The sequence below is a fragment of the Terriglobia bacterium genome (assembly GCA_020072815.1).
Classification (GTDB): Bacteria; Acidobacteriota; Terriglobia; order Terriglobales; family Acidobacteriaceae; genus Angelobacter.
In genome coordinates this window covers 1-57,671 of the sequence record JAIQGE010000023.1, presented here as the reverse complement: position 1 = coordinate 57,671, position 57,671 = coordinate 1, and the positions used below count along the sequence as shown (strand labels likewise).

General features: G+C 56.5%; 41 protein-coding genes and 2 pseudogenes (1 of these 43 running past the window's edge). 30 read left to right on the top strand and 13 right to left on the bottom strand.

All coding sequences use genetic code 11. The annotated features are described in order from the left end of the window. The 3 genes in view from LAO20_21615 to LAO20_21605 are tightly spaced (at most 35 nt apart) and all read left to right on the top strand, a layout consistent with a single transcriptional unit that may run on beyond the window. A protein-coding gene (locus tag LAO20_21615; GenBank protein MBZ5534036.1) for an acyl-CoA dehydratase activase-related protein crosses the window boundary here: on the top strand, positions 1–505 show its 3' portion. 752 nt of this gene lie to the left of the window's left edge; only the last 505 of its 1,257 coding nucleotides appear in the window; its start codon lies beyond the left edge, outside the window; its stop codon occupies positions 503–505. Continuing rightward, positions 502–1,281 (top strand): prolipoprotein diacylglyceryl transferase, encoded by a 780-nt coding sequence (locus LAO20_21610; protein ID MBZ5534035.1) that lies wholly within the window; start codon positions 502–504, stop codon positions 1,279–1,281. The genes LAO20_21615 and LAO20_21610 overlap by 4 nt, the downstream gene beginning before the upstream one ends. Before the next feature lie 35 nt (positions 1,282–1,316). Next, entirely contained in the window at positions 1,317–1,721 is a 405-nt protein-coding gene (locus LAO20_21605) for a photosynthetic reaction center cytochrome c subunit (GenBank protein ID MBZ5534034.1), read from the top strand. Between the two features lie 318 nt (positions 1,722–2,039). Here LAO20_21605 and LAO20_21600 read toward each other — a convergent pair whose 3' ends face one another. Then, positions 2,040–2,879, bottom strand: a complete 840-nt coding sequence (locus tag LAO20_21600) for a hypothetical protein (GenBank protein ID MBZ5534033.1) — start codon at positions 2,877–2,879, stop codon at positions 2,040–2,042. 23 nt (positions 2,880–2,902) lie between these two features. Between LAO20_21600 and LAO20_21595 the strand changes: the two genes are divergently transcribed. After that, the gene (locus tag LAO20_21595) at positions 2,903–3,826 is read left to right on the top strand and encodes a hypothetical protein (GenBank protein MBZ5534032.1); all 924 of its coding nucleotides are present in this window, start codon (positions 2,903–2,905) and stop codon (positions 3,824–3,826) included. 252 nt (positions 3,827–4,078) lie between these two features. Here the strand turns inward: LAO20_21595 and LAO20_21590 are convergent, their stop codons facing one another. After that, positions 4,079–5,545 carry an amidohydrolase family protein gene (locus LAO20_21590; protein ID MBZ5534031.1) on the bottom strand — a complete coding sequence of 489 codons (1,467 nt, stop codon included), beginning with the start codon at positions 5,543–5,545 and terminating at the stop codon, positions 4,079–4,081. A gap of 282 nt (positions 5,546–5,827) precedes the next feature. On the opposite strand from LAO20_21590, the pseudogene dinB reads away from it, so the two are divergent. The 4 genes and pseudogenes from dinB (at position 5,828) to LAO20_21570 (ending at position 11,024) form a co-directional block, all read left to right on the top strand. Next, positions 5,828–6,430, top strand: a pseudogene (dinB, locus tag LAO20_21585) (DNA polymerase IV). Positions 6,431–6,573: 143 nt separating this feature from the next. Continuing rightward, the gene (locus LAO20_21580) at positions 6,574–7,734 is read left to right on the top strand and encodes a hypothetical protein (protein ID MBZ5534030.1); all 1,161 of its coding nucleotides are present in this window, start codon (positions 6,574–6,576) and stop codon (positions 7,732–7,734) included. Continuing rightward, entirely contained in the window at positions 7,731–9,989 is a 2,259-nt protein-coding gene (locus LAO20_21575; protein MBZ5534029.1) for a DEAD/DEAH box helicase family protein, read from the top strand. The genes LAO20_21580 and LAO20_21575 overlap by 4 nt, the downstream gene beginning before the upstream one ends. A 39-nt stretch (positions 9,990–10,028) precedes the next feature. Further along, positions 10,029–11,024: a hypothetical protein gene (locus LAO20_21570; GenBank protein MBZ5534028.1), complete on the top strand. Its 996-nt coding sequence runs from the start codon at positions 10,029–10,031 to the stop codon at positions 11,022–11,024. A 608-nt stretch (positions 11,025–11,632) separates the two neighbouring features. Here the strand turns inward: LAO20_21570 and LAO20_21565 are convergent. After that, entirely contained in the window at positions 11,633–12,394 is a 762-nt protein-coding gene (locus LAO20_21565) for a hypothetical protein (protein ID MBZ5534027.1), read from the bottom strand. A 30-nt stretch (positions 12,395–12,424) separates the two neighbouring features. Continuing rightward, entirely contained in the window at positions 12,425–13,021 is a 597-nt protein-coding gene (locus tag LAO20_21560) for a hypothetical protein (protein ID MBZ5534026.1), read from the bottom strand. Between the two features lie 1,087 nt (positions 13,022–14,108). On the opposite strand from LAO20_21560, the gene LAO20_21555 reads away from it, so the two are divergent. From LAO20_21555 to LAO20_21520, 8 genes are all read left to right on the top strand, one after another. Beyond that, on the top strand, positions 14,109–14,639 hold the full coding sequence (locus LAO20_21555; protein ID MBZ5534025.1) for a hypothetical protein: 531 nt from the start codon (positions 14,109–14,111) through the stop codon (positions 14,637–14,639). Further along, entirely contained in the window at positions 14,626–16,167 is a 1,542-nt protein-coding gene (locus LAO20_21550) for a S1 family peptidase (protein MBZ5534024.1), read from the top strand. Before LAO20_21555 ends, LAO20_21550 begins: the two co-directional genes overlap by 14 nt. Before the next feature lie 273 nt (positions 16,168–16,440). After that, the gene (locus LAO20_21545) at positions 16,441–18,069 is read left to right on the top strand and encodes a hypothetical protein (GenBank protein MBZ5534023.1); all 1,629 of its coding nucleotides are present in this window, start codon (positions 16,441–16,443) and stop codon (positions 18,067–18,069) included. Between the two features lie 111 nt (positions 18,070–18,180). Further along, positions 18,181–21,603 carry a hypothetical protein gene (locus LAO20_21540; GenBank protein ID MBZ5534022.1) on the top strand — a complete coding sequence of 1,141 codons (3,423 nt, stop codon included), beginning with the start codon at positions 18,181–18,183 and terminating at the stop codon, positions 21,601–21,603. After that, complete coding sequence (locus tag LAO20_21535) at positions 21,600–23,486, top strand: hypothetical protein (GenBank protein ID MBZ5534021.1); 1,887 nt, start codon at positions 21,600–21,602, stop codon at positions 23,484–23,486. The genes LAO20_21540 and LAO20_21535 overlap by 4 nt, the downstream gene beginning before the upstream one ends. Positions 23,487–24,737: 1,251 nt before the next feature. Next, positions 24,738–29,228 carry a hypothetical protein gene (locus LAO20_21530; protein ID MBZ5534020.1) on the top strand — a complete coding sequence of 1,497 codons (4,491 nt, stop codon included), beginning with the start codon at positions 24,738–24,740 and terminating at the stop codon, positions 29,226–29,228. Continuing rightward, positions 29,206–30,969, top strand: a complete 1,764-nt coding sequence (locus tag LAO20_21525) for a hypothetical protein (GenBank protein MBZ5534019.1) — start codon at positions 29,206–29,208, stop codon at positions 30,967–30,969. Before LAO20_21530 ends, LAO20_21525 begins: the two co-directional genes overlap by 23 nt. 82 nt (positions 30,970–31,051) lie before the next feature. Further along, positions 31,052–31,291 (top strand): hypothetical protein, encoded by a 240-nt coding sequence (locus tag LAO20_21520; GenBank protein ID MBZ5534018.1) that lies wholly within the window; start codon positions 31,052–31,054, stop codon positions 31,289–31,291. A gap of 1,011 nt (positions 31,292–32,302) precedes the next feature. On the opposite strand, the gene LAO20_21515 is transcribed toward LAO20_21520, so the two are convergent. Then, on the bottom strand, positions 32,303–32,686 hold the full coding sequence (locus LAO20_21515; GenBank protein ID MBZ5534017.1) for a tyrosine-type recombinase/integrase: 384 nt from the start codon (positions 32,684–32,686) through the stop codon (positions 32,303–32,305). Between the two features lie 661 nt (positions 32,687–33,347). Beyond that, the gene (locus tag LAO20_21510) at positions 33,348–35,852 is read right to left on the bottom strand and encodes an AMP-binding protein (protein MBZ5534016.1); all 2,505 of its coding nucleotides are present in this window, start codon (positions 35,850–35,852) and stop codon (positions 33,348–33,350) included. A gap of 278 nt (positions 35,853–36,130) precedes the next feature. Here LAO20_21510 and LAO20_21505 point away from each other — a divergent pair, with 278 nt between their 5' ends. Together LAO20_21505 and amrS are read left to right on the top strand one after the other, a co-directional pair. After that, positions 36,131–36,331: a cold-shock protein gene (locus LAO20_21505; GenBank protein ID MBZ5534015.1), complete on the top strand. Its 201-nt coding sequence runs from the start codon at positions 36,131–36,133 to the stop codon at positions 36,329–36,331. Positions 36,332–36,469: 138 nt separating this feature from the next. After that, positions 36,470–37,594: an AmmeMemoRadiSam system radical SAM enzyme gene (gene amrS, locus LAO20_21500; protein ID MBZ5534014.1), complete on the top strand. Its 1,125-nt coding sequence runs from the start codon at positions 36,470–36,472 to the stop codon at positions 37,592–37,594. A gap of 408 nt (positions 37,595–38,002) precedes the next feature. On the opposite strand, the gene LAO20_21495 is transcribed toward amrS, so the two are convergent. Further along, complete coding sequence (locus LAO20_21495) at positions 38,003–38,458, bottom strand: CBS domain-containing protein (GenBank protein ID MBZ5534013.1); 456 nt, start codon at positions 38,456–38,458, stop codon at positions 38,003–38,005. A 101-nt stretch (positions 38,459–38,559) separates the two neighbouring features. Beyond that, a pseudogene (locus LAO20_21490) lies at positions 38,560–40,369 on the bottom strand (adenosylcobalamin-dependent ribonucleoside-diphosphate reductase). Between the two features lie 573 nt (positions 40,370–40,942). Here LAO20_21490 and prs point away from each other — a divergent pair. From prs to LAO20_21475, 3 genes are all read left to right on the top strand, one after another. Then, entirely contained in the window at positions 40,943–41,917 is a 975-nt protein-coding gene (prs, locus tag LAO20_21485) for a ribose-phosphate diphosphokinase (protein MBZ5534012.1), read from the top strand. A 46-nt stretch (positions 41,918–41,963) separates the two neighbouring features. Next, positions 41,964–43,013 (top strand): CapA family protein, encoded by a 1,050-nt coding sequence (locus LAO20_21480; protein ID MBZ5534011.1) that lies wholly within the window; start codon positions 41,964–41,966, stop codon positions 43,011–43,013. A 77-nt stretch (positions 43,014–43,090) separates the two neighbouring features. After that, positions 43,091–44,200: a hypothetical protein gene (locus LAO20_21475; GenBank protein MBZ5534010.1), complete on the top strand. Its 1,110-nt coding sequence runs from the start codon at positions 43,091–43,093 to the stop codon at positions 44,198–44,200. Positions 44,201–44,208: 8 nt separating this feature from the next. On the opposite strand, the gene LAO20_21470 is transcribed toward LAO20_21475, so the two are convergent. Both LAO20_21470 and LAO20_21465 read right to left on the bottom strand, forming a co-directional pair. After that, positions 44,209–45,639, bottom strand: a complete 1,431-nt coding sequence (locus LAO20_21470; protein MBZ5534009.1) for an RtcB family protein — start codon at positions 45,637–45,639, stop codon at positions 44,209–44,211. 9 nt (positions 45,640–45,648) lie between these two features. Next, on the bottom strand, positions 45,649–46,086 hold the full coding sequence (locus LAO20_21465; GenBank protein ID MBZ5534008.1) for an archease: 438 nt from the start codon (positions 46,084–46,086) through the stop codon (positions 45,649–45,651). A gap of 553 nt (positions 46,087–46,639) precedes the next feature. Here LAO20_21465 and LAO20_21460 point away from each other — a divergent pair. The 9 genes from LAO20_21460 (at position 46,640) to LAO20_21420 (ending at position 52,169) form a co-directional block, all read left to right on the top strand. Next, the gene (locus LAO20_21460; protein MBZ5534007.1) at positions 46,640–47,797 is read left to right on the top strand and encodes a tyrosine-type recombinase/integrase; all 1,158 of its coding nucleotides are present in this window, start codon (positions 46,640–46,642) and stop codon (positions 47,795–47,797) included. A gap of 249 nt (positions 47,798–48,046) precedes the next feature. Continuing rightward, positions 48,047–48,265: a helix-turn-helix domain-containing protein gene (locus LAO20_21455; protein ID MBZ5534006.1), complete on the top strand. Its 219-nt coding sequence runs from the start codon at positions 48,047–48,049 to the stop codon at positions 48,263–48,265. Between the two features lie 47 nt (positions 48,266–48,312). Further along, complete coding sequence (locus LAO20_21450) at positions 48,313–48,588, top strand: hypothetical protein (protein MBZ5534005.1); 276 nt, start codon at positions 48,313–48,315, stop codon at positions 48,586–48,588. A 53-nt stretch (positions 48,589–48,641) separates the two neighbouring features. After that, positions 48,642–49,334 (top strand): hypothetical protein, encoded by a 693-nt coding sequence (locus tag LAO20_21445; protein ID MBZ5534004.1) that lies wholly within the window; start codon positions 48,642–48,644, stop codon positions 49,332–49,334. Next, positions 49,335–49,535 carry a helix-turn-helix domain-containing protein gene (locus LAO20_21440; protein ID MBZ5534003.1) on the top strand — a complete coding sequence of 67 codons (201 nt, stop codon included), beginning with the start codon at positions 49,335–49,337 and terminating at the stop codon, positions 49,533–49,535. It begins immediately after the preceding gene. A 37-nt stretch (positions 49,536–49,572) separates the two neighbouring features. After that, positions 49,573–50,103: a hypothetical protein gene (locus LAO20_21435; protein MBZ5534002.1), complete on the top strand. Its 531-nt coding sequence runs from the start codon at positions 49,573–49,575 to the stop codon at positions 50,101–50,103. Between the two features lie 350 nt (positions 50,104–50,453). Next, the gene (locus tag LAO20_21430) at positions 50,454–50,879 is read left to right on the top strand and encodes a hypothetical protein (protein ID MBZ5534001.1); all 426 of its coding nucleotides are present in this window, start codon (positions 50,454–50,456) and stop codon (positions 50,877–50,879) included. Between the two features lie 32 nt (positions 50,880–50,911). Then, positions 50,912–51,181: a hypothetical protein gene (locus tag LAO20_21425; protein MBZ5534000.1), complete on the top strand. Its 270-nt coding sequence runs from the start codon at positions 50,912–50,914 to the stop codon at positions 51,179–51,181. An 814-nt stretch (positions 51,182–51,995) separates the two neighbouring features. Beyond that, complete coding sequence (locus tag LAO20_21420) at positions 51,996–52,169, top strand: hypothetical protein (GenBank protein ID MBZ5533999.1); 174 nt, start codon at positions 51,996–51,998, stop codon at positions 52,167–52,169. A 61-nt stretch (positions 52,170–52,230) separates the two neighbouring features. Here LAO20_21420 and LAO20_21415 read toward each other — a convergent pair whose 3' ends face one another. From LAO20_21415 to LAO20_21405, 3 genes are read right to left on the bottom strand one after another with little or no spacing between them, the layout of a single operon-like run. Continuing rightward, complete coding sequence (locus LAO20_21415; protein MBZ5533998.1) at positions 52,231–53,010, bottom strand: hypothetical protein; 780 nt, start codon at positions 53,008–53,010, stop codon at positions 52,231–52,233. A gap of 23 nt (positions 53,011–53,033) precedes the next feature. After that, on the bottom strand, positions 53,034–53,429 hold the full coding sequence (locus LAO20_21410; protein MBZ5533997.1) for a hypothetical protein: 396 nt from the start codon (positions 53,427–53,429) through the stop codon (positions 53,034–53,036). Then, positions 53,426–57,658 carry a hypothetical protein gene (locus LAO20_21405; protein MBZ5533996.1) on the bottom strand — a complete coding sequence of 1,411 codons (4,233 nt, stop codon included), beginning with the start codon at positions 57,656–57,658 and terminating at the stop codon, positions 53,426–53,428. The genes LAO20_21410 and LAO20_21405 overlap by 4 nt, the downstream gene beginning before the upstream one ends. Positions 57,659–57,671 lie beyond the last annotated feature (13 nt).

The following is a 57,671-nucleotide window of genomic DNA, read 5'->3' as shown; positions in this document are numbered from 1 at the left end:
TCCCATCCTGAGCTGGCAACACCTGCCACTGGATGGCGACCTGCTGGACTGGCTTTTCGGTGAGGAGGTTCGCGCAGGAAAGATACGCAATCCCCTGGATGTCTCCGACGTGTGGCCGTCATCGTACAGCAGCAATACAAATGAGATTATCTGGGCGGCCAAATTTGCCGCCCGGTGCCCTTGGATCGGCTGCGCCATACACCTCTCAAGCTATGAATGTGGAATGGACCAGCCAATATACACGCCGGTGCAGAAGATCATCGAGGCATCTCGCACCCTGTTCTTCAAGTTCGGCGACCTCGATGCAAACAAACCGTCAGGCAGCATCCGGATAAGGGTTGAGACCATCGTGCACTATTTAATGAAATACTCTCAAGAGATTCTTCGCTTCAAACTCGGCGCGCTGCCTCAGCCAACTCCAACTGGGTTTGAGGGTCCCAAGCATCCTGAGTTGGTAAAGGCTCATGAAATAAACTTCACCAATGCAAATATGGGTGGTCGATGATACCTTATTTCACAATTCCGTTGTTTCGCACTCTCGTGAGCGTGGGCATTCTTGCAGGCATGTGGGCCACCCGCAAACGAGGCAAGCAACTGGGGCTCGGAGACTCACTCTTTCCCGCCATGCTTTGGGCTGTGGGGATCGGCCTGCCTTGTTCCCACGTGTTTGACGTGCTCACGTACCATACGTCTGCATTCCTGGCTGACCCTCTGATGATGTTCAATCTGCGAGGAGCGTGGTCCATCTCTTCCTATGGAGGATTCCTGGGCGCGCTGGTGACGGTGACTTTGTGGACTAAATACCACGACCTGCCGCTTCTTCCATATCTGGACGCGCTTGCCGTCGGCATTACAGTGGGCTTTCTGTTTGGACGCCTGGGATGTTTTTTCGTGCACGATCATATCGGCCGCCACACGAACTTCTTCCTCTCAGTTGCCTTTCCAGATGGCCGTCGGCATGACCTGGGGCTAGATGAGTTCATTCTCTGCTTTATCTTGACCGCGTGGTTCCTTGTTCTCATGCGGAAACGGAGGCCTGCGGGCGCCTACGTGGCGCTCGTATCGCTGATCTATGGCCCTGTCAGGTTCTCTCTTGATTTCCTCAGGGCTGAAGACATTCCCGTTCCCGACTCAAGATACTTTGGCCTCACGCCTGCGCAGTATTGCTCAATAGCTGTCATTTTCACTGGTTTGTGGCTGTTGTGGAATTTGGTTCGTAAGCCGGCGGAAAGCCGCAACGTGGATTTGTCCGCCTATACGACAGCGGGGGCAGGACGCTAGTTATTTCAAATTGCTTTTATGGATAGAGCGGGATCATGAGCAGTATTTCGACAAACAAGTTTTCTTTAAGGGCCATCTTGCTTGGCGTGATTTTTCCCGCCGTCGCGATGATTGCTTTTATTGGCGTGCAGAAGTTTTATGGTAAGCCGCCGAAAGTGAAGACCAGCGAGCAAGTCTACAAAAACATCCGGGTGCTCAAAGGCATACCAGCCGAGGAACTGTATGCCAAGATGGTATCTTTCAATATTGCGCTTGGCGTCGGCTGCGGTTACTGCCACGTCTCAACCACTTTCTACAAAGATAACAAGAAATCAAAAGAGGAGACCCGCCGGATGATCCTCCTGCAAATGGCGATTAACCGCGACCACTTCAATGGACAAGAGCGGGTCACCTGTTACTCGTGCCATCGCGGTTCGGTGGAAGTGCCGATTGATGATTAGCTATATCACGGCATATGGCGATGCTGTTGTGGCCCCTTCCGGAACCATGATTACGGAACAGCTCGTCGTACCGCGCTTAAGGTGCTGCCGCATAATGAGTTAGAGGCATTTCCAAAAGGGTTTGAAACGGCGGAAGATCGATGGGGATCCAGTCAGACCGGATTCCACCGTTCCAAGAGCACCAACTCCGTGCTCCCGAAGCGCGGCCCAGTGCTTCCTCGTGCCTGTTAACAAGCTCAATTCAAAGGTGCGATTCCGAGACGGTAAGTTTAGTGAGCCTGAGCTGGCTCTAGTTTTACGAGAGCCGGTGACGCCTGCTCACAACACGATTTCTTCAATGATCTCTTCGATGACCGGATATTTGAGCTGGCTGCCGAACCGCACACGGTATGTGTGGCCGCGGTGTAATTGGCCACCGATTACCGGCTCAGCGTACGCATAGTATTTTTCTGCGTGCTCTTGCTTGGCCTCGTCATAGCAAAGGAAATGTATTTTGTTTTCACTCTTGCCCACGACGACGGATCGGTAAGGGCTGATCACGACTACCTGGCCCTTCGCCGGAAACAAGCTCGCACTTCCGGGAAGCTTCGCCCTCGGCCGCCCCACTTTCCCCGATCTGAACCCTCGATCAACGCCCGCTGCCCCACTTTTTGCAGCGGCTTTGGCTGCGCTGTCCGCGGCTCTCAACGCCGGTGATTTCTTACCCTTCGTCTGATGAAAGGTAACATTTAGTCGGAGGCGCGAACGCAAGGAGATAAATCGCTTCCACAGATCCCGGTTGTCGACTGGTCTGCCATCATAGTTGCGCCAACCATTGTTCCGCCACGAAGCAGCTCGCGCGGTGTTCTGATGGACGTATTGAGAGTCGGTGATTAGCTGCACGCGGGTCCCTCTCAACCTCCCGCTCTCCCCGATTATCCATTCCATGGATCGATTCCATGCCAGGAGTTCCATTCGGTTGATGCTGCTCTCGGCGACGCCACAGTCCACGACCTGCTCAGTTCGACGTTGCCAATCATCTGGATACTCAACAATTGCGGCACACCCCGAGAGCCCTCCGGGGTTTTTGTAACAGGAGCCATCGGTAAAGATTTTCACGGCATGTGGATCAAAAATCATGTCTGTGTCACGGCATTTTTCTAATTCTAGTCTCGCCAATAACAGATCCAAGGAGAATACATATGATTTACAAACAAGGCCAAACCTACTGGTACAAATTCAACTGGAGCATCAGGCAGCGAGACGGCTCGCCAAAGTCATTCCTCGTGCGCCGATCGGCGCGTACGAAGATTGCAACCGAGGCCGAAGAAGTCGAGCACGAGCACCGCAGGGCGATACGCCTAGGCGAGGTTCACCCGCTCGATCCGTGGCCCAAACCGCCGGCGCCGGAAGCGCCGTTGTTGAGAGAATTCACAAACCGCTTCCTCGAATATGCAAGACTGCACGTGAAAGAGAGCAGCTTCGAGTTCTATGCAGGAGCTGTTTCCCGTCTTCTGAGCTTCCCTGAACTCGCCAGCGCGCAAATCTCAAAAATTAATCCTGAGATTGTTGCCCGGTTCGCCGGAAGCCGGAAGGCTGCTGGTGTCAGCGTTAGCGCGATCAATGGTGATTTGCGGACTCTGCGCCGGCTTCTCCGGCTGGCATTCGAATGGGAGGTCATTCCCAGATCGCCGGTTGTGCACGCGTTGCCAGGAGAGCGAACCAGAGATCGGGTGATCTCATTTGAAGAAGAGCAAAAGTACTTGGAGTCGTCGGGCCCAAATCTCAGGGCGCTGACAGTACTCGCCGTTGATACTGGCCTGCGGCCGAAATCCGAGTTATTTCGCCTCGAATGGTCGCACGTCCACTTGGAACCCTCTGAAAGGATGTCCAACGGTTACATTAAGGTGAAAGAAGGAAAGACACAGAGTGCGGAGCGGGTCCTCCCACTGACGCCGAGAGCCCGAGAAACGCTCCATATATTGAGGATGGAGCCCCGGCGGAAGCGCTGGGTCTTTCCGGGACCGGGTAATTCCGGGCACCTCGTCAGCATCCAGAAATCTCATCTCAGAGCAGCCACGAATCACAGAAAAGTACTATATCCACGTAACCGAACCCCATATTAGCTCCGGGTTCGAACGATTCATGGCTTATCAGGCAAAGCGGCTCGGAGCTAACCAGTCAACGATTTCCGCCCAATAGAGTCAGGGCTCCTGTCCGATACCTGATTGAATCTTCAGCTTCTCTGAACTCAGCCCAAATTCTTCTCAGATTCCCGGCGCTAACGCAGTGACTGCAGGAACACTTTCAGTGCGGAATCGAAGGTCCCGGGTGTTGCCGGTCTCGAATTTTCAGCTCACGCCCGTGTGGCCCGCCAGTTAGTGCAGATTTGTCCCATCGCAGATTGCCAACGGCGACAGGGAGCCACCCCAAAGGTTGAGCGCTGTTTCAAGCTCCTGAGAGATCTGCTTGAATGATTTGAGCGTTTCCGGAACACCGCTCTGCGGGTCCATATAAAGAGCCTTTTGCCTTCCACAAACGCTGATGATCTCAATTGCGCGTCGGGGACTGAGCTTTTCCATCAGGTCGACATCTCCGTAGAGAGGGACTCCATTGATGATCACGAGCCGGACGTCGGCAGGACTGGCGTGGATCAAGGCCTGGTAGGGGTCAGAGCCACTCTTGCGAATGAGTAGCAAATCAGCATAGTGACCGGGCGCGAGGGAGCCTATCTCCTGATCGACCGCCGCAAGCTGCGCTGGAATTACCGTTACCATCTGGAATAATTCCGTGTCTGTAAAGAGGCCGAATTTCGTAGGGTCGGCTGGTGAGGGTTGCGCAGCGTTCCAGGTTGCAGCATATTTTAATTCTTCAATGACGCCATCACTTCCGGAGGGGCTCCAATCTGGCGCTAGAGCAATCCTCACGCCGGCAGCCTTGGCTGATCGCACGTCGGTGGTCGCCCCGTACAATTCAATGTTGCTGCGGGGGGACCAGATCAGCCCCATTTCGCTCTTCGCCATTTTGTCGAACTCACTTTTACCCAAAGCGACGCCGTGAATGATGGAAACTCCCCGACGCAGGAACCCATCATCGTGCTTCACCAGCATCGCGAACTCACGGGCCGAGGCAGCGTCCGTCGGTTTGCCTTCGCCCACGTGGATGAGAAAAGCCTTCAGAATTGTACCTGAATCGAGATCGGCACGGATCTGCTTTGCATCCGCCAGCCCCAGTTCGAATGGAAAGACTTCATATCTGAGTTTTTCGTGATTGAGGACTCCCGGCGGGCCAAAACCTGAATAATTGTCGAGATTGCGCGCCAGCCCCATGATGCACGGCGACCCGAGGCTTCCAACCGTGGAGGTGGCGCCGCCGACCATGACTTTCACCTCACCGTAACGCTCTGCATCGCAAGCCAGCCCCGGTTCCTTTACGATTTCGCGGTGTGGCGCATCGAGCGCAATCTTGTACGCCTGGCGCTGCTGCCATTCGTAGCGATTGGCGAACAACTCGTTGGGCTTCCAACGCGGGAGAAAATTCCAGGTGATGTGGTTATGCAGGTCAATCAAGCCGGGAAAGATAAAGCTATCCGTCTCGACCACATAGGCTCCGGTGGGTACAGTCCCGCCCAGCTGCACAATCTTGCTGCCGGCAATGGTTACCGAGCTGTCAGCTAAAAAGTCAGTGGGCGCTATGACGCCGCCGCGCAGAACTACCGTGCGCGCTTGTACTGTTTTGGGCAGTTGTGTTGTGCTGGTGGGTGCGGTTGTGGTCTGGGCGTTAGCCCGGCACAGATTGAACAAGCCCAGGGACAATGCCGCGACCAACAAATATTTTCGTGCCACAGCTACCTCCTCAACTCAGCTCGCCAATCGCGACCGCAACGCGAGCTTAGGCCCTGCTAAGAGTCTGTGCAAACACTCGACTCTCGGATTCACGATGACAACCGCTGACATAGCACAGAACGGACGCGCAGCAGTTTCTCCTTCGCGCTCAGATAATCGCACGTCAGAGACCTAAGAGCCCCATAAGAATTTTCTCATTTTGGTTCTTTCAGGGCACAAACAATTGTGAACTCAGATGCACGCTCGCCCCCGAGTCAGAGGGCGGAATAGTATTGTCGGCAGATGACTGTGCGAAAAATCATCCACGTAGACATGGATGCGTCTTATGCTTCGGTCGAGCAGCGGGATGATCCGCAACTGCGCGGCAAGCCCGTGGTTGTCGCTTGGCAGAGCAGCCGGTCCGTCGTGTGTGCTGCTTCGTATGAGGCCAGGGCTTTCGGCGTGCGCTCGCCCATGCCGGCAGTACGAGCGGAACGCTTGTGCCCCGGCGCGATCTTTGTCCCACCGGATTTTGTCCGCTATCGGGCAGTCTCGCACAGCGTACGGGAGATCTTCAAACGCCACACGGACTTGATCGAACCATTGTCGCTGGATGAAGCGTATCTCGACGTTACCGAAAACAAGACTGGCTTGCCGACCGCCACGCTTGTAGCGCGCACCATTCGCGAGCAGATCCGCCAGGAACTGAACCTGACGGCCTCGGCGGGCGTGGCTACTAACAAGTTCTTGGCAAAACTCGCGTCTGATTGGCGCAAACCTGATGGGCTATTCGTTATCCAGCCGGACGACATAGATGCGTTTCTGCTTCCGCTGCCTGTTGGACGTCTGCCCGGTGTAGGCAAAGTGACGGCGGAGAAACTCGCGAAACGTGGAATTCAGAGAGCATCAGCGCAGTTTGTTGGATGCCAGCAAAATCAAAGGAACGCGCAAGATCAAACCTGTGATCGACAAGCAAGGTGCAGCATGATCGCAAAACATAACCGCACCGCTAGGATTTCGGGAAGCGGTTGGAGCAGCACTCTTTAGTTATGCCTAAGACCAAAAAGCATCTCGCCGAGCTGCTGTTGGAAAGCAGTCTTCACGGTCCCGCGGACCGTTTTCGGTCCCGCACCGGCTTCTCACCAGATATTGAAGCGGCCCAGGCTATCTTATTTAGCTCGAAATATGATCGCCAAGCAAAGATCCGAAGTTATCGGAGCTGGCTGGAGACCAACCAGCCCTGTGTGTTCGGTCGAGTAGCTGCGAAAAACAAGAACGTCTTCATCTGTCTCTTGGAGCAGAACGAGATCGTTCAGATGAAGAACGGTGACCGAGATGTCATGGATACCATTCAAGATCACCGACAGGTCTGGAAGCGCTTGGCGCTCGACGGAATCGCATCGTCCTTCGTCATTCTGTTGGTCAGTTCCCAACTCGTCCGGCGGGAACCGGACAGTGCCCTTAAGGAAATATGCAGGAAAGTGCTGGAACTTTATATGCAAGTGGAGATTGCGGATGACACCTTCCACACGCAGCGAGAATATGTTTTCCTGCGGCGCCTCGAAAATACTTTTCTAAAGTTTTCCACCCTCCCCAATATTTTTTGCGCACAGGGCGACCGACGGTGGTGGCACGACCACCGAACACCAGGCGGCATCATGATCACGTCTAATGCTTTGGGCCATTTTATGTACGCCCGCAGCACGAAAGCCGCGCTCGAAGCGTCTGACTACACGTGGGCATTGGAAAATGCGATGCGTACCATCTCCAATGCGCAGAGGCAGCCATCTGGTGCCAAAACGAAGTTCGCGCACTGTCCTGCCACATTCCTGGTGAAGCGAGAAGCTAGTGACACCAGTCCTCTCAAACCGACTTCTCAGTTTGCTGATTTTTCACCCAACCATTATGAAGGCTACTTTAATACCGACCATTTAATCCCATCAGCTTTCTTTCAAAAGGAGCGGGACCCTAAGGATCTTAAGCAATACCGTGATTTAAGCCTGCAATACATATACGATCCTGCCGCCGACCCAAAGGGGCACACAGAACTGATGGCCGGTATTCCAGTTACCTGGTACGACGTGAAACGTGATATGGATCGGCTGCCGGATTTTGTGGATCCAGAACGAACGTTGAAGCTGGATCGCTCTACACGTGGACGGCTTGTGGGGTGGCTTGAGGGCCGGATACGTTCTCGGGCGGAATTGTGAACCTTTCTTTGCCGGCGGTTTTCTCAGTCGATGACATCACGCCTGCCCGCAATACCATCCAGCAAATATGTGAGTGTGCCCGGACTATCGAGGGAGGGCTCGCAACCTTCAGCCGCGATAAGCTTCATGGCCACATCTTCAATCCTGCTGCGGGCGAAGAAGTAATCCTTCTTGTCCCCGTCAAATCAAAGCACGTTCCCGACCATTACAGGTATGTCGTCGGGACCGATGCGGCACCTACCGCAACTGAGATGGACGCCTCGAAGGGCAGGTGGCTGCGTCATCCTCTAAAAGGGGCCGCGAATAACCCGGCTGGCAATGAGCAAGCGATATTGCGGGTGCTGGAATCGTGGGACGAAGCCTTCTCGTACGTTCAGGAAGATCAGGCGAGGAACAAGATCGGTCTGAGGTCACCGCAAATTGGCGCATTGCATGCGATTCATGCGCACTGGGCGGTGACCGACTCGACTGCGACTATTGTCATGCCGACCGGGACAGGAAAGACCGAGACCATGCTTTCGATCTTGATATCCATACGGTGTCCCCGGCTTTTGGTCGTGGTGCCCACAGACGCGCTGCGGTCACAGATAGCGGAGAAGTTTCTGACGCTTGGAATCCTGAAAGCTGCGGGCTCCAGAGTTGTTAAGACTTCGGCTCTCCACCCGATTGTTTGCAGGCTGGAGCATGTACCCGTCAGTATCGCCGAGTTGGACGACCTCTATAGCAGGGCGCAGGTGATCATTACCACGAGTAGCATCGCCGGGCAATGCGCTGCGGGAATTCAGGCCCGGTTCGCGCATCATTGCCCGTACCTTTTCATCGATGAGGCTCATCACTCGGAAGCTCCCACATGGAAGAACTTCAAGAAACATTTTGGGGGGAGGCGGATTGTTCAGTTCACCGCCACGCCGTTCCGCGAGGATGACCGCCCATTGGATGGCACTATCGTTTTCAAATACCCGCTGAAACTGGCCCAAAAGGAAGGTTATTTCAGGGCCATCCACTTCGAACCCATCATTGAATTTGACCCGAAGCGATCTGACGAAAAGATAGCTGCAAAAGCGGTGGAGTGCCTTCGCAGAGACTTCGCTAGGGGGCACATTTTGATGGCGCGCGCTGAAAGTGTTCCCCGCGCCAGGCAGGTGTTTGAGCTCTACCGGCAGTACGAAGAGTTCAACCCGGTCCAGCTTCACACGGGTATAACGTCACAGAGGCAGCGTGAGGTTATACGGCAACAAATCATTTCCGGAGTGTCGCGGATCATCGTCTGCGTTGACATGCTCGGCGAGGGATTCGACCTTCCCCAGTTGAAGATTGCCGCTTTCCACGACATCCGCAAGTCACTTGCTGTGACCCTGCAGCTTGCGGGCCGATTCACACGAGCACGGGCCGACCTGGGCGAAGCGACGTTCATCGCCAATGTCGGCTACGTTAACGTGCAGGAAGAATTGCGCAAGTTGTACACGCGTGACCCGGACTGGAACATGCTTCTTCCCGAACTGAGCGAAAAGATGATCGGCGAGCAACGCGCTTTGCAGGATTTCGTGGATGGGTTCACCGATCTGCCCGAGGAGATACCGCTAAAAGCCGTGGAGCCCGCCACCAGCGTAGTGATTTACAAAACACGCTGCGAGAACTGGCAGCCGGAGCGATTTCGAGACGGTATTCCGGATCCTGACGGATGCGAACGAATCTACCACTCTATCAATCATGAGGAGCAAACGCTGGTGGTCGTGACGGCGCGCCGGGCGCCGCTCATATGGACCAAAGCGGAAAACCTCTACAATTGGATCTGGGATTTGTATGTTGTCATATGGTCATCCCAGCAGAATGTCCTGTATATCAACGGCTCAAGCAACGCGGGAGAATTTAACGCCCTTGCCCAGGCCGTCACCAACAATCAGTCGGCAATCATCAAAGGACAGGAGGTTTTCAGGTCGTTCGCCGGAATCAACCGCCTCCGGCTGCACAATGTGGGCCTGACCGATCAGATCGGCCGAAATGTACGATACACAGGAAGCATGGGCTCGAACGTCGAACCGCGACTGACGCGGGCGCAACTCGGCTCATCACTCAAGACAGTACTCGATGGTAGCGGATTCCAGAACGGCGCGACCGCGACAGTCGGCGCCTCTCGCAAGGGCAGAATATGGTCTCATCGACGTGAACGCCTCGACAAGTTTAGTGCATGGTGCAAGGAAATCGGCGATAAGGTGTTGAACCGGAATATCGATCCTGACGTCGTGCTGGAATGAACTCTTCGTCCCCGGGTGATCCCTGAGAGGCCGGCAAAGATGCCCATCCGCATCGATTGGCCCGAAATAATCTGGACTGAGCTGGAGGCCATGTGGTTCTTCGAAGTGGGCGACCGGGAAGTTGGCATCAGCGAGGCAAGCATAAACCTGGTCAGACCGAGCATCAATGGACGTCTTCTTTTTGAAATTGTCGCCGAAAAGTTCGGTGTGGAACTTGAGCTGGAATTGTTCATGGATGGGACAGTACATGATTACCGATTTCTACTTTTGGGCGACGATGCGGCTAGGGCAAAGCACGGACGCACCGCGCAGGCGAAGGGCCTGAGCGAGTTCTTGTATAGCAATCCCCCTAAGATTTGGTTCGCCGACGGATCATCACTGGAGGGTAACGAGTACACCGAGCTCCGAAATGTTCAGCCGCCCTACGATGCGCGCAGTATCCAAGTCTGGGATTGGAACGGGGTCAACATCATGAAGGAATCCCAGGGTGATGAGAGACAACAGGACAGCGTGCAGGCGCGGGCGATTCGGGAGGTACTGGGCGGCGGCTATGACGTGGTCTTCGATGATGACAGCGCGGGTGAAGCCGCTGATATCGTCGCGATTAGGATACTTGGTGGAATGCACGCTCCAACTGCGATTGAGGTCGTGCTCTATCACTGCAAATATTCAAACCGCTCACTCCCGGGCCATCGCATCGACGACCTATACGTCGTGTGCGGGCAGGCACAGAAGAGCGTCGCATGGGTAACCTCTGACAGCAAGAAATCTGACATTTTCACTCACCTTCTGCGTCGCGAAAAGGATCGCATTAACAACGACCGCCCAACTCGATTTGAGCTAGGAGATATTGATTTGCTTCAGACTATCCGGGAGATGAGTTACATCCTTCCTGTGTCTCTCTCGGTAGCCATTGTCCAACCCGGCGTATCGCGCGCTGAGGTATCGCCCGACCAGCTCCATTTGCTCGGTGTAACCGAGAACTATCTGATGGAAACGTACCAGCTGCCGTTCCAAGTAATCGCAAGCGCGTGACCCCGTGGCAGGGGTAACACACTCAGGCAACGCCTCAAAGCACATGTTTCGCGCAACACATCCGGAGCATCGGGCAGCTATCCGGTGACTGCGGTGGACCACTTCAGCCGATGTGTTGTGTGACGCTACCATTTCTTTGCCGCCAGCTCCTCAAAAGCTGGTCGTCGTGCCGCTCGATCCTCCTGCTCTAGTTTCTGAAATGGCGTCATCGGCTCCTCACGATAATCCGCGAAAAATGACCGGCAGTTTGATTCTTGATCTCAATCTGTAGCGCAAGGTGTGCGAGATGCGCGGGAATGCTTCTCCGCCCTGGGTCTACGATCACTGCGGACCTTTCCCCGGAGAACTCCAGCCAGTTCCTTAGCACCAGGTCGATGTGTGCGTCGCCGAAGGAATAGCCGACAACATAAAGCTTTTGCACATAATTGATGTGCGAGCGGAAGATGTCCAGGACCTTTTGTGGCAATCTCTGGGAAAAGCGTTTGTTGAATTTCTGGGCTCCCGCCAGGAGTGTGCGTTGCAGGAACTGCTCTTGGCCTGATTCGTCGGTATAAGCTATTTCATTTATTACCCGTGCTTTTCCGGCATGATCCCAGTAGCCAATCTCATCATTGACAAATGCGTAGCGCCGTGAGAGGCCCGGCAGGCTCCGAATCCACTGGCCGCAAGCGGCAAAGATCCAGGCCGTCGCGGAAGGCAAAGACGTCCAAAGCGCCGTGAATCCTGAGGAGATTGATGCCGAACTCACCAGGCCTGAACAAATGGAGATTGCCGTGATTCAAGTCGTCCTCGGACAGGATGTCCGCCAGCAAAGATGCTCTTGGTACACCGGGCTGGTTTCCGAGAACTGTCAGCGTTTTGTCGGGCCAGAAGCCATCGCGAAGAGGAATTCTGCAGTGCGTAGCCAGCAACTGAATCATGAGGTCGTGGTTGAGGGAAAAGGCCCATACCGGGGAGGATTTGCTCACGAAACCCGCCAGCCCTTCAAATGGCGGCAAGCCTCGCTGGATATAAGGAAGACTTCCTGCCTGACGGGGATACAACAATAAATAGACGAGCTCCACCATGCGCTGGTACAGAGCGCCGTACTGTTCAGCAAAAGGCTCCTGTGGACGCCTGGAAGCCGTCTCCAGGTATCCGAGAATATTTTCGTAATGGAGATCATCACGCTTCAGCAGGGCTATCGTCGTTTCTATAGCTGAATTGTCGTAGCCGCCGCCCTGCTGTCGCCATCCGGCATTTAATTCGCGCAGGTGCTCGGGGGTGAAATAGCCCTTAAACTCGCCAGTAAGGCCCCAAACCAACGGCATGCCCAGTTCAAAAGACGCGCCTGCGCCCAGAAAGAGACCTATCGATTCACCCTGCGGCACAAGTTGTTCCTTCCCCTCCGGAGATGATATTTACTCTTGGCTTGGGTATCGCCGGTATTTTGTTTTATCCCAGCGCCGGTAAACAAATCGATGCGAGGTAATTTGATTCATCTTGTTCACGGCGTCTTTGAAGGTGACTGGGTTCATGCCTCGCGTGGCCAGTACGGTGTAAAGGATCGGCCAGCTAATACATGCACCGGGGAACGTGAGCAGATGCTTTTTCTCGTTTGCCTCGGCACCGAAAATGACCTTGGGCCTTCGTTTGCGTTCCTTAAAGGCGCGTGCTATTCCGCTGTCGCCACCCACACAGCTCGAAAGAATGAGTGCTTTCGGCATATCGTTAACCTTCTGAAAGTAATCGGCAAGTTCCTCCCAGGAAATATGTGTCTTATCGCTAAGCCGGACTCCTTTCTCGCTGCCATGGCAGGACAGGTGGAAAATATCGTAGTCATTTTCGGACGCGGTTTTGATCGCCCGGCAGAGCAATTCGGCATTCAGGACGATTCTGTAGGACGCTTTTCCGCCGAGCAGCCGGACAATCTCTTCTACTACGTGCCCCTCCCAGTCACGGTCGTAGAAGTCTTTGGGAGACACGGACTCGGCAACGAATACCTTCAGTTTGTTCACTGCCGCCAAGATAATGAAAACACGGTGGGCGCGCAAGGTGGCGGGGCCCTAGAAAAATGCGCTTTGCGGGTCGCCGTTTCTGCGCCTTTATGATCTGCCGCATTTCAGCCTGAGTGATGTGAGAATACTGCGGGTCACCCTGACAGGTGGGGCAGGCCTTTCCAGCATGGACATTCTCTATTGGGCCATTGCGGAACGCCAACGCTTCGAGTGCCTTGGCCTCTCCGGCTACTCCTGTCCGTTCCTCGGGAATAGTGGTGGACTTTTTCATACGGAAGCATTTTAGAGTGGACGCCAAGAAATCGCCGGCAAGAGAGCGCTGACCCCACGGTTCGGTGTCCCACGAATCACGGGCTGCCCAAACTTTCGGATTCCTCTGTTACAATTTAATTCACAGGGCAGGGACAGATGCTCTGCGGTGCGTGGTATCCATGGTATCCATTAACGCCCGAAATTGGTGATACGGGGTGGAAATGGTGGAAGCAGTGGGAACCGTGGAAAACGAGGAAAGACAGCAAATACGCTGGTTTCCAGCAAACCCGAAGAAAACAAAGTGGGGACGTAGTTCAGTTGGTTAGAACGCTGCCCTGTCACTGCCCCTCATCAGATCTAGATAAAAACTTCTCGGCCCTTCCAAATGCTGGCGCAGATTGTCGTCTCCCATGCTTAAGCCCTTGACTCTTGGACGTGGATCACTAAATGGGTAATCTCGCAGGACATTCGGACATTCAGATGTTCCAAAAACCTCTTCCGAGCTTAGCCTGCAAGCTGCTGATTCTTAAGAATGCCAATCAGGCCAACTGCCCGTTCAGTAACTACATGATCCTGGAGCGCACACACGTCCGGCAATCTGCAGCATTGCCTACGCCCGCAAGAGAGAGGCCACCTAAGAAAGTGATTTAGGGCCGTAAGCTAATTTGGACGCAGGGCGGGTCTTTTTTTTCACAAGTTTTCTTGTTTTTTTGTTGTAACGTTGCAACGCCTGACTTCACTTACTGGGCAGCTACGGATTGCCGGACAACCATTCTTGGAGCGAGGGCAAGAGATGCACGTATCGGATACGGAGGCAGTATCCCGAGCTATAGAAGTGAAACAACGTGTTCGCGACCGCCTCCTGTCGTTTGCAGAGGTGCACGGCGTGGGTTGCAAGTTTGTCTCCGGTAAGCGAACGGATGAATTGGCCATCGTGGTCTACGTGCACAAGAAACTGCCACTGAATACGCTCTCAGCCGAACAAGTCATTCCTGTCGAAATCGAAGGAATTAAGACTGACGTAGTGAAATCTCCTCTCGCGGAATGCTTTGACGATATCGGCCACTACCGCCCTTTGGTTGGTGGCAGCCAGCTTGAATACACCGCCACCGAGCATCCAGCCCCCAACACTACGGTCATACATTTCAATTCCGGCGCGCTCGGTTGCATCGCACGCGCCAGGAGAACCGGGAAGAATCTGATCCTCACCAACGGACATCTGGCGGCCGGGTGCGATGATCCGAGTATCGCTATTGGTGCAGAAAAGAGATTTGGCCAGCCGGAATGCTGGGCCGCTCGCCCGGAATATAGGACCAATTCCGACGCAGCTTACCAGCCTAAGGAGGCGGAAGATGCATATATCTGATGTCGACGCGGTTTCCCGCGCGTTGGACATGAAAGAGAGCGCACGAAAACGTCTCATGGCAATAGAAGGTGTTCACGGCACAGGCGTGGGTTGCCGGTATGTCCAGGGCCGGCGAACCGATGAACTCGCTATCACTGTATATGTGTTTGCGAAAAAGCCGGCTTCAGCGCTCAGCAGCCAACAAACCGTACCGGATGAGATTGAAGGAATCAAAACCGACGTGATTGAAATCGCGGTTGGGTCGTGCTGCGATGACACTGCGCGCTACCGGCCTCTCATTGGGGGGAGCAAGATCAATTGGACCACGATCACGCATCCTCAGCCGAACTCGACGGTCACCCAACCCCATGATGGAACACTCGGCTGTTTCGCCAAATCCAGAAGAGCCAACAAGAATGTTGTGCTCACAGCGGCACACGTCGTGGGCGGTTGTGGCGATCCTGTGGTGGCGGTGCAGGCAAGCAGAAGGGTTGGACAACCAAACGATGATGATGACCGCTCATGCTGTTCCAAATGTTGGGCCACAGTTTTTGGAACAGTGGTTGACGCGAATCAGAGCCACGACGTAGCCATCATCCAGATAGACAAGTGCGTGGATGTGAAAGCTGAAGTAAAGGACATAGGGCCGATCACAGGAGCGCTCACTACGGGCGAGATCAATGGACTGCTGGGCCAGACCCTGCAAATGCGCGGCTTTCGCACCGCGGAGGTTCGGCAGGGAGTCGTCGTGAATGTGGGCCGCGATGGCATCTCAAGCTGCCGCGAAACCAGTAACGGCCCTGCAATAACGGTTAACTATTTTCACAGAATTATCGTCGAGGCGAGCGGCGCGGCCAATACGCCGATAGCCGATCATGGCGACTCCGGCTCCCCCGTACTTGCCGCCGGTGGGAAGATTGCTGGCATATTAACCGGATTTGAAGGTTCTTCCAGACAGTTTGCCGTGGTGTGCCGGATTGACGATGCCTTTAACGACTTTCAAGCGAACTGGGACCTTGAGATTGTTACTTCCTCCGCTACAGTTGCGCCAGCCCCGGCCCCTGCGCCAGCCCCCCATGCCTTCAGCGCAGTGGACCAACCCCATGTCCCAATCGAAACGCTGGAGCCTACCGAGCAAGACATACAGCTTCTTATCGGCGCACGGGACCAGGTACTGGCGACGTCCATGGGACAGCGCCTGAGCCAGGTGATTTCCCGACATGTTGTCGAGGTGCGGGCACTCATCGACTCCAGAAAACGTGTTGCCGCTGTCTGGCAGCGAGTTGCGGGGGCCGACCTGCTTAAGGCCGTGCTCAGCGGCCTGCGTTGCCCGGAAAAACCCTTTGCGGAATTTGTATCCGGAATGTCGCTGCCGGAACGTATTGCCGCCATGAGTCGTGTGCTGACGCGCTATGGAAGCCAGGGGCTGGTCGCCGATTTGAAGGTGATCTCTGCCCTGGCGGCAGAAGTGACCTCTAAATCCTATGGTGAAGTTGTTGAATGCTTGAAGGATGCAGCACTCTTAGAAGTTTTTGAGGCTGACGCGTAGATTAACGGTTGATAGACACGGTAATCCAGAACACTGCTGCGCCCGGATGTTCTTGATTTTTTTGCACTTTGGTTGTAACGTGTCGCGGGCAACTAACACTTAATAAACAAGACTAGCAGTTCGCGATCGGGTTGGGTAAAGAAGTTTTTCTGAAGTGTTTTAGGAGCAAGAGAAAGTGCAAGACCCTCTAAGTCATTATCGCTATTCCCGTCTGACCAGCCTTTTCATTGCTAATGATAAAGTTCGGCACTTAAGCCTGCCCCAGGGCGAGCGATGACAAAGCGCTACAGCCCAGAGGTGCAGCAGGCCCTCGCCAGGGTACTGCAGGTCAAGATCGCCCATGAAGAAGAACTTCTCAAGCTTCCCGGTGTGCATAGCGTCAGCGTGCAACCCAAGAGGACAGGAGGCAGGCGAACGACGGAGTTTGCGATCGTGGTACATGTAGTGAAAAAGAAGGGGCTGGGCGAACTTAAGCCCAACGAAACAGTTCCCACCGTGATTGATGGCGTCAGTACAGACGTTGTAGAGTCTCCTTTGCTTCGTCCGTCGGCAGCGCCGTCAACGGACACCGACGATAATCACTATCCACACGTGCTCGGCGGCGCTGAGATAGTTTCCGACGGCATGACGCGCACGACAGCCGGCGCCAACCCGGGCCAGTTCACGATCAGTCGGGCCAAAGGCACGCTGGGGTGTCTTGCGATCAACCAGGCGACGAATGATCCAAGCAAGAAGGCTGTCGCGTTGACAAATGCGCATGTGCTGTTGGACGTGGCCATCACTACAACCCACGACGGTGCAGCAGTCGGACAGCCGGATACGTCATCGTTGTGCTGTAAAAGCCTCGATCACACAATCGGCCACGTCGATCATGATGTGCAGTTGACAGGTGTTGACGAAGCTGCAAACCCGCCGCCACCGCTGCCGACGGGGGTAGATGCTGGATTCGTAACCCTGGACCCTGAAGTGCAGTGGTCTGCAGAAGTCATTGCCAGCGGAGTAGGAGACTCGATCACGACAGAGCAGATCGCAGGAGCTCATGCTGTCGATGGATCCGAGGCGCTCTTTGATTTTTCCAGCGGGACGGGAGTGCCCATCTATGCCGTGCACAAACGGGGGATAAGGACAGAGTTGACAAAAGGTTGGCTTGTAGCCATCACCACGACAGCACACCTGCCTTACGAATCGCTGGACCGTACGGTGACCAAGCACCTCAAGTTCTTTAATCAACTGAATATTGAGCCGCAGGACCCCACCAAGTTCTTCGCTTTGCGGGGGGATTCCGGGTCGGCAGTCCTGAACGACAGTCACCAAGTCATCGGCCTGGTCTATGGTGTACCAGCGGATTCAGATCCGCCGAACAGCAGTGTTGGTGCCTGCCCGATCGCCGAAGTACAAACGCGCCTTGGTGTACTCGTTGCTGATAGTGCGACTTTTCCGGGGGTGCAGACAGTTCCAAAGCCAGCCGCCGCGCCCCATGCATTTGCGGAGCTTCCTGCAGAACCGGCGGTCATTCGCAAGCGGATGCAAACGGCCCGTGCCGAACTTGAGCACACCGAGTTGGGCTGCCAACTCGATGCGGCCCTTCACCGTCATTTTGGAGAAATACGCACTTTGGTGAATGCCAATAAACGTACCGCTGCTATTTGGCGGCGCATTCGTGGCCCAGCGTGGATCAGCGAGGCTCTTCAATGCCTCTTGGATCCAGGACGCCGGTTTCCCGCGCAGCTTGAAGGAAGAAGCCTGAGCGATTGTTTTGATCGCTTTGCGGCGGTTCTATATCGGTATGGAAGCCCCGGCCTTGTCGATGATTTGAAAAAACTTGGGCCGGAGTTGCGATCTCTGGCTGGACGCTCGTATCAAGAAATGCTGGCCGCTTGGCAAATGCAGGTAACAACGTGAAGGTTTCTACCTCAGGCTGTCGCCATGGATGTCCTGGTTCCAGCTAACAGGCACAGCTGAGCTGATTTAGGGCCCTTATTTTAAGTTTTCGGGATGGAGACGAATCCAGAAATGCCCGGAACAGCAGGCACTCTCGAAACCGTTGCACGACAGATTGGGCTGGCCCTTCAGCCTCTTAAGGACAGGCTTGCGTCCGGTCAGGTCATCGCCCTTTTTGCTGAGCTCGGACTGCAATTCCCACCGCAGCTTCTTCAGCCCGGCTTTGTGAATGCTCTCAACGCCGGAGCAGGCGCAGCCGGCGCTTTGCCCGCCACTCTTACCCAGCTTGCCACTGCGATTGACAGTAACAATGAAGCAGGAATCCTCAGTGCCGGCGCCCAGCTCATCACCGAGATCGGTGCGATTATTACAGCCCTGGAGCAGATTGGAACTGAGTTGCACAACATCTCCGGAGGCTTGCCAGGGCTGAGAGCCGCAGAGGTCGATACTTTTGCCCAGAACTTGCCGTCGAATCTGCTCAGCTATCTCCTCATTTCCTATTTAGAGAACTTACAGCCCGGCGTAGTCGGTGTCGGAAACCTGCTGGGCTTTCTCGACTACATTCCCAATCCCGGAGTTTCCGGCGACCCAGCCCATCCTCCTTTTACGGCACGCAAGTTGCAGCTATCGCGCTTGGGCGACCTGTTCACTAAACCGGACCAGTTGCTGAAGAATCTTTATCAATGGGGCGCTCCTGGTTTTGATGGGACGCTTTTGATACCGCGCCTGCGCACATCCTTGCAGCTGCTTGGTGTTTCCTCGGCCACCATTGCCCCAGGTCTGCCGCCAGCGTTGGATTCTTCCTTTTTGTCAGTCCAGACCACTCCTCCCGGACTCACGGCCACGCTCAAGACTACGCTACCGGGCGGTTTTGATTTCACACTGCCCCTCGGTGGTGTGTGGTCGGTGCATATTTCGGCCACGGGAACGTTGACTGGCGGCCTTGCCGCCAAGATTGATCCCCCAGCCAACGTGACTCTTCATCCGTCGGCGGCTCTCACCGCACAATTGGAAAGTGACCTTCTTGCCCAGGGCGCGGATGCAACCCATCCCATCATCATTATTGGACAAACTGGCGGAAGCCGCCTGCAAACGGATTCCTTCACTTTTGGGATGGGGCTGAAGATCACCTGGGACTCCGGCTCAGGCACTGCCACCGCCGAACCGACGGTGCAAATCAACATCAAGGGCGGGAAAGTGGTCATCGACATGTCCAATGCCGATGGCTTCCTGGCCACGGTGCTTTCGGGCGTTCATGTAGAGGCTGGATTTGATCTCGGCATCAGCTGGGCGCCCGATACCGGTATCCACATCACCGGCGGCGCCCAACTGGAAATCGATCTTCCTCTTCATCTGACTTTGGGGCCGATCACACTGCCCACGCTGTATCTGGTCGCGGGCGCAAGCAGCAGCGGACTTCCCATTGAAATTTCCGCCGCCCTTGGACTTACGCTGGGACCGATTGAAGCCTCGGTGGACCGCGTAGGCGTCAAAGGACTGATTACATTTCCTGACCATGGCGGCAATCTCGGCCCGGCCAATCTTGCCATTGACTTCAAGCCGCCCAATGGACTCGGTCTTGCCATCGATGCCGGCGTAGTGGCTGGTGGCGGCTATATCTCATTTAATCCGGATAAAGGTCAATACGCCGGAGTTTTCGATCTCTCCCTGGCGGAGATTGTTCAGGTCAAGATCATCGGCGTGTTGGATACCATCCTGCCCGACGGTTCTCACGGCTTTTCTTTCCTGCTGATCATCACCTTTGATTTCCCGCCGATCCAACTGGGGTTCGGATTTACGTTGAACGGAGTGGGCGGACTGGGCGGCGTAAATCGCACGATGAATACTGACGCGCTGCACGCGGGCTTCCGTGCGCACACGCTCAACTCTGTCCTGTTTCCGCCCGATCCCATCGCCAACGCGCCGCAGATCATCAGCAACATAGAAAACTTCTTCCCACCGGCGGAAGGCCGCTATCTATTCGGCCCCATGCTGGAAATTGGCTGGGGAACTCCTACCCTGATCACGCTGGCAGTGGGAGTGATTCTGGAAGTCCCAGACCCGGTGCGCCTAGTGTTGCTGGGACTCATTGATGCGGGCTTACCCAGCACCGAAGCCGCATTGATCGAGCTCCACATCGATGTGCTCGGCATCCTTGATTTCGGCGCCAAGACGCTGTCCATCGATGGCTCGCTTTACGATTCCCGCGTCCTGATCTTCTCGCTGGCTGGCGATCTGGCATTGCGGCTCTCCTGGGGCGACAATCCGAACTTCCTCTTCTCCCTAGGAGGGTTTAACCCGCACTTCAGTACCGCCGGACTCGATGTCCCCAACATGCACCGGCTCACCGTCAGCATTGGCGACGGCGACAATCCTCGCATCAGCGCGAACAGCTATTTCGCCATTACCTCAAATTCGTTGCAGTTCGGCTCCAATGTCGAGGCCTATGCTTCCGCCGCCGGCTTCACCATTCACGGCTACCTGGGCTTTGACGTCCTGATCATCTTCTCGCCCTTTTCTTTTGAGTTTGACTTCTCCGCCGGATTCGATGTCTCGTTCGAAGGCGTTAGTCTGTGCGGCCTGAGCGTTGATGGTATTTTTTCCGGCCCCCGTCCCTGGCATCTGCACGGCGATGCCAGCATCCACATTCTGTTTTTCAGCGTCAGCGCATCTCTGGATATCAGTTGGGGTGACAGCACGCCGGCGATTCTCCCGCAAAAGCCTGTCCTGCCCGACCTGCTGCCGGCGTTTCAGGACCCGCGCAACTGGAGCACCGCGCTGCCGGACGGGACCACCCAGGCAGTCACGCTCTCCACGCCCAAACCGGACGACAAAACTCTGCGCGTTCATCCCATGGGCACGCTGAGTGTCCGCGAGAACGTGGTTCCGCTCGATTTGCCCATCACCCGGTATGGCAATGCAACGCCCTCTGACGGAGACTACTTCGCCATCAGCGACGTCCAGATCGACGGGCACGAAGAGAACAAACAGAATTTCCAGGACTACTTCGCTCCGGGCCAGTTCCTCACCCTGAGCGATGCCGACAAGGTGAGCCATCCCAGCTTCGAACGATACGATGCCGGGATTAAGATCGGCTCCTCGGAAGTCGTCTCCGGAGCGGATTCACCGCGCACCGTTTTCTACGAAGAGCGCTACATTGACGAGCCCACCGGCTTCTCCCGCTTTGCACGGCGCTACGCCATGGCGGCGGATGTTCATCTCGCCCTCAGCGCCCAGGGCGCGGGTTTTGCGTCTCCGCTGAAGAACACCGGGCTCTTCAAATACGGGACCGGAGCGGCCGGGCCGGCCGTCACCACCCAGGACCCTGCTTATGTTGTGGCGCACGTGGAAGACCTCTCGGTGCGCAGCGATATTGTTTCGTCTTCGGGCGGCACCTACTTCCACGCGCGCGCCGCGCTCGATTCCTATCTTGCTCTTCATCCTGAAGAGAGCAGCAACCTGCAGATTCTTCCCGTGCACGAGGTGACAGCATGAGTGATCCGCCTCTTGGCCGCTATCACTTCCTGAGTTGGGCACGGCGCGGCGTCGGGGCCAGCGCCAGCAACCCCGACAACAACGGAACCCTGCCCGGACGCGCCAGCCTGAGTGTGCAACTCTCTCTCTCGGTCCAGCAAGGCAGCACCACCACCAACGTGCAGCCCACGCCCATGCAGGTGCAGATGTTCGGTCCCGGGGACGTCATCGGCATTGATCCGCGGCATATCATTCGCACCGAACCGCGAAACTTCACCGTCAACTACGAACCAAATTACCTTTGCGGCATCGAATTCGACACGCCCGATCTGCCCTGGCTGTTCACTCCCGCAGCGCCCAACGGAGACCAGTTGCGTCCCTGGCTGGCGTTGATTGCGTTAAAGCCAGATGAATTCAAGCTTCCTTCCGTCGCGCCGAATCCTCTGCCGGTGGTGCAAGTCCAGACCCTGAGCGCGCTGCAGGACCTTTCCGATTCTTCCAACTGGGGCCACGTACAGGTGAGCGGTGACACGCCATTGACCGACTCCATGAACACCGCTCCGGGAAACGTGATCTCTCGTCTGCTGTGTCCGCGACGGCTCGACCCTGAGACCCATTACACGGTGTTTCTTGTGCCGGCTTTCGAAATAGGCAGGCAGGCAGGACTGAGCCAGGACGTCTCCGGCGTCGCAACCACGGATCCCGCCTGGACCAACGCGACTCATGCTCCGTTGTCGCTGCCTTTCTATTATCAGTTTGAATTCAACACCAGCGATGAGGGCGATTTTGAATCGCTCGTCCGCCGGTTGACGCCGCGCGTCCTGCCGGCCGAGGTGGGTGAGCGTCCGATGGACGTAACCACGCCCGCGCCGCATATTCGTTCCGCCGGACCGCCGCTGGGCCTGGAGGGCGCGCTGCACAGCGTCCTCACACAGCCCACCCCGTGGAACGATCCGAACAAAACGAATTTCCAGACTGATGTGCAGACGTTCATCAATCATCCTCAGGTCTCCACGGATGATCCCGCGAACCCGGCTCCCGACGATCCTGTGATTGCTCCTCCCATCTACGGCCGCTGGCACGCCGCCGAGCAGAGCGTGGACCGCACTGCGCCAGGATGGGTGAACGACATGAATCTGGATCCGCGCAACCGCAGCGCCGCCGGCATGGGCACGCAGGTGATTCAGGATGAGCGCACGCAATTGATGGCTTCCGCCTGGCAGCAGGTGGATGGTATTCGCAAAGCCAATGAATTGTTACGCCAGGCGCAGCTTGCCCGCGCCGCCTTACAGCAACTGCATGTGCTTGAATTGCAGCCAGCCCTGCCGGAAACCTTGATGACGGTGACTGCACCGTTGCACGCGCGCCTTTTCGCCAGTCCCCGGACAGTCCTGGCCACGGTAAGAAGCAGCCGCGTGCCGGAGCGCCTGCTCTCCGGCACCTTCCGCCGGGTCACGCGTCCGCGCAGAAGGCTTGGGCCCTCGCCCAATTCACGCCCCGCGTTGCTGTCGCGGGTGAATTCCGGCGACATCGCGATCGTTCCCGCCCCCAAGCCGCCGGGCGGCATGGTCTCAATTGACACGATCTCCAATAACTTCGTCGCTCCCTGGGTTAAGTGGCTGGCGAAGTACTGGAAGTGGATCCTGCTCGCGCTATTGCTGCTCCTCCTGTTGGTGGTTGTGCTGGTCGGAGTTTTTGCCGGACCCGGGGCAGCGTTGGTTGTTCTGGCGGTGGCCGCGGCAGCCGCGGCCGCGATCTGGCCGGCGATCAAGAAGCTCTGCGGCCGTCGCGCAGGCGCCTCCGGGCCCAAGCTTCGTCATTACCACGCCGGGAACGGCGCCTCCCTCCGGCGGCGCCGGCGCCGATTCCGCGCAGGCTGCGGCGTTCCGCAGCGCGACGACTGACCTCTTCACCTATTTTCAGGTATTTCCCGTCGATCCGCCGCTGGCGCCGGCGCTTGATCTTGCCGGTATCAAGACCACGCTGCTGGCGCGCCTTGATCCGGTGGTCACCGTGCCGAAGCGCGTGCAGTCGCTCATCGCGTTTTCACCCGGTTTTTCCTGGTTCGCCGTCGATCCGCTGGAACAGATCATGGCCGCGCCGGAATTTCCCCAGCCCATGTATGCCCCGTTGCGCGATCTCTCCGCTGACTACGTGCTGCCGGGCGTCGAACTTGTGCCGCCGGAAACCCTGGGACTTCTGCTCGCGAACCATGCCTTCATCGAAGGCTACATGGTGGGCCTCAATCACGAAATGGCGCGCCAGCTTTTGTGGAATGATTACCCCACCGACCAGCGGGGAAGTTACTTCCGCCAGTTCTGGGACGTGAAGGCTTACGTCCCCCAGAAGGGCGATCCCACCGATCCGGCAAAATTGCACGAACTCTTGAAAGATATTCCTTTGATTCACACCTGGCCCAAGCCGCTTCCGCTGGGCCAGCATCCCAACCGCACGGACGTGGTTCAGAACAACGTAGTGCTCCTGGTGCGCGGCGAACTGTTTAAACGCTATCCCAACGCCATTGTCTACGCCGGCAAAGCCAAGCGCGCCGCAGATGGGACACGCGTGCTGGATGAGACGGACGAGCGTTATCCGATTTTCCGCGGCACACTACCCACTGACATCACGTTCCTGGGATTCAACCTGGGCCTTGACGACGCGCGCGGCGGCACTCCGCAATCTCCGGAAGGTTTCTTCTTCGTCTTCCAGCAACAGCCTTCCGAGCCGCGATTTGGGCTTGAGCCGAATGAAGATACCACGCCCATCGCCCATTGGGCCGAGCTTGCCTGGACCAATTTCGAAGTAGTTGATGACGGTGCACACAAGCTCAAGGCTACGGGCGGCGGCGGAATTTTCAAGCTGCCCGATCTGGGCAACACGACGCGTGGACTGACCATCGCCAACAGCCCCTGGCGGCTTGCTTCCCAGGTGTTTTCGCTGGTCTTGCAGAACGTAAAACTGCCGGACTTCCTTTCGTCGAAGTTGAAGCCGGTGAGAGTTTCCATTCCACCCGGCGGCGGAAACCCCGCCCTGCCGGACTACAGCCCCGACGATCCCAACAACAATTGGGGTGTGAACAGCGCCCAGACGGCCTACATCCTGTTGCGTCTGCCTTTTCGCATCCTGATTCACGCCGACCTGATGTTGCCACCACCATGAGCACACAACCAAACCCGAACGTGCCTTCCATCCCGGCTCCCGGAACGCCGCCGGTCGTGGGCGAGCCTCACCAGCTCGACGCGGCGACGCCTGTTCTCTTTCTGCCGGTGAACATTGAAACCCGCTTCATGGATGGTCCCGACGGACGCTCGGAACTCTGGCTGCGGATTTATCCGGACCAGATTGCCATCAACTCCCATGAACCGGAACTTACGGACCAGGAAATTGCCGACGGCACAACCTACTGGGACGCGGTGTGGCGCGCGGGAAATCCGCCGGCTTCCGCCGACGCGGTGAAGGCTCCGTGGCGCGGTCTGGCTTCAATCTATGGCTCGCCGCGCGCGGCCTGGATCGCCCAAACCATGACGCCCTCGAACCTGGCGCTCCAGCCCGTCCCTCCCACGCCCGCGGGAACCGATCCCAATCCAAAGCCGGTCTATCCCACGCCGCCAAAGCGGCCCAGTTCGTGGAACAAACCCGCGATTGCCGATGCACTGCCTGATGCCTGGACGGTGGTGGCTGTTTCCGGAACGCAACAGACGCAGTTTCGCGGCGGCCCCATCACGCCTGATCTCGCCGTTGGCATGACGCCTGGCGCCGGCGCGCTGCCGCCGGGCCAGCCGGTTGACCCGGGCATGCAATGGCTGGTGGATTTCGATACAGCCGTCAAAGCCGGAATGGGGATGAAAATCCCGCTGACGGCACAGCAGCGGGCCGCCGGCTTCGATCGCATTTTTGTCTATGGGTTGCGCACCCACGGCGTTCCGGGGAGTGCTGCCTTGTCCAGCCTTTTGAATGCGCACCACTATACCGATGGTTTCTCGCTGGTGGAACAGGGCGCTCCCACCAACAACACGCCCGATGCCGATTCAGCTTATTCGCGCAAAGACCTGGACTATGAAATCAGCTTCGCCGTCGAACGCGGCGCTCCCCTCACCAAGGACGCAAGCGCTGACGGCAACGCTTTTGCCGCGCTGATCGGCATTGATCCTGCAACCATGGCGCACGTTGGCTCAGCGGACGGGACCGGAGAGCGCAATGGCCGTGACATGCTCATTGCTCTCTGGCCCGCGACGCTCGGTTATTTCTTCAGCCAGATGATGGCTGATGTCTTCACGCCGCAGCAGATTGAAACCGCTCGCCAGTATGTGATTGACAACGCCATCCCGCGCGGTCCTGTCCCCGCGTTGCGCGTCGGGCGCACGCCCTACGGAGTTCTTCCGGTCACCTCGTTGCGCCGCTACCCGACGGACACGACATTTCTGGCAGGATCGTTTGAACCGAAACTGGTGGATTTTCTTCTGCGCCTCTGGCCAAGCTGGCTGGCAAGTTCATCGGGTGCGCCGCACATGCAGAACTCCGGCGATCCAGACGCGCAACTCGCTCAAGTCCTGGGCATGGACGCCAGTTCCATGACTTTCCGCGGACGGCAGGTCCTGGGAGATGATTTTCTCTGGAATTACATTACCTTCCAGGGCATACAGATTCCCATCATCAACCCGTGGTGGTTGCAGCATCTGGCGCGCGGCCGGGCATTGCTGGATTCCTTCAAATACAACCAGTGGGACCCGCGCGTGATTCATCTGGGCCTGGCCCAGAATTCATTTCCCGTTCCTTTTCCCACCGTGCAGGCTGGACCGCTCTCAGAAACTGATCCGCTGAAACCTGAAGCCGATCTGGGCGGCGGCAAAAAAGGGAATTACATTCAGTGGCTGCGGCAGGCCTCAGCCAGCGACATTCAGGCAGAGAACTATCCCGGCCCCAGGCCCACGGCGTTGCTCCATAAAATTCTGCGCCAGTCCGTGGTGCTCGACTACGCCAAGCTGGCGACAATTGCCGAGATCAACGCTTCGCGCCTGCAGATCTCGCAGATACGCGAACAGGAAATCATCGGCGTGCAGCCTCAGGCGCAGCCGCAGGCACTGCCCAAGGTCAGCGTATGGGAAGTGCTGGCGCGGCCTTCCATACCCAATCCGCAGCTCAGCTGGGCTGAATACCTGGTCAACCTCGATCCACCGCCGCAATCCCCATTCGCGCAACTCGCCGAACTGCGCGCCTGCCTGGATCGCCTGGCTGCGCTTTCCACGGCCGAGCTTGACCGCCTCCTGACGGAGACTCTGGATGCTTGCAGCCACCGGCTTGACGTGTGGGTCACCGCGGTTGCCACGTCGATTTTGAATCGCAAGCGCTCCGCCAAAGTCAACGGCGTCCACCTGGGATGCTTTGGCTGGGTGGAAGAGGTGCGCCCGGCGGCGCGCCGCCCTGCTGTCCAGGGCACGGAACTGGAAGCAGTGCGCTTGCTGGACACCCGGCGCGCGGCCACGCTCAAACGCCAACTCAATTTGCCGGTCCCGGTGCAGCCGCTGCAGGACAACGGAGGTTTCATCTTCGCGCCGTCATTTGCCCAGGCCTCCGTTGCCGCTGTGCTTCGCAATGGCTACATGACGCACAAAGGAACCAGCCAGGAAGGATTGCTCTCCATCGATCTTTCTTCCGAGCGCGTGCGCAACGCGCTGCTTTTGCTGGACGGCGTGCGACAGGGACAAAGCCTCAACGCCCTGCTCGGCTATCTTTTTGAGACGGGCCTGCACCAGCTGAATCTCGATAAATACGCGCAGCCCTTCCGTGACCGCTTTCCGATTGTCGCCAACAAGCTCACACCATCCAGCGAGCCCAGCGAATCTGTGGCCGCTTCCAACGTGGTGGATGGCCTGGCTTTGCGGACGGCCTGGAACAATGGCCAGCTCGCCCCCGGACAGAATTGGGGAACGGGCTTGCCGGGGGCCGGCGCCGACCAGAATTCCATCATCGGATTGCTACGCACGATCGACGACTACGCCGATGCGCTGGCGGACCTCTCGATCTCGGAAGCCGTCTTTCAGATCATCCGCGGAAATTTTGGTCAGGCCGGCACCCTGATGGACGCGATCTCCAAAGGAGCCCGCCCGCCCAATCCTGAGGTGGTCAATACACCGCGAGGCGGACTCGACCTCACCCATCGCGTGGGCCTGCTTTTTGCCGGCAATCCCTCGGCCAACCCGGCCTGGAGTGGCGTGCCCGTGAATCCGCGGGCCGCCGCCGAGCCCTGGCTGGACGCATGGCTGGGCCAGCTTCTTCCTGATCCTGCAACGGTCATTTGCGACGTGACATACCACGATGCCGGCGGAGACCACATTCAGCAGATCTCGCTCGCCGATCTGAATGTCGGCCCGCTGGACGTGCTGGCCCTGGCTGACGTGGGACAGAACGCGCAGAAAGGCGAACTTGAGAACAGAATCGTGCTGGCCGCGGCGCTTCCCGCGAATGCCACCAACGTGCAAATTGATTTTCAACCGGCGGCGCCACCACCCGATTCTATTTTCTTTCCCGACGCTTTCTTCCTCGCCAAGTCACTCCGCACCCTGATCAGCTCCGCGCGCGCCCTCTCGCCCCAGGACCTGACTGTTCCGGAGGTCACCGCTGCCAACGCGGGAGGCGCAGTGAATATTGCCGAACTTCGCGCCCGCGCGAAGAAGGCGGCACAAGATCTGCAAACTGCCGTGACAACCCTGAATACCAAAGCGGCCGGCCTGCCCGCTGCGCCAGATCCGGTTCGCGATGCGCTGCTGACGTGCAGTTTCTTCGGCGTTGCCGGATCAATTCCTTACTCCGGCAGCGGCCCGGATCTGCGCCTGGCTGACCAGGCCGTTTCCGTCGCCAAGCTTTTGCAGGACCGCCTGGACAATGCTTCCAAGATAAACATCGCCACGGCGCAGCCGGCCGATCTGATCACGGTGCTGACGACGGTTTTCGGCAGCGACTTTGTCGTTCTGCCGCGCTTCACGCCTCCAGACTTCGCTTCGTTGCAATCCGCGTTTGGGCAATCGTCGGCTTTGGTGGCCTCTGATCCGCAGGCGCCGTCTCGCTGGCTGCTGCAACTGGCTCATGTGCGCCCGGGTATCTCTCGTTTGGATGCTGCGCTGTCGCTGGCGCAACTTCTGGGCGCGCAGGCAGTGTCGCCGTCCGCGCTCTTGCTGGGACAGCTGCCCACCGTCGCGGGTGACAAGTGGCTGGGACTGGGCATTGATCCGGCGAACCCGCCCGCCAAGGGCCGAGTGGCCTTTGCCTGTCTCACACAGGGTGATCCGGTGAATCAAAACTCCTATGCCGGCCTGCTCATTGACGAGTGGCCGGAAAGGATTCCCTCAACCCAGGAAAATGCCGCTGTCGCTTTCCACTATGAAGAGCCCAAGGCGCGAGCGCCGCAAGCGCTGCTGCTGGCAGTCTGTCCGGATGACAGGAACACGTGGGACGACGATCTGGTCACCGGCATTCTTCAAGAAGCGCTCGAACTGACCAAGATCCGCACCGTTGACCTGGACAGCGTGCAGGAGGTCGGCCAGATTCTGCCCGCGCTTTATTTTGCGCTGAACTTGCAGGGCGCCACGCTTTCAACAAATTTTGCGGTTGCCAAGGAGTTTCCGAGTGCCGTTAAGTTCATTCGCTAGAGAGGTCATCAGGATTCCGTCCATCACCACCTGGACCAGGCTGGAGCCGCGCCCGCGCGAAGGCTCCATGCAGCGGAGCTTGCAGGCCCAGGTACGGGACCCGCTGTGGTTTTTGGCGCGACAATGGCAAATCGGCGAGTTTCTGGGAGATGATGCGGGATCTCCGGTTCAAGCCACCATGGGCGCGGAGCAGCGCAGCATCACCACTTACCGGCCCGGACCCGATGATGCCAAAACAACGGCCCTCGATTCCAAGCTGCCCGTGGAAGCCCACGTGGAGCGCGAAACTGTGCTCTTGCAGATGCGCGGCTCCGTCCAGTCCGGACAGTACTTTGAAGCGCTGGTTCGCCAGGAAGGAATCGCCGGCCCTGATGCTGTCATTGCGACGTTCCGCCAGTCTTTTCCCATCGCTGCCGAGCCGGCCGACACAACTTACGCCAACAATGATTGCCTGCGGTTTCGCTCCATTGCTGCGGGTCGCGTGACCGATGGCGAAGCGCTTTACCAAACGGTGAATGCCATTGCCGCCGGACAGACCCCGGCTATTCCTCTGCCTCCGGAAGCCGGCAATCCGGGGATGGCCAAGGTGCTGGCTGATTTTGCCGCCTTCCGCAAATCTCTCTTCACTGAGCCCGCCCAGGATACAGCCTGGCAATCGCAACGGCTGCAATACGACTTCGCTCTGGGGTCTCCTGTGCCGGAAGAAAACTTACTTCTGAACGCGCCGGATTTTCCCGGAGGGCATCTCGACTGGTATTCATTCAACCTGCAAACCGCCCAAGCAAATCCAGTCTCGGCGGCGAACCCGGCGCAGATCACGCCGGTAAGTTTCAACTTCCTTCCCAATCATGTGGTATTTCGCGGGATGCCGGATCCGCGCTGGTGGAATTTTGAGGATGCCGTCACCGATTTCGGCCAGCTTGACGCCGATCATGTGGACCTGGCCAAGCTATTGGTGATGGAGTTTGCGCTGGTTTACGGCAATGACTGGTTCTGGGTGCCGGTTCCCACTCCCACTGGTACTTTGGAACGGGTGACCACCTTGCTGGTCACCGATACCTTCGGCGTTAGAACCTTGATCCGCCCTTCTGAGCAGACTCAGGTCAATCCCGGCGAAACACCATGGTCAATGTTCAAACTATCAGGCAATGGCCGCCGTTCAGACTTCATCGCCATGGCTCCGACCCTGGGAGTGGTGGATGATGCCGACGCGCTGGAAGAAGTACTCTTCCTTCGCGACGACCTTGCCGCAATGGCCTGGGCGGTGGAGCATCGGTTGCAGGGAGATCTGGATTCCCCTCTGGATGCCTATGAACTCTATCTGCAACGGATCAAAGCTGATCCTCCTCCGCCTCCGCCCACGGCCAAGCCCGGCGGACCCAGCCTTTATTACACGCTGGAAACATCGGTACCGGACAATTGGATTCCCATGGTCCCGGTAAAATCACCGCAGGAAGAACTCTTTCTGCGCCGCGGAACCATGGAAATAGCCACGTCCACCGGCTTTGTGAATTTGAAAGCGCATGCCCTGATTCTGGAACCGCAGCATCCGTTCTTTGTGGCGGATCGGATGCTCTCTCGGGCCGGCGTCCTGGTGGACCGCTACTTCCGCCGTACCCGCTCATCCGACGGAAGCACATTTGTCTGGATGGCGCGTAAATCTGAACCAGGTCGTGGTCCTGGCTGGTCGGGCCTGCGCTTTGACATTGTTCGGGATATGGCGAAGGCGAAAATGGCCTAAATGGAAGGAACACTCTCTCCAAAGCGATGTCCTTATTCCGTGCTGAAGTCGCCATATAATAGTTGGAGCGATGAACCGCAGGATGCAGATCGTTATTTCCTCCCGGCCTCCCATAGGTCCGCCGGGAACATCTCCGCCTTTGACCTTCTGGCAGCGGTTCAAGCTGCTAATTATCGGGATTGTAATGGCAGTAATCGCCGTGGCGGTCATGGTCGCTGCACTGATATTCGGCTCAATACTGGCGGCTGTCCTTTGGATAGCACTGGTGGCCGTGATTATCGCTGTCATTATCAAGGCCATGGTCAGGCATGCGCGTTCTTGAGATTCATATTTGGGATGACTTGTTAATTTGGTTCCACAAATATCAGGTTTTCGTACAGTTCAAAGCCGTGTTTCTTGGGTTTTATCTTCAATGAACTTAAGGGTGATGTAGGCTGGAGGTTTTTGGCACAACAGTCACGACAGTGACTTGTGATGTAGCTTTCGGAAAGTCCAACGCAACAGAAACTTGCGCGTCTTCGAGCATCAGCGTCGGTAAAAAGATGGTTGTGCCAGAAGGGTTCAGCCGTGGCACTTCTCGCGCCAACCTTTTGAAACGCCTCAAAACGCTACATACCTGGTGTTTCGAGGAAACAACCTGCGGGCGAAAAAAAATAATATCGCGGGCATTCCGGCGCAGATGGAAAGTATCATCGCACAAGCGGGCGTTTCAATTACATAGATCAAGAAATTGGGTAGTCTCACCGCCTACAGCGGGACTTGTCTTGCTCTCCTTGACCCCTTTTCGATGTTGCATCGCCCATCGGCAGCCTGAATATTGTCAGGATGGTCGTCTCTGTTTGCCGACCCCATACCCCTGGTGCTTAATATGGTCCGGAACAATCTCCCTGCAATCCGTAAACGGCTCGCGACAAATCCCACATTTCATCCCTTGCTCAACAACCTTCCGGGCCAAGCGAGATGACCGGCGTTCTGCTTGCCAAGAGAGGACGGATTAATGGAGTTCCTTAGACTGGCGGCGGTGATTCCTTACCCGGGGTCAATGTCTGGGGGCTGCTCGCAAGGAGACAGCCGAAGAGCGTGGCATTGATAGCTCTCGGCCCGCGGCCCGAACGAACTTAAGAAAAAAATCACCGTACAATAAACGTACAATGGAATCAGCTTTTTGGCCGTTTCATCCTTTTTGCCCGTTTTTAGAATGAATAACTTACGTGTTATCAACACCGTGTCCACGACCGATTCCGTCCCCTGGCCACCATTCTTTCAATCACTTACACACCGTCCAACACCTGATTTGGTCCCAATTGGTCCCAATAAGCGTGCACTGCAACCATCAGTGCACCGTATTAGAGCCCGCAATGGACTCCAGTTTGGCCAGAGCCTCCCTCTGGCTGTTGTCCCCGACTTGCATGTAGATGTCGAGTGTTGTGCTGGCTTTCGAATGGCGCATGAGCGATTGCGCATCGCGCACGTGGACTCCTGCATTTTTCAGCCAGGTTGCGTGTGAGGTTCGTAAGCATCTCCAGTTAACCCACCCGATGCCTAGCTTTTCCCCCGCCGGCTTCAGGTGCCGGCACAGGATGTTGTTGTCTCTCATTGCGGCGCCGGTCTGGACCGATTGAAAAACCAGATCGTCCGGCCCAGACGATTTGACCGCTATGTAACGCCTTACGCAAACGGTACAGTGAACATTGCGCAGAACTTTACCAAGGATCACTCCCTCGCTGCTAAGGCGCTACGGCTGCCACTCGGATCCGCTGGCGGAATGGCGAGCCCTTACCTTGCCATCACAGACTTGATTGACCATTGGCCGGAAAGCACAAACCGGCATGAGATTTTTATGGTCACCTCAGGTATTGACGCCTTGCAGCCTGGGCTCAGTAATTCCTACTTGGACAAAGCGATTGAGCGGGCGCAGTTGGCGCAGCGGCCAGCGTTCAGATCTACTCGATCTATGCCTCGGGGACGGGCCATTGGGGCCATTCTTTTTGGCGGTTCAACTGGGGGCAAAACAACCTTTCACGGCTGGCCGACGAAACTGGCGCTGAAGCTTATTTCCAGGGACTCGAAATGCCGATCTCATTCGCGCCATATCTAGATGAGTTTTCCGACCCGCTCAAACATCAATACAGTCTCACGTTTCTGGTCAAGCCCCGGAAGGAGGCGGGATTTCAGCGAATACGACTGGACACTGAAGTGCCGAATGCCGAACTGGTAGCAGCGGACAGAGTCTACGTTCCGGTAGACAAGTAGTTCCGGATATCAGTAGTGCCAGGGCCACAGGGGGATCTTGATGTGGCCTCGCACTAGCGGAGTCGCTGTGGCCGGTCCTTGTCATTGTCCGCGTTCGCGGTGTTGGAACAATGCGCGATCTGCGTCTACAGCTTGTGAACTGCATCCTCAACCTGCTTGGCCATGGCTGCGTAGGACTCCCCTTTGAGCAAAACGGGAGCGCCGATCTTGACCTCGACTGGGCCGCGGCGTGGCCACTTGGTATGCCTATGCAGGACTTGATCAAGTCCAACAAGCCGGATCGGCACAATAGGCACCCGCATGCGGGAAGCAATCATTGCCACCCCTGGATAGAACCGTCCGATGTCCCCCGTTAAGGTTCGTTCCCCCTCCGGAAAGACAAGAATGGACCAGCCTTCCTCGATGAGTTCCCCAATGTAGCGGAGTGACTGTCGCGTTCCGGTTTCAGCCTGTGGAATCGGGAACGCGTTAAACAAAACAGTGAGCAGCCGGTACACAGTACTGTTGATCCACCTCTCCCGGAGCGAGTGGCGTTCAGGGACGAAGTGCGCATCAAAATACTCCTTCCACATCGCCGGTGCGATCCGATAGCGCCAACGTCGAGGAATGCTCGCCAAAATGGCCGGCGTATCAAGATGGCTTTGATGGTTTGCGGCGAAGATTACCGGGCCATCAAGGGCGTCGAGGTTTTCTCTTCCTGAAATCTTCAAGTCGGCAAAAACCCTGGTGAGCGGAAGAAAGACTGTGGGAAGCAAGACGCGGCGGATGAGCCTTGCGATCCATGTGCGGTTGTAAGCCGGCTGAGGGATGGGCGTGGCGGGCGCCATGGGCCGGGCAAGATCGGCCACTGTACTTATGGAGGCAAAAACGCTTTCATCGACGCTGGTCTCCAGCCTTTCCTCCAGGTCCATCATCAGCTCGACGCGATCCAGGGAACTGAGCCCCAACTCATTCAGCGTGGTGTCGGGAGTGATGGTCCTGCCCGGCGCGTACTTTTGCACCAGGTCAGCAAGCTCCATCTTGGGTTTCGGGGATTCCCTCCGGCCTGTCTGCAGCGCAGCGGCAATCTCGGCGCGGCGAAGTTTATGGGTTGTCGGGGTCCGCGGCAATTCATCCAGGGTCCAGAGGGAAACCGAGCGAATCCTCTGATGCGGCTCGAGCTCCTGATTCGCTTGCCGCACAATATCTTTACTCGTAAAACCTGGTTCTAAGACCAGGACCGCGTGGACCCCGTCTTTGCCGATGACTGCTGATTCGCGGACGCCGCTCATCCGGTTGAGCGTGGCCTCCACGTCTTCCGGGAACACCTTGAGGCCCTCAGGCGTGACGATGACTTCTTTCTTCCGTCCCCGGATCACCAGGTCGCCTTCCGGGCCCAACTCCCCAATATCGCCCGTGCGAAACCAGCCGTCCTGAAATGCGGCAGCGGTTTCCGACGGAAGTTGAAAGTAGCCGGGCGTCACATTATCGCCACGAACCAGCACCTCGCCATCTTCGGCAATCTTGATCTGAATGCCGGCTATTGGCTTACCGGTTGTGCCAGGCTGAACATGAAATGGATGGCTGAAGCTGATAATTGGCGCAGTCTCAGTCAGCCCATACCCCTGAGCCAATACAAATCCCAGGCTCGACCAGAACTGCTCAAGATCGGCCGGGAGCGGTGCTCCACCCACAATGAAGCAGCAGAATCTCCAGCCAAAAAGCCGGTGGACAGAACGAAACCGCCACCAGCGTGCCAGCGCCGGCCCCGTAACTTTGGCCGCATCTTTTGTCTCCGGAAGGCGATGTAAAACGAAGTCGCGGAGCACCTCCAGCATTTTCGGGACAGATACCAGCGCGCACACGCGTCTGGTCCGAATCTGCCGTGCAATATCCTCGGGGCTGGTGCTGCTAACAAATACTACTGATGCCGGAATCAAAGGAACCAGGAACATGGCCACGGCCTGTCCGAAAAGGTGGCTCATCGGCAAAAGATTAAGGACGCGAAGTGGGGCTAAAAGGCGGAGGTATTTACGATAAGGCGCTAGCTGTTCCTCGAGCGGCCGTATACTCGCCGCCAGGTTCCGGTGGGTCATCAGGACGCCCTTCGGCTCGGCCGTGGTACCGGAAGTGAAGACAATTTCTGCTATGTCGTCGCCTTTGAGAGCAACAGGTTCTTGCGGAAGCTGGTCCGCCGCGGTCTCGACTTCCCGCAGCGGCCAGGCAGGAATGCGGCTCGTTCCCTCCGGCCTGGAAACCAAATTACCCAGTAAAATGAGGCGAGGCTGAACCTTGCTCTCGATGCGTTGGAACAGGCTGGCGGAGGCTTGCGGTTCTACTGGCACGAGCACAACACCTTCCAGCAGACAGCACCATAATGCCGCAATCCAGCCCGGCCGGCTCTCGGACCAGATGATCACGGCATCTCCCTTACTTATGCCGTAAGCGCGCAGACGGGCTGCAAGCGCTCTGGCCATGCGAGCAATTTCCGAATAAGAGTACGTCCAGCCGCGCCAACCGTCGTCATAAACCACAAATTCGCGTTCGTGGATCGCAATCCTGTGGAAGAAGGCTGGCAGCTCACTTGAGATCACCGCCTTCGAGGAGACACGCAGTTGAAGCTGTTCCGGATTGACGGCTGGCGACGCCATGGGCTCTCCGCAGGAAACAGTTTCGTCCATGCAGCCCAAGTCTTGCTGTGAGCCTGGTCACCGGGTGCCAAAGGCCGCCAGGATTCCGCGCTGACCAAGGTGCCTCGAACTAAGGTCGCAAGTTGCTGAATCCTCGGTGCTCGGTTTCACATCTAAACGCTATCCGGTTAAGTGTGATTTGCCCGCGATTTTGGGCCGGTTCCCGCCTCAAGCGTCACCGATCTCCCAGTAGCAGTCGATCTTCTCAGCAGGAAATTCAAAGAATAAGGTACAAAGCAATGGAACAGGGAATCGTGAAATGGTTCAATGAGGCCAAAGGGTACGGTTTCATCAGCCGCCAGAGCGGCGCGGATGTTTTCGTGCACTTTTCTGCAATCGAAGCCAACGGGTTTCGGAATCTGCAGGAAGGCCAAACCGTAGAATTTGTCGTGACCAAAGGCCCTAAGGGCCTGCAGGCAGACAAAGTCCGGGTCGTCTAAAACCCACCTGCCCGGCGAGACAATCCGCCGGGCAGGATTGATCTTGGAGTACTTCTACGCAAACGAAGCCCGCTGCATCGGGTGTTAAGGTGGCCGCCACGGCCAGTTTTATCTTTTTTATCTTTTTATGCTTTATCTATGGCAGATCTAAAACAAATCCTTGAAAAGAACGTGCGGGAAGCCGCGCCAGAGTTGTCTCAAAAGTTGGACGGCAACCGTGTGCGTTGCTACTCCTGCGGGCACTGTTGTCCCATTTCTGACGGCCAGGCCGGGGTGTGCAAGGTGCGCTTCAATCGCGGCGGGATTCTGTATGCTCCATGGGGCTACATCGGCGGAGTACAGTGCGATCCCATTGAAAAGAAGCCGTTCTTCCACGCTTACAGCGGAGCACTCGCCTATAGCTTCGGAATGCTGGGATGCGACCTTCACTGCAGCTACTGCCAAAACTGGGTGAGTTCCCAGGCGCTCCGTGATTCGCGTGCTGTTGTCCCGCCTCTGCGCCTCACGCCCGAAAAGATTGTGGAGGAAGCGCTGAATCAAGGGGCCCGAGTCCTGGTCAGCACTTACAACGAGCCGTTAATCACTTCAGAATGGGCCGTGGCCATCTTCAAGGAAGCCAAAGCGGCGGGACTGGCGACCGGCTTTGTGTCTAACGGGAACGGGACTCCGCAAGTTCTCGAGTTTCTGCGTCCCTGGGTTGATCTCTACAAAGTGGATCTCAAGAGTTTTGATGAGCAGCGCTACCATCAACTCGGCGGACGTCTGCAGCCGATTCTGGACAGCATCCGTCGTTTGCATGAAACGAACGTCTGGGTCGAGATTGTCACTCTGGTGATCCCAGGTTTCAACAATTCTGATGAAGAGCTGACCCAGATGGCCGACTTTCTGGTGAGAGTTTCACCAGATATCCCCTGGCACGTTACCGCGTTTCACGGGGACTATAAGATGACTGATCCGAATGACACTGCTCCGGCAATCTTGGTCCGCGCTGCGGAAATCGGTAAGAAGGCTGGCCTGCGCTACGTCTACGCCGGCAATCTCCCCGGGGAAGTCGGAGACCTTGAAAATACTTGGTGCCACGCTTGCAATGAACTGCTGGTTGGTCGTTCTGGATTTCGCATCACTGACTACCGGTTGACCGCTGACGGCCGCTGCGCCAAGTGCGGCTTGTCAACCCCCGGCCGGTGGGATCCCGTTGTTCGGCCGCAGATCACTCACCGACCGTACGTGCCTTCTCATGGGGCTTTGCCCAGGCTGTCGTAAATGCGCCCATTCTGGGACGCGCGCCATCAAACGCAACATGTCAGGGTTGCTTACCCATTCTCTGTTGTCGTATGTTGCGCCAGCGCCAACCTTTTGTTCGCAAGGTCAATCAAGCGCGCTTCCACTTTACCGTTTACGACAAGGATGCGCTGTCTCCCTCCACTGCGCCGTAAGAGTGCTCGAAAACAAGACTTGCTGACAGCGAAAGTGGATGGTCAGGAGCGTACCGTGCCCCAAGCAAGCCGGAGAGAATGAGTACCCCCTTGGAGTGGATGGGCTGAGCTCCACTTCGCGTTCGATGTCGATGACCTCACCTTTACCTAAGCGAACACGTGCTGCATATTCGTGGTGCCCGGGCTGGAGAAGAGAGACATGCCCCATAGGACTGTCTCTCTTCGGGTTCGGTGTTCACGCCACCGCTATTGGCGTGGCCCGTTTGATGTGTGGTTTGGAGATTTCCGCGATGAGTGCCTGGACGTCCTCAGGCTTGTCCACCCGCGCAATATCGGCCTGCACCACGATCCCTACGCAGGAGGTCTGTTTGTCCACCACGGGAATGCGCCGGATTCTGTGTTCCTTCATTTTTTGCTCACAAGCTGCCAACGTGTCTTCCGGCACGCACGTTATCACTTCCTTCGTAAAGTAGCCTGCGATGGGTGTTGTGCGGGGATCTTTGCCATCTGCCATTGCCGAGACACACAGGTCCCGGTCAGTAATGATGCCAACAAGTGTTTTGGAGACCATGTCAGATACCACAGGGATGGCTCCAACATCATGCTGTCTCATCATCTGCGCGACTTTCTGCGCCATATCGGACGGGCTGCAACAGATTGGCTGCCTCGTCATAATGCTCTCAATGTTCATATTGCACCTCGAATAGTTCGGTATGGTTCGGGATTGTTCCGGTTGATGAATAGGCCTTAAGCGCTACTTGGGCTTTCGTAGCCATCGGTGCCGTTTAGTAATCACAGTTTGCAGGCTCCTGGGTCGCAATGGGCAAAATACTCGCGTTCGTATGGTTTTTCTCCTGCCCCGATTTGGAGAACCTGGTTTGATTTGGAGCCGTATCGAAAAACTGTGACTCCCTTACAGTTGAGTTGATGTGCCAGCCGGAATACGCGGGCGACCTCTTCAACGGAACTGTCAGCAGGAAGATTCACGGTCTTGGAAACGGCGTTGTCGACGTGCCGTTGAAACGCTGCCTGCAAACGAACATGTTGCTCTGGGGGGATCTCCAACGCAGTGAGGAACAGGCGCCGCAGGTGCGGCGGCACGGCGGTCATATCCGACAGGTCGCCGGCGCGAATGACAGACTCGGTGATGGCAGCGGCGTCTTCAGCATAGTGTTCAAGATGCCGTATGAGGAGAGGATTGAGCTCAACCAGCGTCTCCTTCTCCAGAACTCCCACGCGCCGGTAAGCGAGGGCGAAGAGTGGTTCGATCCCGGAACTTGTGCCTGCGATCAGGCTGATGGTGCCGGTAGGCGCAATCGACGTCTGTGTGGCGTTGCGCAGCCGCAGCCCGCGCCTTACGAAGGTGCTGCTGCTCCATCTCGGGAAGGTGCCACGATCGTCCGCCAGCAACGCTGAAGCCCGCTGCGCCTCGCTGGCAAATGAATTCCATGATTTGACCGGCGAGAGTGAGTGCTGCGTCACCCGCGTATGGAATGTTCATGAGAATGCAGGCTTCGGCGAAACCCATGACGCCCAGGCCGATCTTTCGCCTGGCCAGCGTGGCTTCTTCGATCTCCCGCAGCGGATAGCGATTGATGGTGATTACGTCGTCAAGGAAGCGGACGGCATGGTGGACGGTTTCGCGCAGGCGCTCCCAGTCGAGCGAGGGTTCATGGCCATCTGTTCCCACGAAGTGTGTGAGATTGATGGATCCGAGATTGCAACATTCGTACGGTAGGAGCGGCACCTCTCCGCAAGGGTTCGTACTTTCGATGACGCCATCGGCCGGGGTTGGACTTTCTCGGTTGACCTTATCAATAAAGAGCAGTCCTGGGTCGCCGGTTTCCCAGGCCGCATTACACATTCTGTCGAACAACGCCCGCGCAGAAACATTCTTCACAACGCGGCCGTCGGCAGCACGCAGCGGCTGATCGCCGCCGGTCTGAACCGCGGACATAAACTCATCCGAGGCGGCAACAGACATATTGAAATTCTGGAGAGAGCGTCCGTCACGCTTGCACTCGATGAACTCTTCAATATCGGGATGATCTACACGGAGCACCGCCATGTTCGCGCCGCGGCGCCTACCCCCAAGCTTGATGTTTTCCGTGGCCGAATCGAAGATCCTCATAAATGAGACCGGCCCCGATGAGGTCCCGCCGCTGGAACGGAGCCGTTCGCCGGCGGCGCGAAGGCGCGAAAAGGCAAATCCTGTGCCGCCTCCGGAACGCTGGATCATGGCCATATTGCTAAGGGCCTGGAAAATGGATTCGAGTGTGTCTTCAATAGGGAGGACGAAGCAGGCGGAGAGCTGACCTAGAGCGGTCCCGGCATTCATCAGAGTTGGCGAATTCGGCAGAAAATCAAGCGTGCTCATCAGCTCAAAGAAGCGCTCTTCCCAAACGTGAGACTGTTTCGCCGGCCCGTAAGCCAGTTCCGCCTGCGCGACCGCCAGGGCCACACGCTCAAACATCTGCCGGGGTGTCTCTACCACGTTGCCGCTGGCATCGCGACGCAGATAACGCGCCCTGAGCACGCTAATGCTGTTCTCACTGAGCTTTGCCGGCGGCTTCTCTTTTTGAACTTGTGTTGAAGTGAACATGCCATTCCTTAGCCTGCTGGCAGGCAAGAATGCGAATGTGGTCCTGCTCTTCCGGTCCCGGGAGCTAATACCTCCACTACTCCTGGGACCACCCTGCAGTCTGTGACCGTGGACACATGGTGGCGGAGTTTTGCAGAATGCAGCGGCTGGGAGCTTCGCGCCGAGCGGGTTTTCTGCTGCCGACAATACCCGAAGAAAAACCGCGATTTAGAATCACACTGATCGGTGACGGCGATCACATTAAGGGCGACCCCGAATTCTTATGATTGTGGCTGTCGACGGCTGAAAAGGGCCAGCTTCCAACAAAGTAGCTGGTCCAAAGTAGGCTGAGTGACCAGCCAGACGAGGCAACTCCGACGGCAACCAAACCCGAAAAAAATCAACGACTTTTGCAAGAAAGTTGTTGAGGTTTGGGACTGCGAAAACAGTGATCACATCAAGGGCTGCGACGGTGCGTGTATCCATGCCATTGACTTCCTTGTAGGAGCTGATGGCTAGAGCATAACCAAGGCCGCAGCCTCTTTTCCGTCAGGCTGGATTCCCGGCCCGCATCCTGATCAAGCTGGAGTTTGCTTGAATAAGAACTCGCTTGTCAGCCAACCGCTGAGCACGTCACAAATGATTATCTTTCCTTTCGCCGGTTACGAGTACTTCCTGAGAAGGTTGGAGAGCCCGCCGATGGCGGAAAGAGGGATCTTTGAAATTGGCCGGTTCGAAAATGGGGAACTGTTCGCAAATGTACTTACTCCGGTTCGCACGGCAGATTGCTTGATCGTTGGTTCCATTGCGCCTCCCGATGAACAACTTCTGTCCCTGACGCTGCTTTCCCACACCCTAAAGAAGGAGGGTGCCCACAAAGTTACAGCTGTTCTCCCTTATCTTGGGTACAGTCGCCAGGACAAGGGTAAGTCCGGCAAGAGCCTTGCGACGGCGTGGCTTGGTTCCATCCTGCAAGCGTCTGGGATCGACGAGGTTGTAACCGTGGATATCCACAGCGAACGCAGCAAGCAACTGTTCTCCATCCCATTGACCTCGCTTTTTCTGGACCAACTCTTCGCTCATGCCATCGTGCGGCATGCACTGACCGATGCCACACTGATCGCACCCGACAACGGGGCCATTTGGCGATGTCAGGCCGTGAACAAGGCCGCTGGCAGACCTGATGTGGGCATTGCATATTTCGAAAAACAGCGAGATGAAAAAGGAATAACTCACGCGGGACCGTTCGGCGAGGTGGGCCCGCGTGTTTTGATCGTGGACGATATGCTCGATACCGGCGGCACCCTGGTTTCTGCATGCGAAAGACTGGTTCAGTCTGGCACACGGGAAATCTACGTCATGGTTACGCATGGGCTATTTACAGGCGAGGACTGGAAGGGGTTATGGTCACTCGGCGTACAGCGGATCTTCTGTACCGATACGATTCCGCCAAGAAGCGATATCGGTGATGAATCCCGTATCACTATTTTGTCTATTGTGTCGCTGCTCAATGACCATCTCGCCTCGACTTCGCGCGATGTAACACTTCGGCCGGCCATTGGGGCCTGAGCCAGCGGTCTTATGAACTTTCAGACGCGGCGATTCTCTCTAAAGTATGGGCAGTGGAATCCCAACAACGATCCCTAGGCCGCCAGTTCGGCTGGCGATCGTCGGAGATTGCATGCTGGGCCGCGGAGTCGATCAGATGCTGCACCGGCAGTCACCGGAATATCCCTGGGGAGATACGATCTCGCTGTTTCATAGCGCTGATGCGCGAATCTGCAATCTGGAATGTGTCCTGTCTGACCGGGGTGCGCCGTGGTCAGAATATCCTAAGGAATTCCATTTCCGATCAGCAGCGAAGAATGTGGCAGTATTGTCCGCAGCCGGAATCAACGCCGTTTCCATTGCCAATAATCATGCCCTGGATTATGGCTACCAGGCGCTCCTGGACATGATCCAGGTACTCGACGGCGCACAGATTGCCCACAGTGGGGCAGGGGCAAACCTGGCTGGGGCTTCTCAAATCGCAACATTTGAAGCACGAGGCCGGAGGATTGGGCTTGTCGCCTTTACGGACAATGAACCGCCATGGGAGGCAACACCGAATCGGCCCGGAACCTTCTACGTTCCGGCGGACCTGCAGGACCAGCGTGCGCGCAACCTGCTCGAACTCATCCGTAGCCGAACGCAAGTGGACACACTGATTGCCTCCGCCCATTGGGGCGGAAACTGGGGATACCCGGCATCACCGGAGCACGTTCAATTGGCTCATGCGCTCATCGACGCAGGAGCGAGCATTGTCTTTGGCCACTCCAGCCACGTATTCCGTGGGATTGAGTTCTACAAGAAAGGTGTGATTCTGTACGGTGTGGGAGACTTTATTGATGACTATGCGGTAGATCCCATCGAACGTAATGACCAATCTTTCATTTTCCTCGTCGAGGTCGGTGCAGAAGGTCCGGAGCGGGTTCGTCTCTATCCAACCACCATCAGCTATTGCCAGGCACACCGAGCGACCCAGGCTGAGGCCCCGGGTATTGCTGCAAAAATGAAGAAGCTCTGTGCCGATCTTGGCACACCAGCGCGCTGGGACGCAGAAGAACAACACCTTGAAATCACCGTCACTTCTGCTGAGATGAATCCCACCTACGGACGACGATGAACGTCAGCCGGCTCATTTCGCCTTCTAAACCCATCGCGCGAGCATTCACCGTGAGAAGTATCTTTGCTGGAACAACCTTGTCTGTTCTGTTCATCTGTGCAGTGCTTGCGGCTTGCGCTGGCGGCCAGGAGCAGCCGCGCGAACCACAACAGTTCTTGACCCAACACCTCGGCTTCTCACACGATCAGATTCTTCAAGTCGAGCACGGCGCTGTTGTCGCCAAAATTCTCAAGCGAAAACAACATGAAGTAGCCGCAGTTGCCGTGGTTCGTCTCAATGTGCCGCAGGAATTCTTTGTCGCCAGATTCCGCGATATCGAGCGGCACAAGAAGGGTGAGGCCGTGCTGCAGGTCAGGAAACTTGGCGATCCTGCCCAACCTGAGGATTTCGTTCAGTTGACGCTGCTTCCTCAAGAAGTACGAGACCTGGGAACTTGCCGGCCTGGACGGTGCCAGCTCAAGCTATCCAGACGCCAGATCGAGATATTGCATCAACAGTTGGACTTTTCTGCTCCGGTTGTTGAGGAGCAAGCAAACACAGTTATGCGTAGTCTACTGGCTGACTACGTGCAAGAGTACGCGGCAGGCGGGAACAAAGCCATGATCGTTTATGACGACAAGGACCAGGCCGTCGAAAGCGCAACCCAATTTGCCGAACTCCTTGACCGATCGTCATATCTTCTGGAATATGCTCCTGAATTCCAGACATACTTGCGCGTCTTTCCGGACGCGACCTTGCAAGACGTGGAGAGGTTCCAGTACTGGTCACGAGAGAATTACGGGCACGATCTTAAGCAGGTAGTTGCGATCACAGACGTGATCATGTATCTGCGCGCAGGCGGGGAAAATCCTCCTGTCGTGATTGCCTCAAAACAGATATATGCCAGCCATTACTTCGAAGCGTCTCTGGGGCTGACCATGCTTTTTGAGCGAAGCGAGACCGATCCTTCACCCAGCTTTTACCTCGTATACGTGAATCGCTCACGGATTGATCTACTCAGGAAATGGTACAGCGCACTTGCCCGGGGCAGGCTCTCCGAAAGCGTGCGAAGCTCAATGCGTAAGAACCTGTCAGAACTGAGGAGCACAGTAGAAGCGGAATACAAGGCCGCCCAGGCAGCCAGCCCGTCAGGCCGCAACTTTGAGCAAAGCTCCTCGGTGTTGGGTGCTTTCCGCGAGAAGCTGTAGACGAGACCTTATCCTTTGACCACGATCAAGGGCAAAAGCCTGGCTACTTTACGTGCAAGCCCGGCCTCGTCGGTTGCATCGACCACAGCACCTACATCTTTGTATGCTCCCGGCGCTTCTTCCGCTACACCTCGCATTGAGGGACTCTTTACGATGATGCCCTTTTCTGCGAGTTCGTCAACCAGTTGTCGTCCGCTCCATTGCTTGGTTGCCGCATGCCGGCTCATCGAGCGGCCGGCGCCGTGACAGGCGGAACTGAACGCCCTCTGCTCACTCTCGGGTGTGCCTGCCAATATGTAGGAAGCAGTTCCCATCGTGCCTCCTATCAACACTGGTTGGCCTGCGGCGCGGTAGGCCGCGGGCACCTCTGGCATCTGTGATCCAAAGGCCCGTGTGGCGCCTTTCCGGTGAACGAAAAGTTCTGTTTCATGTCCGTCGACACAGTGAGATTCGAGCTTGCATGTGTTGTGGGAGACATCGTAGAGCAGTTCCAGTTCGGCGTCCGGGAAAATCTCCTCAAAGACCTGGCGCGTCAGGTGCGTGAGGACCTGGCGATTCGTCACAGCGCAGTTGATCGCCGCCCGCATTGCCCCAAGATAACGTAAGCCCAGAGGCGAGCGAATCGGGGCACAGGCCAGCTCCCGGTCGGGAAGCTCAATATGGTGAGAAGGAGCAGCCTCGGCCATTTCGCGCAAGAACTCAGTGCCGATCTGGTGACCCAGGCCGCGCGAGCCGCAGTGAATGCTCACAACAACATCATCCTTGCGAATTCCAAATGCAGCCGCGGCCTGCTCGTTGAAGATCTCAGCAACGTGCTGCACTTCCAGGTAGTGATTGCCAGATCCGAGAGTGCCGACTTCATCGCGCATGCGTTTTCGCGCCTGCTGTGACACGTGTTCCGGTTCAGCGCCGGCCATGCGGCCGCGCTCTTCAATGCGATCGAGGTCGCGAAGATGTCCGTAGCCCCGGTGGACTGCCCATTGCGCGCCGCCGCGCAGCATTGCTGTCATGTCATCTTCGTCAAGATGAAGCCGCCCCGTGCTGCCTACGCCCGCAGGTATGGCGCGGGAAAGAGAGTGAGCGAGTTGTTGCTTGCAGAGGGAAAGGTCTTCCACTTTGAGGCCTGTGGTCAGCGTCCGGACTCCGCAGGAAACGTCAAATCCAACGCCTCCGGCGGAGATAATTCCTCCCGTTGCAGGATCGAAAGCCGCCACACCTCCGATGGGGAACCCATATCCCCAGTGTGCGTCCGGCATGGCAAAAGATGCTTTGACAATGCCCGGCAGCGTTGCGACATTGGAAACCTGTTCGAATACCTTGTCGTCCATGTCGCGGACGAGTTTCTCGGTCGCGAAGATTACGCCGGGAACCCGCATTTTTGCCGTTGCAGGAATCCACCACTCAGTGTCCGATTTGCGGGTGAGACGATCCAAATCCATTTTCCTACCTCACACATCCACGACGCACTGAGCGGTCCAGATTCCGTCGGAGGTTTTCGTAACTTTGAGTTCCGTCAGCGTTGCCCCTTTGACTTCAACTGCTGGGTGGTGACGGGCAGGATCGGCAGTTTCACCCCACGCTCGTCCATGCAAATGGCCATCCGAAATGCTTACCGCAAACTTGCTGAAGATCAAACGACGTGCCGACATCTCGCCAATCAGAGCGTTGAGCCAGTCCACAAGCAAGAACTCATCCTCGTTGGCCGCGCAGTCCACCTCGACCAGGATTTTCGGCTGCACTAGCGCGAGGTCCGTGATAGTAGCGCACATTGCAAGCGCGGCTTCTTCGAAAGCAGCTTCGCGGGAAGGGCCAATGCCGCGCACCCCCATGTCCGCCATGTGCTCAAAATGTTCCCAGCGGCGCCCGTAGGGCACGGAGGCGTTCATCACATCCGCCATTTCTGGGGAGCCTCCTTCTTCTTTCCAGCGTCAGGTGCTCTACGAACCACTAAGCCGGCGCCATTGGCCAAGATTGCTGACCGCAGGCCCGAACCACAGTGACGGCGATCACACAGCCTTGCGCGCAAGCCAATCTGTCGGTCCCAAATTGGTCCCAATAATCGCAAGAAAAAGGAGTGGTGAAACTGTGTAAGTCGAATGCAGTCAGCAGATTAACATTGGCTGACTTCAGCCCTGAAAAGGCTGGCGTTGGCGGTTCGATTCCGTCTCTGGTCACCATGTTGATCAGTTATTCCTTGGTGTCTATGGTGTCTATAAGAGACCGAATTCTGTTCCAATCAGGTTCCGATGGTTAAGATTTCGATCAAAGGTGAAATGTATCGGCCCTTGATTTATCAGGGTGATAGCGCTATCTTGCTGAAGAAAAGAGCTGTATAAAAATCGCCAGGCGAGAATCCCACTCTCTCCGCCAGAACCTTTATTTTCAATCGTTTACCATGCCATGATACCATACGTGATACGAGAATCACGGAGGTAGGCAGTGGCCAACAAAGAAGTCAATCTGACTAAGCGCGTGCAAACCACCAACGGTTCGCGCTTCTGCCGCGTTGTTTTATCCAAGAATGGCCGCGTGCTGCCAGACATGGTTTATGTGGACGGTAAGCCGGAAAAGCACCCCGAAGGCCGGTATTATCTGGAATGGCATGACGGCAGAAAGCGGATTCGGCGATCCGCTGGTAGTGACGCCAACGCCGCCAACACCGAGCGGATTCGGCGCGAGCAACTCCTCAACAACAAGGCGCTAGGCATCAAGGTGGCTGAATCGGAAGAGGGAAACAGTACACTTTTGTCCGCCGCCGCTGCCGCATATCTTGAAGACATCAAGCTGACCAAGAAGCCGAAAACGCTCGCGGCCTACAGCGGTTCCCTCGCTTATTTCCTAGAATCCTGCACCAAGCAGCGCGTTCAAGATATCGAGCGCCGCGACATGCTTCAATTCAGCGCCTTTCTCCGCGACGTGAAGAAATTGGAGCCGCGTACTGTATGGAACAAGTTCCTTAACGTGGTGACTTTTTTGAAGGCGCAAGGCATCCGAGGCTTGGTAGGCAAGAACGATTGGCCCCAGTTTGTGGAGGACGAACCGGAAGTTTACGAACGCGCCGATCTGGACAAGTTCTTTAAGGCGTGCGACGCCAAGGAGCGGCTGTGGTTCGAGTTCTTTCTGATGACCGGCATGCGGGAACAAGAGGTAATGTACTGCACTTGGCCGGATATCAATCTCACACGCGGCGTGGTTGCTGTCCGGTACAAGAAGGAATTTGGCTTCTCGCCAAAGGCATATAAGCCGCGCGAGATTCCGATACCAGCCAAGCTGTTGGCGTCATTGAAGCAACACAAGGCCAAGGCCAACACGGCGTGTTCGCTGCTGTTTCCGACCAAAGGATGCAAGCCAAAGATGAACTTTCTGGACGAGTGCAAGGCTATTGCTGGCCGCGCCGGTTTGAATCCCGCGGACTTTTGGCTACACAAGTTCCGCGCCACATTTGCAACGTGGAGCCTTTGGAATGGAGTTGATCTGCGCACAGTGCAGCTCTGGCTTGGACACAGCGGCAAATCCGGCATGGAGAGCACCCTACGGTATTTGAAGCCGTCAGAAAACGAAGCCGTGCGCGATAAAGTGAACTCAACTTTCGCGTGACGCCCAATTCCGAAGAAAAGTTTTGGGCTGTCCACTACGTTTTCCGTTGTAGTTCATCATCCACTGCGCTATACTATTTTTCAGCGTACTCCCAAGGCTGTACGCAAAAGGTTGAAGCCGCAGCGCCAATAAGCCGGTTTCGTTGTAACCTTCTTACCGCCGTGGCGGTTTATCCACAAGCACCTTACGGCATTCTGCCGATGGCTGGCTAGCCAATCCAAAAACAGGATTTCTGCAATGGCTAGCAGTGTGTCTGCTTTCAATCCAACGCTCGTTCAACGCCTAAACCAAATCGAAAAGCCTGTGGGTGCCAAGGCGCTTGCGGCGCTGCTTGGCGTTTCGCACATCACCATCTACAAACTGGCCGCCAAAGGCACCATCCCAAGTTTCCGCATTGCAACAGCGGTGCGCTTTGATACGCGGCAGGTGGCGCGCTGGCTGGCCGGTGAATCGGCGGCGCGCCAATGATAGCCGCGCAAACTAGCCGCGCAAGCACAGGCACCAGTGTGCCTGAAATGCGCCCCGAAACCGCTACCGATAGCAAGTGGCGCAGGTATCGCCTGAAAAAACAGCGGCAGGCATGGCGGGCTTCCGGCGAAGCGTTCCTGTACACGGAATGCATGTACTGCGCCGCACCCATCAAACCAAGTTTTGTTCGCGGCTTTTGCCCCGGAGGCCACTGCCGCCAAGAATACTTGCAGGCCGTGCCGATTCACCGTGTTGTGCCTATCACCGGCTTGGATCGCCGCGTATCGGCTCGCGTGGCGGAAATGAAAGGCGCAGGCGAATAATGCGCGGGGACACTACGGCTGAAACAACGCCATTCCCGTTCGTGGAAACGAGTGTGCCCGTGCGTCCCCGGCTTTTCGATCTATGGGTTGAAACTGGCAAGTCGTTTACAAAAGAACACGACAAGCTGCAATGGAAAATTGGCGACTGGCTTGTTGAAGGCCAAAGCGCCTATGGGGAAAAAATCGCCTATGCCAATGCCGAATCCATCACCGGCAAGAAACGACAGACCCTTTACCAGTTTGCTTCCGTCGCCAAGCGTGTGCCTGTTTGTATGCGGCATACAAACCTGAGCTGGGAGCACCACCAGATTGTGGCCCCGCTGGAGCCAAAAGATCAAAAGGCATGGCTCGAATTGGCAAGCGAGCGAGATCTAAAGGCAAAAGAATTGCGACGTGCGCTGAAAGGTGAGATGCCGCCGAGGAAAGGTGAGCCTCCCGCCGGTTGGAAAGGCAGCCTGCCACACGGTTGGAAGTTTTATATGCTGCCGCTACACATCGAGACTTACGAAAGTCTGCTGGCGCTGGCCAAGGCACGCCAAATCGAACCGGGAGAGTTCGGGGGCAAGACGATTCCCGCACCAATACGCGTGGTTCATGGAATCGTTTTGCAGTATCTCGAAGATCACAAGGAAGAAGTTGAAAGCGCGGAATTCAATGCTGCCTACGAGTCGTTGGGAATTGGCGCGACAAGTCGGCGCGCAAAGAAAGCATCCAGCGACAAACAAGATTCTAAGGTGGTGAACTGAATGAAACACACTGCACGCACGCCCACGCTTGCGCCGCGACTACTTTCCATCAAAGACGCGGCTGTGTACTTATCCTGCACGATTTGGGCAGTTCGGTCACTGGCGTGGGACCACAAAGTGCCGAGCTTGAAAATTGGAAACCGAATATTGTTCGACAAAAAAGATCTAGACGCATTCATTGAGCGCACGAAAATGGCGTAACTACGAATTGGGAAGTTACATGTCAGGAAAAAACGTTATGGCATACTCGCAAGAAAAAGAAGATTCACGCCGTTTTGCTAACAGCTACCGGCCCATCGTTCCTCTAGGCGGTAACAAGAGCTGTTCACTGAAGCGGCATTTCTATGGCGTCCTGCACGAGGTGGTTGGTTACCTAGACTTGCTGGCCTCCAAGCACCCGGATCTCCGATTCGCTTATCCAGGCGTCGGTGACATCTTGGACCACTGCCGTCGCTTCGATTCAAAAAACAAATACAGCAAAGCTGCTGTTGAAAAGGCTCTAGCGTACTTGCGCGCCCGCCACGTCATCAGCGCGCGGCTGGTTCGTTTCTGCGATGGCCAGTTGCGCGATGGATTCATCGTCGCGCCGCATGAACACTTAACAATTTGCACATCAGCAACTAGGTGTCGGTTTGTTGGAATGGCAGCGCCTTTTGATTGCTGGCATCAGCTTCCAACCGGCGAGGTATTTTGGGTTAATCCGAACGAACCAGACCGCCACCGGCAGCCGGAATTGAAGATAGAAAATGTTGATGCGGAAGACGAATAGCAAAAAAGGGTGACAACTGTACGGTTGCTGTACGGCCTGCTGTACGGACGAAAGTACGGATGCTGTACGGGGCACTGTACGGTCGAGAGTACGGATGGCTGCTCCGTACTGCTGTACGGATGCAGATCCTTGCAAGGTTCTGATAAGGGAAATGATGCAAGTTATCGGCCATGCGCTTGGCGGGCGATTTTCGGCTTCTAGCCTTGAGAGCCGTCAGAACCGCGTTAGACGACCGAGCCTAACTGAGCCGTGTTTAACCCGGCCCGAGCGGGCCGAAAACCATTTGACGATCTTTCTGACGCGCGCTATCGCGCGCCGGGCAACCATGGAATGGAAGAGGACAAATCATCATGGATGAACACACAACAGTAGAAGAACATTTTCGGGGATACTTCACTGGCGACTATGACGGCAGTTATCAGACGCCGCAAGCCGACCGCGCGCGTCACGATTTCGACAGGCTCACTGGTTTCCGCCTTATCTGGGCGCAGGTTCACGGTAACTTAAAGGATGCGGCCAAGCGCGCGCTGTTCAAGCCGTACCCGCACTGGCCGGAGCTTTACGAATGCTGCCGTGATGCAATCCGGGAGCACATTGCGTTGGAAACTGAACATTCAGGTGGTACCACTTGCGCCAGAATCATGCGTGATGCGATGACGATTCTTCGAGTGCGGCACGGATTGAACGTTCCACGCTGGTGGCTGCCTATCATGGATGAACTGCGCGGCAAGAACCATGAGACGGAAAAACTGAAATCGTTGGTTGGGCGGCGATAGGCGAACCGTTAACACGTCGGCGACAAATCATCATGCCAGCACAACCACAATCCGCATATCAACAAGCAGCGCGGCTGAAGTGGCCCACAGCGCATATCAGCGGCGACGGCCCTTATGCACTGGCTTGTCCGGTAACTGATTGCGTTCACCTGTATTCGTTCTGGATGGCTGCTATGAATGACCTGACACGCAACCATTCCAACTGGCAATGCCGCGACGACCACAAGCTGGTCGAGCTTAAGCCCGCCCCGCAGCCTGCGCCGATAACCTTGCGCAATCGGGCATTGATGGAACGCGATTGATCCGCAATACGCTTTCCGAATCCGGCAGCAACGCATAGTCCGGCAGAACGTGGTCGAGTAAACCCAGCGCAGCACACAGACACCGCCACCAAAGCCCGACAGCGCCACGCGACATACCTGTTACCAAGCCAACGCAGAGACTTCCACTTTCGGGTCACATCCTTAATACATATGGCGGCACTACACAGTGACGCTCTGCCTGGGCAGACAGTCAAGCTCGTTCTCTCGCTTACTTTTCCTAGGTTTAGCCCGGCTCCTGTTGGCTATTGCCGGGCAAAGCCGGGACGCCGGCGCGGCGTTTCTCCGCTGATACACCTGATAAAATTCCCTTCGCCCCAAAAGGAGGAACGTGGACACACAATCGATCATTGCCGAACTTGAAGCCGAAAGAGACCGTCTGAACAAAGCCATAGCAGTTCTTCGGAGAAGTCGCGGAACAATCGTCGCTCAAAGGAACGGCCGGAGGAGGCATCTGACTGCCGCTCAGCGAAAGCGGATCGGCGATGCCATGAGAAAGCGCTGGGCCGAACGGAAGAAAAAGGCAGCTTAGCTCGAAGGGATCGGGCTGGACTTCATTAAAAAGTTTGGCTGGAGCATGTCTGGTTGACGATGGGAGTGCGCACAATATGTTCGAGCCGTCTCACGCTGAGAATTGGAAAGCGCTCGCGTTCTTTCAGGAGGCGATACAGAAGCACTGTCTCTGACGGGATATACCTGCGCGGTTTCCGGGAACCGATCTGCTAACGAGGCCATTTTCTCTGGGGCCATCCGGGAGTTCTGGGTTTGCGGCTGAGGGCAATAGGCAGTTTTTTGGTTGGCCAAACGGACTTCGAGCATTACCGTAAAACTCAGCCCAGCGGACTACTCCATGCTGACCAAGGCGGCAGCGGTGATCTGGCCGGGAGCAATCATGACGAACAGCAGCATTGTGTTAAGTTTGGCGAAGATCGCGGCGGAGAACATCCTGGGGAAAAGGAAAAAGAAGTGACGCACAGCAGTAACCACCCGCCCAAACCGCAGGTATTGAGAGCGGCAGTCTGATCGTCCGGCTATTGCCTCGGTCTCGTTGCGGCTTCGTACTTCTCCAGCGCCTTCTTGTAGGAGGGATTGTCCGGCTTCAGCGTCAGTGCGCGGCGTTCGGCCTCCGCCGCTTTGTCGGGCTGCCCGGCCTCGAAGTAAGCCGTAGCGAGAGTATCCAGATACGAGGCGTTGTCCGCGTCGATCTCGACAGCCTTTTGTGCAAGCGAGACCGCTTCTTTTGGATCGCGGATTTTCGGATCGGTGGAGATAGCGAGCATGAACGCCAGATTGTTCATTGCAGCAGAGTCGCCTTGGGCTGCCGCTTTCCGATACCACTTGATGGCTTCAGTTGCGCTCTGAGGAACACCTGCGCCATGGGCGTACATCGAAGCGAGACCGAACTGGCCAGCAGCAAGACCTTGCTCGGCTGCTTTGCGCATCCATTTCGCTGCTTCGGTTTCATCTTTGGGCACGCCCTGGCCCTGCGTGTACAGCACCGCGAGATTTGATTGTCCGCGTGGATCGCCGTGCTCCGCTGATCGCCGCATCCACTTCAGCCCTTCCGCCGCATCGACGGCAACCCCGCGCCCGGTCAGATACATTTCGCTCAGTGAGTATTCGCCAGCAGCATTGCCTTTCTCTGCTGCCTTGCGGAACCATTTCACCGCCTCGGTCTCATCGGCGGTTACACCATCACCGGATGCGTACGCGGTCCCGAGTTCGACCTGTGCCTCCACGTCGCCAGATTCAGCGCGGTTCTTCAGGGCTGTGATTGACCCAGGCGTTGCGGATTGCAGCAGCATCGCCATCGCCAGAGCTATGGACAGAGAAGTCACCGAAGTCCGCCCAGCGTCTTGTAGACTTTGTACGCCGCAGCATCCGATAAAAGCATGATCAGCAGCAGCACTATATAGAGCAAGTACGGCGGCGGGGCTTGCAAGGGCTGTCGTTGCATTCCAGTGATGCTGTTGTAGAGAGCAAAGCCAGTAAGGATTACGCAGCCGAGTCCAACGAGAATCGCACCTGGCCGCAAAGATGTTCCCCGCAACAAGAGCACTGCTCCGATGATGAGCACGAAGGGACCAACCAACATGCCGCCCCAGTAGAGTGCAGTGTTGGCCCACGATTCAGGTGCATCAGCGACTCCGGCTATTGTCAAGAACATCCACACGATCAAGAGCGCCCACAAACAGCCGACCACCAGAAGGAAACCTGCTGCCATTTTCATTGCTGTTCGTCCTTCTTCTTCGGTGGCGGCGGAAGATCGGTTTTCTTATCAATGTTGCTAGTCCCTTGCAGGCCCCACATAAATCCTAGCGTGCTGCTCGGTTCGGTTTGGAGCGGAAGATTTTGAGTGGCACCTCCGTCAACGCTGAAGTTGGACTCGAATGAAGGCGAACCCGAGATACTGCCACTCACCTCCGCTTTCGTGGCGTCCTGGTTAACCGTCATGTTCACATTCGCCTGGATGCTACCCGAACCCGGCGGCGTGAATGGATTACGCAAGCTCTCTTGAATGTTCACAGTCACATTTCCACTCTTATCCTGAGTCGCTGTCACCTCCGGCATCTTCGGACCAGTCGAGGTTGCCTCATGGCTCGTGGGCATTCCAAGAAACGGCTGAGCGTTCTGGTGGGTTGTGCCAACTCGTATTTCAGGTTTGCCAATCAGCGGATTGCCGTGATTCTTAGCAGGGTCGGTCTCAACTTTGACTGTGACCGAGACACGTGAACTGGCGTGCATGTCGGCGCTGAAACTGCGGTTGTCACCTCGGAAGCCTCCAACATTTGGCTTTGAGATGAAGGCATTCAACTGCATGGTTACTTCCTCCATCCCGTTGGGATCAAAAAGAGTCAGAGGACTGTTGAGGACGTAGGAGTACTTATTGAGCTTCTGTGGATTTAGCAGATGACGCAACGCAATGCCCTTGGGATCGGGGGATGTCCACCGTCCCAGGCCGTTAGAGTAGTATCTCACGCCGAAATAATCCAGCCCACTCTCGAAGTCGCGTTCTTTGCCGGTAAATTTGTAGTGGTTGGAGTCGTTCGCGATGAACTGCAGCTCGCCGCCCCAGGGGTAGTAATCTGACTCCGCCTTAATCACTCCCGCCGAATCTGTAATCACCGACGCCGTCTTCAGATTGTCTGAGAAATAGTAGGACACTCCTGTGGGCGCAGCCAAGTCGCGTCGGGCCACACGCTTGCCGCCAAAGAATACGTACTCGCTATTCAGCGTTCCGGCCAAATCCGATTCAGCCACTATCCCCGGAGTCATGTTCCAGTATAGCGTGCCCGTGGTCCCGTTTGATTTCTTCACTCGATTGCCATCGCCGTCGTAAGTATAGGTATACCCGCCTGCACCGGTAATCCGGTTTTCCTGGTCGAATGTGTAATTCAGATTGGCGGTCGCGTCGTGGGTCATATTTCCAGCAGCATCGTAGACGTAGCCACCGGAAAGCCAGTTGTTGGACAGGGCAGTAACGCTGAGGTTCTCCGCGCTGCACTTAGTGACCGTTTTGTTGGTCAGGTTGCCCCAGGCGTCATATGCGTAGGAATTGCCCCAGTATTCGGTCTTTCCGCCGACTATCGTGGTCTCACAGTTGGTCCCCGCGTTCTGCGCTGAGGTCAATCGGTTTAGAGCATCGTAGGTAAAGCTCTGGTTACGGGCGTTGTCTTTGTAATTGGTAATTCCCCACACATTCCCGTTGTCAGTACCGCTCGTGCCGTTGCCCACGTGAAAGTCATAGCCGATGGAGAACACCGTCTGACTGGGCGACGCAGCCGACATGTTCACCGGCTGCAGCCGCTTGTTGTAGGTGAACGTGCTGGTCATTCCGGCAAATGTCCCGGTGTTGCCGTTAACCAGACTGGTCAGGGAACCGGTCGCGTCGTATGTTGCACCGGTCGCGTAATTGATACCGTTGGCTGAATCTACCGCAGACACAACGCGTCCAGCAGAGTCCGGCGCATATGTTACCGTCGCACCGCTGGGATATGTCAGCGACTTCAGAGAACCGTCAAGGTTGTACCCGTAACTGAGCGACTTGGAAATACCGCTGATCACGCGCGTTTCGCCCGTTATGCGGCCCAGCGGATCGTAACTGTATGTTGCCGTCCCCGCCTGGTCTATGAGAGAAGTCAGCTTGCCCTTGGCGTTTGCACCCACGTCACACGTGTAACTCACCACCGGCGACGCCATCGGACAGCTCAGCGCCCCGTACCCACGTCCGGTTACCCGATGTAGTTCGTCATAGCAGTAGCTGATGGTCTGCGTTGCCGCGCCTGCCTGGTTCGCAAGAGGCGAAGTCTTCTGCAACAGGTTGCCGTCCAGATCGTAGGAATACGTGATTGTCCCTGACTCCGGGTTGTGCGTTGTCAGCAAACGTCCGAGAGAATCGTACGTAAACCGGCGCACTCGCCACGGACTGGTTGTATCGGAAGACGGCGCTGCACTGCATCCCGTTCCCGCTACATTGCCGTGCTGTTCGACGCACAACAGATTTCCCAGAGCGTTATATTGATAGAGCGTGATGAATGACTGGTTGCCAATCTCGCTGGCACCGTACCCATTGGCCATGCTGCTGCTGGCGGGTGAAGGCGTAAATGACGGTCCAGAGAAATGCGTAGTGTCATAAGTTGATGCGGTTGAAAACAGGTAGTCGCCGCCCTGGCCGGTGCTCTTGGCGGTCAGCGTAATTACATTGCCGGAAGCAGCGGCGTTGGCGAACGAACCAGCGCTGATCGCGGTGGAGAGGCGGGTTGCGATGGTCGCTCCGGTATCGCTGCCGTTGTACGTGGTGCTGTAAGGAGTTCCGCTAACCGTGATGGACACAGTGCCAGTATCCGGGCTGCTGCTGGCATCTCGCCCACCGGAAAGCGCCGCTAGACCCGAGAAAGTAAAATCCTGGCCATTAAAATACGTGACCGGATAGTTAGTGGCCACTCCCGTCGTCCGGGCAGTGAAGTTGATCTTGGTGTTGTTGGCCGGATCAATCGCCGCGTCAACCGGAGAGGACGGATCGTTGTGAAAGCCCAGTTGCAGCACGAGAGCCAACGTCGCCCCAGTGCTCCCGCTCCCGTAGTTGACGTACAGCGTGGGATACGTCCCAACCTTGATGCCGATGGTTCCGCTGTCCGGTAGGTTGTGGCAAACCGGATGGGCAGGCGGTTCCGGGTCTGTGCAGACCTCGCTGGTGCCCTCGGCTCCGCTGATTATGACGGAACCTGTTCCAGAGGCAGCAGGTAATGGATTGGACTGCTCACTTCCGTTTATGGTTATGCTGGCCTGGGCGGAAGTTGTCGCCGCGCTTGGATTAGGCTCGTCGACTTCTACCAGCCGTCCCAAGCCGTCAGAGCACCCGCGCCGTTTATTTCCCGCCTCATCGGTTGAGGTCGTGCAGTTGCCCAGACTGTAATCCACCGCGCTGATGCTGCCATCCTGTTTGGTGACCTGCGTTGCCCGGTCCAGCCCATCGTACTGGTTTGTGGTGATGCCGTAAGTGGAATCACTTGTCGTGAAATACGGATTGCTTACGGTCGCCACATGGCCGCCGAGGTCAAACGTTGTATCAACCGTCGCCGTGCCGCCCGGCGTAACATGTTGGGTTTTGTAACCGCGACCGAGACCATCAAACATGCTGGTGGCCGAATCAGTGAGCGCGCCGGTGATGGACCGGGTGCGCGTGACCGACCAGGGCAGCGACGTGGTCGAGTAACTGAGGCTGGTGGTAGCTCGCAGGCTGCCGTTGGCCACGTCCACCGGCGCTTGCGCCGAAGTGATGCGGAACATCAGATCATAGCCGTAATTGCTGGTCTGGCCGTTCTGGTCAGTGAAGCTGGTCAACAGGCCAGTGTTGAAATCATAAGCCCCGCTGATGCAGTGGGTGACCGTGCCGGTTTGCGGCGAGCAAGTCTGGGTGACGTACGCGCCCACGTATGCCGAACCGTAGCTGAGCGTCGTGGTGTGCCCCAGGGGGTCAATGTTCTGATAAGGTTCGCCGGTGTCATACCAGTTGGCGTGGCCAGAGACGAAGGCGTTCGCGGTGTTGAGCCAGTGGCTGAGGGTGGTCAGGTTGCCGCGCACCGCCGCCGGAGGCGCGACGTGCTGCGTGCTGATGCCGCTGGCTGTAAGATACGCGGGTTCGTCGTAGAACGAGTCCGTTTCCGCGATGCACGACGCCGTCCCACCGACGGCGTTGATCGGGCAACCAGACCTGGTGTTGTTGGCTGCGACCGGGTCAATCACCACACTAGAAGCGGGTAAGTCCACGATGTGCGCCGTCAGATAAGAGCTGTTCTTCTGCCACTGATAGACCGTGTCCGTCTCGCGCAGTAAGGCACCTGGACCGGAGCCAGGGCCGCCCGGCCCCCAGTCGTAGAGCTTTTCCGTAACCACATTGCCGAAGATTACACCCGTAGAAGATTGCGGCGGGTCATAGCTCTTCGTGACCTGGGTCATCTTGTTGCTGGGA

Coding starts and splice junctions, on each gene's coding strand:
- LAO20_21405 (MBZ5533996.1), bottom strand. CDS start 57,658: ATGACCCAGGTCACGAAGAGCTATGACCCGCCGCAATCTTCTACGGGT.
- LAO20_21610 (MBZ5534035.1), top strand. CDS start 502: ATGATACCTTATTTCACAATTCCGTTGTTTCGCACTCTCGTGAGCGTG.
- LAO20_21435 (MBZ5534002.1), top strand. CDS start 49,573: ATGGCATACTCGCAAGAAAAAGAAGATTCACGCCGTTTTGCTAACAGC.
- LAO20_21495 (MBZ5534013.1), bottom strand. CDS start 38,458: ATGAACATTGAGAGCATTATGACGAGGCAGCCAATCTGTTGCAGCCCG.
- LAO20_21540 (MBZ5534022.1), top strand. CDS start 18,181: ATGCCCGGAACAGCAGGCACTCTCGAAACCGTTGCACGACAGATTGGG.
- LAO20_21510 (MBZ5534016.1), bottom strand. CDS start 35,852: ATGGCGTCGCCAGCCGTCAATCCGGAACAGCTTCAACTGCGTGTCTCC.
- LAO20_21415 (MBZ5533998.1), bottom strand. CDS start 53,010: ATGGCGATGCTGCTGCAATCCGCAACGCCTGGGTCAATCACAGCCCTG.
- amrS (MBZ5534014.1), top strand. CDS start 36,470: ATGGCAGATCTAAAACAAATCCTTGAAAAGAACGTGCGGGAAGCCGCG.
- LAO20_21605 (MBZ5534034.1), top strand. CDS start 1,317: ATGAGCAGTATTTCGACAAACAAGTTTTCTTTAAGGGCCATCTTGCTT.
- LAO20_21480 (MBZ5534011.1), top strand. CDS start 41,964: ATGGGCAGTGGAATCCCAACAACGATCCCTAGGCCGCCAGTTCGGCTG.
- LAO20_21410 (MBZ5533997.1), bottom strand. CDS start 53,429: ATGAAAATGGCAGCAGGTTTCCTTCTGGTGGTCGGCTGTTTGTGGGCG.
- LAO20_21505 (MBZ5534015.1), top strand. CDS start 36,131: ATGGAACAGGGAATCGTGAAATGGTTCAATGAGGCCAAAGGGTACGGT.
- LAO20_21550 (MBZ5534024.1), top strand. CDS start 14,626: ATGCATATATCTGATGTCGACGCGGTTTCCCGCGCGTTGGACATGAAA.
- LAO20_21470 (MBZ5534009.1), bottom strand. CDS start 45,639: ATGGATTTGGATCGTCTCACCCGCAAATCGGACACTGAGTGGTGGATT.
- LAO20_21530 (MBZ5534020.1), top strand. CDS start 24,738: ATGAGCACACAACCAAACCCGAACGTGCCTTCCATCCCGGCTCCCGGA.
- LAO20_21535 (MBZ5534021.1), top strand. CDS start 21,600: ATGAGTGATCCGCCTCTTGGCCGCTATCACTTCCTGAGTTGGGCACGG.
- LAO20_21450 (MBZ5534005.1), top strand. CDS start 48,313: ATGCGCCCCGAAACCGCTACCGATAGCAAGTGGCGCAGGTATCGCCTG.
- LAO20_21595 (MBZ5534032.1), top strand. CDS start 2,903: ATGATTTACAAACAAGGCCAAACCTACTGGTACAAATTCAACTGGAGC.
- LAO20_21430 (MBZ5534001.1), top strand. CDS start 50,454: ATGGATGAACACACAACAGTAGAAGAACATTTTCGGGGATACTTCACT.
- LAO20_21465 (MBZ5534008.1), bottom strand. CDS start 46,086: ATGAACGCCTCCGTGCCCTACGGGCGCCGCTGGGAACATTTTGAGCAC.
- LAO20_21570 (MBZ5534028.1), top strand. CDS start 10,029: ATGCCCATCCGCATCGATTGGCCCGAAATAATCTGGACTGAGCTGGAG.
- LAO20_21580 (MBZ5534030.1), top strand. CDS start 6,574: ATGCCTAAGACCAAAAAGCATCTCGCCGAGCTGCTGTTGGAAAGCAGT.
- LAO20_21545 (MBZ5534023.1), top strand. CDS start 16,441: ATGACAAAGCGCTACAGCCCAGAGGTGCAGCAGGCCCTCGCCAGGGTA.
- LAO20_21425 (MBZ5534000.1), top strand. CDS start 50,912: ATGCCAGCACAACCACAATCCGCATATCAACAAGCAGCGCGGCTGAAG.
- LAO20_21440 (MBZ5534003.1), top strand. CDS start 49,335: ATGAAACACACTGCACGCACGCCCACGCTTGCGCCGCGACTACTTTCC.
- LAO20_21520 (MBZ5534018.1), top strand. CDS start 31,052: ATGCAGATCGTTATTTCCTCCCGGCCTCCCATAGGTCCGCCGGGAACA.